The sequence below is a fragment of the Sphingopyxis sp. YR583 genome, from assembly GCF_900108295.1.
In the GTDB taxonomy this organism is placed as follows: Bacteria; Pseudomonadota; Alphaproteobacteria; order Sphingomonadales; family Sphingomonadaceae; genus Sphingopyxis.
Genome location: NZ_FNWK01000003.1, coordinates 229,651 through 287,321, shown reverse-complemented (window position 1 = coordinate 287,321; position 57,671 = coordinate 229,651). Strand labels below are relative to the sequence as shown.

The following is a 57,671-nucleotide window of genomic DNA, read 5'->3' as shown; positions in this document are numbered from 1 at the left end:
CTTAGGCGTGTCCCGGCGTGCTGCCATCATCGCTATCGCCGCCCTGATCGGCATGGCGCCTGCGCGGGCGCAACCGGTCGCACCGGTGGCAAAGCATCCCAATATCGTGATCCTGCTCGCCGACGACTGGGGCTTTTCCGACGTCGGCTCGTTCGGTTCCGAAATCGCGACCCCGAATATCGATGCACTGGCAAAGGCGGGGATGCGCTTCTCCAACTTCCATGTCGCCGGGTCGTGCTCGCCGACACGCGCGATGCTGCAGACGGGGGTGATGAACCACCGCAACGGCCTGGGCAACATGCCCGAGACGATCCCCGACGAACATCGCGGCAAGCCCGGATACGACACGGTGATGAACCTGCGCGTCGTGACGATCGCGCAATTGCTCAAGGCCGCGGGCTATCGCACCTATCTCACCGGCAAATGGCACCTTGGCAGCGATGCGAAGCGCCTTCCGCATGCGCGCGGTTACGACCGCGCCTATAGTCTCGCCGATGCAGGCGCCGACAATTTCGAGCAGCGTCCGATCGAGGGCATGTACGACACCGCCGCCTGGACCGAGAATGGCAAGCCCGCCACCTTGCCCAAGGATTATTATTCGTCGCATTTCGTCGTCCAGCGGATGATCGATTATATCGAGGCGGACCGGAAGAGCGGCAAACCCTTCCTCGCTTCGATCAACTTCCTCGCGAACCATATTCCGGTACAGGCGCCCGACAGCGACATCGCGCGCTATTCGGCGATGTACAAGGATGGTTGGACCGCGCTGCGCGAAGCGCGGGCAAAGCGGGCTGCGGCACTCGGCATCGTGCCCGCGGGGGTGCCGATCGTTACGATGGCGACGACGCCCGACTGGAAGAAACTCGACGCTGAAGAGCGCGCGGCCGCCATTCGGGTCATGCAGGCCTATGGCGGCATGGCGACCGCGATGGACCGCGAGATCGGCCGCCTCGTCGCGCATCTCAAGGCCACGGGTGATTACAACAACACGATCTTCGTCTTCCTCTCGGACAATGGTGCCGAGCCGACAAATCCGTTCAGCAGCCTGCGCAACCGCTTGTTCCTCGGCATGCAATACGACCTCGCGACCGCCAACATCGGCCGGCGCGGCAGTTTCGCCGCGATCGGACCGGGCTGGGCGAGCGCGGCGGTATCGCCCCTGTCGGGATATAAGTTCAGCGCGACCGAGGGCGGGCTGCGCGTCCCGCTGATCATCGCCTGGCCGGGCAATGCGAATATCCGCGCCGGCGGCATCAGCGACGGCCTCGCGCATGTCACCGACATCTTGCCGACGCTGACCGATCTTGCGGGTGTGTCGGACCATGGCGGAAGCTGGCAGGGCAAGGCGGTCGAGTCCGTCACCGGGCGCAGCCTCGTCCCCATGCTCAAGGGCGCGCCGGGCAGCGTTCACGGCGACGAACCGCTAGGTTATGAACTCTCCGGCAATTCGGCGCTGTTTCGCGGCGATTACAAGCTCGTGCGCAATCTCGCGCCGACCGGCGACGGCCGATGGCGCCTGTTCAATCTGAAGACCGACCCCGGCGAAACGCGCGATCTGGCGGCGGTGGAGCCCGACCGCTTTACCGCGATGATGGCCGATTATCGTGCCTATGCGAAGGCGAACGGCGTTCTCGACATGCCCGCGGGCTATACCGCCGACGAACAGATCAACCGTTATGCTTTCGAACATCAGGGCAAGCCGCGGCTGATCCGCCTCGGCCTGTGGGTGGGCGGCATCGCCCTCCTGCTGTCAGCGCTTGTCTGGAACTGGCGCCGCCGGCGCCGGGCGCGCCGTGTCGATCAGGCGAAAGCCGATATGGTCGGTGCCTAGGCTGCGTTCCTGAAACTGGCGCGCGGCGGGGCGATAGCGCGCGCAATAATTGGCGGCGCACAGGAAGCTGCCGCCCTTGATGACATTGCTCTCGCCGCCCGCCTTGCTCGTCGTCCATTCCCACACATTGCCGATCAGGTCGTGGACGCCATGCTGGTCGGCGGGAAAACAGGCGACCGGCGCGCGGCCGGTAAAGCCATCGGTGCCAAGGTCGCGTGCCGGAAAGGCGCCTTGATAATAATTGGCTAGCGGCTTGCCGTCCTTGTCGACCGGCACATTGCGGTCGGCGCCGCCAGTCGCGGCGGCCAACTCCCATTGTTCCTCGCTCGGCAGCGCCTTGCCCTTCCACTTGGCATAGGCGAGCGCGTCATCATAACCGATCTGCACGACAGGATCGCGGCCGCGTCCGTCGATATTCGTGTCGGGGCCGGCGGGATGCCGCCATTCGGCGCCGACGACCCAGCGCCACCAGTTCGGATTGCCGTCGGTCGGCGCGGTGAAGACCGCGGAGCCCGGGATCAGCATCTCGGGCGGCGCACCGGGCAGCTTCGGCGGGTCTTGCTCGGCGAGCGTCTTGTAGCCGGTCGCTTTCACGAATTCGGCAAACTCGGCGTTGGTGACCTCGTGCGTCGCGATCCAGAAGCCTGCGACCGTCGCATCGCGCGCCGGACCCTCCTCGGGCAGATGCGCGTCGGCGCCCATCGCGAAGGTCGCACCGGGGATCCACGCATAATCCTGCTTGGGCATTGCGGGGCATTCGGGCGTCTTCGCCTCGACAGTCTTGGTATCCTTCGCCTCGCCGCACGCCGCGAGCGCGCCGAGCAAGGCGAGGGAGAGCAATATGGACCCTTCGCGCATCAGGCGTCTTCGACGATCGTCGCCAATATCGCCTCGACCATCTGGCCCATCACCGTTCCCGCTTCCTCGGCGGACAGGCTCTGGTCATGGCGCAGCGTGCGCCATGTATGGAAGGACAGCGCCGCGCACAGGGCCTCGACCGCGATCCGGTCGGTGAGCACCGGGCCCGGAAGCAGGCGCAGGATCAACTCGCGTTCGAGCATCACGACGCGGCTATATTGCCCCATCAGAAAGGGTGAATTGTACCGCTTGATGTTCGCGGCGAGCCGGAAGGGCAGCGTCGTCTCGAACACCCGGACGCGGCGGCGAACGAGGTCGCGGACATTCGCGCGCCACGGTTGGTCGGGATAGGGCGCCATGACGATCGGCATCACGCGCTCGGTTATCATTCCGGTGATTTCGGAATAGAGCGCGTCCATATCGTCGAAATGGCGGAACACGGTGCGCAGGCCAATACCGGCCTCTTCGGCGACGCGCGCCGCGCTCGGCGACAGGTCGCCCGCGACGATCAATTCCATCATCGCCTCGACGATGCGCTTGTGGCTCGATCGCCCGCGTTCGCGCCGGCCGTCGACCCGATCGGCCTCGACCTTTTGCGCGTTCGATTTCCCTAACCCTGTCGCCATGGCGCCCCTGCTGGCCCGACTTGACGCCGGGGTCAAACAATCTTGCGTATCGACCAATATAGTGACACATATAGTGCCAATAGTTTCGAAGCAAGCCGACAGCTTGCCGCAGGGGAATGGGGATGCAGAAAAAATGGGTCGCGCTCGGGGTGCTGGCATTGGCGGGTGCGGGCGGATATTGGGCGTTCGAGGCGAATAAATACAAGCTTCCGGGCCTTGTGCAGGACTGGAAAGACCCGGTGCAGCCGAACCGTGCGGTCGCATGGCAACAGGGTCCGACGGCGCCACCCGCCGTTTTGCAGGGCGGCAAACGTCCGCCGAATATCATCCTGATCGTCGCCGACGACCTCGGCTACAACGACATCAGCCTCAATGGTGGAGGTGTCGCCGGCGGAATCGTCAAGACCCCGAACATCGATGCGTTGGCGCGCGAGGGCGTCAATTTCACGACCGCCTATGCCGCCAACGCGACCTGCTCGCCGTCGCGCGCGGCGATGATGACGGGGCGCTATCCGACGCGCTTCGGTTTCGAATATACCGCCGTTCCGGTCGCGTTTGCCGAAAGCGTTTCGCACGGCGAGGGCGTCGGCCCGCACAAGGCGATCTTCCACAAGGATCTGATTACGCCCGACATCCCCGACTATCCCGACATGGGGGTTCCGGCAAAGGAAGTGACGATTGCCGAGGCGGTAAAGGCTGCGGGCTATCACACGCTCCATATCGGCAAATGGCATCTGGGCGAGTCCCCTTCGTTGCAGCCGCAGGCGCAGGGCTTTGACGAAAGCCTCGCCGTGCTCGGCGGCGCGGCGATGTTCCTGCCGGAGGATGATCCCGATGCGGTGAATGCGAAACTGCCGTGGGACCGCATCGACCGTTTCATCTGGGCCAATTTGCGCCATGCGGTGACCTTCAACGGCAGCAAGCGCTTTCATCCCAAGGGTCACATGACCGACTATTTCGCCGATGAGGCGATTTCGGCGATCGAGGCCAACCGGAATCGGCCCTTCTTCATGTATCTGGCATTCAATGCCCCGCACACGCCGTTCCAGGCGACGAAGGCGGATTATGCGAAGCTGCCGCAGATCAAGGATCACAAGACGCGCGTCTATGGCGCGATGATCGCGCAGCTCGACCGGCGCATCGGCGATGTGATGGCCAAGCTCAAGGAATTGGGCATCGACGACAATACGCTCGTCATCTTCACCAGCGATAATGGCGGCGCCTGGTACACGGGCATCGACAATCTGAACGCGCCCTATCGCGGGTGGAAGGCGACCTTTTTCGAAGGCGGCATCCGCACCCCCTTCTTCATGCGCTGGCCGGGGCACCTCGCGCCCGGATCGACGCGCGCCGACGTGACGGGGCATATCGACCTGTTCTCGACCATCGCGGCCGCGGCGGGGGCGACAATACCGTCCGACCGCATCGTCGACAGCGAGGATATTCTGGCCGGCCCCGCGAAAAGGCCGGCGATGTACTGGCGCTCGGGCGACTATCGTGCCGTGCGGGCGGGCGACTGGAAGCTGCAGGTGACGAAACGACCCGAAAAGATACGTCTCTACAATCTCGCCGCCGATCCGACCGAACGACACGACCTGTCGGCCAGCGAACCGCAACGCGTCGCCGAACTCCGCGCGATGATCGACGCGCAGAACAAGGGCATGGCGAAGCCGATCTGGCCGGGGTTGGTCGAGGCGCCGGTGCGGATCGACGTGCCCCAGAATGCGCCATGGAAGGATGGGCAGGATTATATCTACTGGACGAACTGAGTTCGACCGGGCGAGCTGAAGCGATTAACGCTCGACCTTCGTCGCGAGAATGACCGAAGTCGTCGTGCGTTCGACCCCGTCGAGCAGTCCGATCTCGTCGATCAGTTCGTTGAGCTGGACGCCGTCCTCGGCCTCCAGCATCGCGATGATGTCATATTCGCCGCTGATCGCATGGATCGCCTGCACCAGCGAAAACGCAGCGAGCGCCTGTTCGACCTCGCGGTGAAAGCGCGGCAGCGTCTTGATCATCATATGTGCGCGCACGCGGCTGGCGGCAAAGGCGTTGCCCAGCCGCACCGTATAGCCTGCGACGACCTTGTCCTCTTCCAGCCGCGCGAGGCGCGAATAGATCGCGCCGCGCGACAGGCCGAGTTCCTTGGCAAGCTGGGCGATCGTCTGCCGCGCGTCGTCGCGCAGCAGGGTGAGCAGGCGTTCGTCGATCTCGTCGAGATTGACGCCCGATTGCGCCATCAGTCGGCCAACTTTTCGTCGGCGAAGATCGCAGTTTGTGGCGTTCCTCCGGCGCTTATCCGCCCACGATACATGCCGAGGTCGTTGATCGCAAAGGCCGGGCGCCCGTCGGGGCCCATCGCGATCAACCCGCCGTCGCCGCCGATCGCGCCGACCGCCTCGATCGTCGCCTGCGCGGCGCCCTTCAGGCTCTCGCCCCTCCATGCGACGCGGTCGCACACCTGCCGCGCGGCGCTTTCGCGAATGAAATATTCGCCCGACCCGGTCGCCGACACCGCGCATTGGCCGTTCTTGGCGTAAGTGCCGGCGCCGATGATCGGCGAGTCCCCGATCCGGCCCCAGCGCTTGCCCGTCATCCCGCCGGTCGAGGTCGCGGCGGCGAGATTGCCGTCGGCGTCGAGCGCGACCGCGCCGACGGTGCCGAACAGATGCGTCGGGTCGATCGCAGAAACCTGCTTCTCGCGCCAGCGGAGCAGGCTTTGCCAGCGCTCCTCGGTCCGGAACCAGCTTGGATCGACCTGTTCGAGCCCGCGCTCGACCGAGAAGCGGTCGGCGCCCGCACCGCTCAGCATGACGTGCGGGCTCTTGTCCATCACCGCGCGGGCGAGGTCGATCGGATGACGCGTCCGCGTGACGCCGGCGACGGCGCCGGCCTTTTGCGTCTTGCCGTCCATGATCGCGGCGTCGAGTTCATTCTTGCCCTCCGCCGTAAACACCGCGCCGCGTCCGGCGTTGAACAGGGGATTATCCTCGAGCACACGCACCGCTGCGGCGACGGCGTCGAGCGCCGCTCCGCCCTTGTCGAGCACCGCGCTGCCGGTACGCAGCGCCTCGTCGAGCCCGGCGCGATACGCCTTTTCCTTTTCGGGCGAGAGCGTCTTGCGCTCGATCACCCCCGCGCCGCCATGAATCGCAAGCGACCAGCGCGGCACTTCGACGATTTCACCGGCGCGCGCTGAATAGCTCCGCACGAAGAGCGGCGCATCGACCTGTCCCGAGGGCAGGTGCAGCACCGACCCGGGGCCGACGCCCGTCACCTTGACCCGCGGCGCGTCGAGCGGCCCGCGCTGTTCCAGTCCGCGCAGCCCTGCGCCATCGACAACCCACGCATAGCCGTCGGGTTCGGTCGCATAGATGCGCGCGGAGCCGTCGGGCTCGACCGCGAGGGCCGCGCTCTCGTCGACGCCGAGGCCGAGCATCGCGGGCTGGTCGGCGGGCCGTCCGACCTGCGCCTTGGCGACGAAAGCGAACAGGCGGCCGAGCCGCTCGCGTTCCTTGAAATGCGTGTCGGTGACGATGCCTTTCAGCAGCGCGAAATGCAGGAAGTCGCCCTCGATCGTGTTGGCGGGGCCGAACGGGTCGGCCAGCGCCTCGGGGCTGCGAATGCTGCCGTCGTCCATCGCGCCATAAAGCTTCTCGCCCTGGATCGCGAGGCCGGCGCTGGTTCCCGCAAGCGGCTTGCCTGCCGCGACATGCGCGTTGAGGATGTCGCCGACGGGGGTGCCGCGCCAGTAACGGACATAACGCGCCTGATCGCCGCCGGCGATGAAGATGCCGTCGGCTTTTTTCAGCCGGTCGAGAATCTTCCTGTTCGTCGCCTGCGATCGCGCGTGGAAGACGAAGATTTCGGTCGACTGGATGCCGCCGACGTCATGGAAGAATTCTTGGCCGATTTCCTTGCCATAGGATGCGCTGATCACGACGATATGGCCGTTCCCGGCTTTGCCGAAGAACCATTTCATCGCATCGACATTGCGGTCGCCGCCGCCCATCAACAGCAATCCCCCCGAAACCGGGCCGGGGGTCGGCGTGTTCAATTTGCCGAAGATATAATGTTCATAGGGCTTTTCCTTGGCTTCCTTCGCCGTCGCCGGCGCGAGCGCCAGCCCCGTCGCGGCGAGTAGCAGCCAGATTCCCCGCATCATCATCCGCAGCATTCATCTTCCCTTTGGCGACCCATGAAAGGCGCGACGTTACATAATGACTGCACCAAAAGACAATATGATTTCCAATTTTGTCATAGTGATTGAAATTATCGACGCTTTCTGGTGGTATAGGCGACATATCCGGTGGGTGGGCGAACGGCTTCGATTCGTACCGGGATAAACAAAGGGGTTGGACTATGACGAATTTCGGGAAACGGGCGTTTCGGATTGCCCTCGGGCTTGGCGTGTGCATGCCCGCGCTGGCGGCGCCGGCCTTTGCGCAGGACGCGGCCGAGGGCGGCGAGCAGGAAATCATCGTTACCGGATCGCGCATCCCGACAATCCGCGATGAGGGGCCGTCGCCGGTCACCACGATCACATCCGATACCATCCGCGCCAACGGCTATACCAGCGTTCCCGAACTTCTCGCCGCGATGACGCAGAACAGTGGCGAAACGCAAAGCCCGCAATCGGGAAGCAGCGCCGACTTCACCCCCGGTGCACAACAGGTCGACCTTCGCGGCCTCGGTCCCAACCACACGCTCGTGCTGGTCAATGGCCGCCGCATCGCCGACTTCCCGCTGCCCTATATCGGTCGCAGCAACTTCACCGACATCTCGAACATCCCCGTCAGCCTGATCGACAAGGTCGAAATCCTGAGCGGCGCGGCATCGGCCATCTACGGCTCCGACGCGATCGCGGGCGTCGTGAACTTCAAGATGAAGGAAAAGCTCGACGGCATCACGCTCGACTATCGCCACGGCCGCACCCAGCACGGCGGCGGTCTGTCGCACCGGATCACCGCGACGGGCGGCTGGTCGACCGACCGGTTCAGCATCGTCGGCGGCATCGAATACCTCGATCAGCGGCCGCTGTGGGGCTACCAGCGCAAGATTCAGGACAGCACCGACGACAGCCCCGTCGCGTCGAGCCGGATCGCGCGGCGGACCTTTTACCGCGCCGATTATAACGACGATTATATCACCCCCGATGACGGCACTTGCGAGGCGCTGTCGGACCTGAATTTCGGCACGGTCGCGCTCTACAACCGTCCGCGTTACGGCGATTTCTGCGGCAGCAAGGAATCGATCGGTTTCGGCACGATCATTTCGGGCCGCAAGGGCTTCAACAGCTTTGCCACCGCGACCTATGAACTGTCCGACAATGCCAAGCTGTTCGTCGATGCGCAGCTCGGGATCAGCAAGGTCCGGCTGATGTACGACGTGACGAGCTGGGCCTTCGAACAATCGTCGAGCAGCTCGGACAATTATTTCTACAACAGCTTCACGGGCCAGATCGAGGATTGGGGCCGTCAGTTCACGCCGGAAGAAACCGGCGGGTTCGAGATGCAGCGCAGCAAGCAGACGACCTACAGCATCACCCCCGGCATCCGCGGCAATTTCGGCAAGGCCTGGAATTACGAGGCGTCGTTCAACTACAGCCGTTACCAGTCGATCGTCCGCTGGCCGCAGATCATCAACCAGAAGGCCAAGGACTTTTTCCTCGGCCCGCAAAATGGCCTCGGCGACGACGATTATCCGTCGTTCAATGCCGATCCCGCGACGAATCTGTATCGCAGGCTGACGCCCGCCGAATATGACAGCATCTCGGCCGATACCGTCTATCGCCCCTATAGCTGGACCAGCAACGCGCAGGTGACGTTGACCAATGGCGAGCTGTTCCAGTTGCCCGCGGGCGCCGTCGGCGTCGCGGTCGTCGCCGAATATGGCAAGCAAGGCTATAATCTCCGCCCCGATCCGCTGGCACTCACCGACTATTATTACAGCTGGAAGGACAGCGACGGTTCGGGCAAGCGCAGCCATGCCGCGGTCGGCGGCGAAGTGCGCATACCCGTGCTCGATTTCGTCACGCTGACGGGGGCCGGCCGCTACGACCGCTTCGGCTATGCCGGGCGCAATGCCGACAAATTCACCTATAATGGCGGGGTCGAGGTGCGCCCGACGAACAGCCTGCTGTTCCGTGCCGCCTATGGTACCGCCTTCCGCGCGCCCGACCTCCATTATCTGTTCACCGGTCCGGGCAATGTCGAAAGCAGCGTGGTCGACTATTACACCTGCCGTCAGGATACACCGGGCGCGGGGATCAGCGATTGCGAGGATTATGAAGTCGACATCGTCGCGCAGCGCAGCGGCAACCGCGACCTCAAGGCAGAGACCGGCAAGACGCTGACCGCCGGCCTCGTCTTCGCGCCGTCGAACCGCATCAGCCTGTCGGTCGATTATTTCCGCGTGTCGCTCGACAATCAGGTCAACGATCTGCGTGCCAGCGAACTGACGCGCGACGAGGCCGATTGCCGCCCCGACGGCGCTGGCAACACCACGCTCGATCCCAATTCGCCGACTTGTCAGGCGGCAATCGCGCGCGTCAACCGCTTCGCGACCGGCGCGCTGGCTGGCGAGATCGAATCGGTCTCGATCAACCCGATCAACGTCGCGCGCGAAAAGACGAGCGGCATCGACGTCGCTTTCCGCGGCACGCTGCCCACCAGCTTCGGCGACTTCACCCTGTCGCTCGCGCACAGCCATGTGTTCAAGCACACATTGACCCAGTACACGGGCGATCCGATCGAGAACAAGCTGGCGGCCGACAGCGGCTATTATCTGCCGCGTGACAAGTCGAACGGCAGCATCAGCTGGGCATCGGACGGCGTGCAGTTCACCTTCTCGGGCACGCGCCTCGGCAAGCTGCCGAACTATGACGAGGACGCCTTCATCAAGGCCAGCTATTTGTTCAACGCGACGCTGCAATATGATTTCACCGATCATATGCGCGGTTCGCTGACGGTGCGGAATGTCTTCGACAAGATGCCGGTGAAGGATCCGACCTGGTCGGGCTATCCCTATTACAACACCAGCTGGTTCGACAGCATCGGGCGCAGCGTCTTCATGCAGCTCACCTACAAGCTCGGCGGATCGCCGCTCTGATATAAGGCGCGGGGTTCTGACGGTGTCAGAGCCCCGTTGCTTGCAGCGTCCGTTCGATCACCTCGCGCCCGGTCGTCGCGGCGAAAGGGAAGGATCGCAGGAAGGTCGCCTGCGACACCTGCGGGTCGAGTTGCCGCGCGCGCGCGATCCACTGTGCCGCGCGTTCGTGATGGCCCGCGGCTTCCGCCGCAATTGCCGCGATCACCGCGATATGCTTGTGCGCTCCCGGCGACTGCGCTGCACGCTCGCCCCATTCGAGCGCGCTCTGGTGGTCGCCGCGCATCAGCGCGCTGACCGACCGTACCCCCAGCATGGCATAGCGTAGCGGGTCGAGCGGGCTCAGGCGGAGGGCCAATCGCGCATTTTCGTCGCTATGCCCGACGTCGCACTGCGTCATCTCGGCCCACGCCTTCGAATAGATCGCCTGCGCATAATTGGGGCTGAGCGTAATCGCCGCCGACAGCCGCTCCATGCTTTCGGGCACCGCGTCGGCGAACCACAAGGACCGGCCGAGGTTGAGATGCGCGAAGGGATCGAGCGGATCGACCTGCACCGCACGTTCGGCGAACGCGCGTGCCTGCTCGGCCATTGCGTCGGAGTCGGGCGAATATTGCAGGAAGCAATCCTGAAAGCGCGTGAAGGACAGGCCCGACAGCGCGCGAGAGAAATTGGGATCGCGCGCCAGCGCCTGCGCGAACAGCGACGCCGCGCGCGCATTGTCCGACCGGTTGAACCGGAACATATGGTCGAGCCCGAGGTGATAGGAGGACCAGGCATCCAGCCCGCCCGCGGGCATCCGGCGCGCGCGCTCGACCTCATTCTGGATGATCCGCGTCTCCAGATTGGCGACCACGGCGTCGAGCACTTCGCAGCGCAATTCGTGCAATTCGTCGCCGCCGGCGGTGAACCGGTCGGCCCACACCACCGCGCCGTCGCATGTCCGCGCGAGCGTGACCGCCAGCATGACCTTGCCGCGCGCTTCCTCGAGCGTCCCGGTCAGGCAATAGCGGACATTCAGCGCGGCCCCGACCTGCTCGCATCCGATGTCCTGCCCGCGAAACCGGAAGGTCGAGGTGCGCGCGATCACGAGCAGCCAGCGTAGCCGCGAAAGGTCGCCGATCAACTCGTCGGCGAGCGCGTCGGCGACGATCGACAACGGGCCGGGGCCGCCGACAAGGTGAAAGGGCAGGACCGCGATCGACGGCCGCTCCTCTGCCGCCGTAATTTGGGGAGTCGCTTCGGCCGAGACGGTAGCGAAGACCCGCGCGGGCTCATGCATCTGATCGAATGTGACCTGCGCGCCGAACCGGAACCCTTTGCCATGGACGGTGCGGATGAAGCGTTGTTCCTTGCCGTCATCGCCCAGCGCCTGCCGCGCCGCCTTGACGCGCGACGCCACCGCAGCTTCGGACACGATCCGCCCGCCCCAGATCTTTTCGATGATCTCGTCCTTGCTGACGAGGCGATCGGCGTTGCTCGCGAGCAGGATCAGCAGCGACAGCACCTGCGGCTCCAGATGCTTTGCCTCACCCAGTTCGCGCAACTCGAACTTGCCGGGGTCGAGCTCGAAGCCTTCGAAGCGATAGATCAGGGACGCGCCAAAGGACAAAGCGGCATTTCTCCATAAATTCTCCATGCCGTCTTCAAGCATGGGACCACGGAAAGCTTATTCGGTGTCCCCATCGAACCACCCCCCGGTTCGGATCAAGGAGACTATAGTGACGCTTGCAACCACCAAAGCGGCCGCGCCCCCCGCCGCGCCGCAGACCGAAAATCTATCAACCCCCGCCAACCCGAACAAGGCTCTTTGGGAGAAGGGGGATTTTACCCGTCTCGCCGCCTGCATGCGCGAAAGCGGTGACGAACTGATCGACAGTCTCGGCGTCCACGCCGGGCTCGACGTGCTCGACCTCGGCTGCGGCGACGGCACCACCGCGCTGCCGTCGGCGTACCGCGGCGCGGCGGTGCTCGGCGTCGACATCGCATCGAACCTCGTCGTCGCCGGCAATGTCCGCGCGCGTGAAGCCGGCCTCTCGAACCTGCGTTTCGAGGAAGGCGACGCCTCGCATCTCGATGCGCTGGCCGACGACAGCTTCGATCTGGTCGTCACCATCTTCGGCGCGATGTTCGCGCCGCGGCCGCTCGACACCGCCGCCGAAATGGTCCGCGTGACACGCCCCGGCGGGCGCATCGTAATGGGCAACTGGATTCCCGGCGATCCGACCCTCATTGCGCAGGTGCTCAAGATTTGCGCCGCTTACACCCCGCCGCCGCCCGAAGGCTTCATCAGCCCGGTGACCTGGGGGCAGGAGGAAGCGGTGCGCGAACGCTTCGGCGCCGCGGGTGTCGCAGACGACCGGATCAGCTGCGAACGTGCGACCTACACCTTCCGCTACGCCAGAAGCCCGCGCGAATTTCTCGCGATCTTCCGCGACTATTACGGTCCGACGATGAACGCCTTCGCTGCCGCCGAGGCAAGCGGCCGCCGCGCCGAGCTTCAGACCGAGCTTGAGCAATTGTTCGAACGCGAAAATCGCGGCGGTGCCGATCGCACCGAAATCCCGGCGACCTATCTCAAGGTCATAGTCCGCAAATAAGCGTCCCGCAGGCGCAGGCCGATGCCGCCCCCGCATTCTCCCGGCGGGGGCGGCATTGGCTTGTGGGAATTGGCCGGGCGCCGGCTTTGTGGCAGGTCGGCGCATCCAGTCTTTCTCTCTCCGGAGCTTTCATGCGAACCCTGCTGCTCTCGATCGCCCTGCTGGCGCCTGCTACGCCTGTTTTTGCGCAGGAGGCCGTCATCGACACCCATGTCCATCTGCATAAGGGTGAGGCGTCGGTGGCCGAATATCGGGCGCAGCTCAAGGCGTCGGGGCAATCGGTCGACGCGTTCGGTGCGATGTGGTTCGGCGGCCCGAACCAGGCGCTCGTCGGCAACCCCTCCGATATCGCCAAACGCAACGACGAACTGATTGCGCTCGCTGCGAAAACCCCGGGCATGATCGCGATTGCCACGGTCCACCCCTATGACGGCGAGGCCGCGCTGGCCGAGATCGATCGCGTCGCCGCGCGCGGCGTCAAGCTGCTCAAGATCCACCCGCACACCCAGAAATTCGACGCCGCCGATCCGCGCGTGCTCGCGCTGGTCAAACGCGCGGGCGACAAGGGCATGGTCGTCGTGATGGACAATGCCGGCATCGTACCCGACGACAATGAGAAGCTCTTCAATCTTGCGCTCGCGGCGCCGAAGACGAAGTTCATTTTCGGCCATATGGGCGGCCTCGGCTTCCGCTTCTGGAACATCCTCGCGCTCGCGCGCACCGCCGAAAATCTTGTCGCCGACAATATCTATTTCGATATTTCGGCGAGCGTGATCCTCGCTGCGGACTCGCCGATCGAGGCCGAATATGTCTGGACGATCCGCAACGTCGGCGTCGACCATGTGCTGATCGCGTCGGACTTCCCGCAGATCTCGTTGCCGAAGACGCTCGAAGCTTTTGCCAAGCTCGACCTGACCGACGAGGAACGCGCGAAGATCCGTTCGGGCAATGCGCGGAAGCTGCTCGGTCTCTAGACGATTGCCAGCGCGAAGAGCAGCGACACGGCAAAACTCGTCAGCGACGCGAGCAGCACGGGGACGGTTGCGCGCCAGCCCATTTCGAGCAGCAGGTCGAGCCGGGTGCGCATCGCGGTCGCGGTGACCGCGAGCAGCAACAGTGCCTTCGACGCGGTCAGCGCCGCCCCGCGCACGCCTTCGGGGATCGCGACGGCGCTGTTGAGGGCGACCACCGCGAAAAAGGCGACGATAAACCAAGGCAGGGCGAGGCGGCGCCAGATTTGCGTATCGCCGTCGTCCTCGGGCTTCAGCAACAGGCCGACAAGCGCAACCACCGGCGCCAGCATCGCAACACGCGCGAGTTTGACGATCGTCGCGCTCGCACCCGCGGCGTCGGAAAAGGCATAGCCGCCGCCGATCGCCTGCGCGACGTCGTGGACCGATGCGCCGATCAGGAAGCCCGCCTGCGCATCGGAAAGGCCGAACTTGCTGGCAAGCAACGGATAAATCGTCATCGCGAGCGCGCTCGCGAGCGAGACGCCGACCAATGTCAGCGCGAACTGCGCCTGCGACAATCGCTGCCGCCCGATCACCCCATATAGCGCCAGCGCCGCGCTCGCGCCGCAGATCGCCGTCGCGCCGCCGGCGAGCAGGCCCGAATAAGGCGTCTGTCCCGACAGGCGTGCCCCCAGGAATCCGGCCCCCATCGTCAATGTCATGATGATGATCAGCGCTGCAAAGGGCACCGGCCCAAGCACCGCGATCTGCATGAAGGTGACCTGTAGCCCCAGCACGACGATGCCGATGCGCAGGAAGGTGCGCGACGCGAAGTCCAGCCCACGGTGCGTGGCCTCGTTCGCCGAAATGAAATTGAGCGCGAGTCCGACGAGCAGCCCGAGAAGGATGATCGGAAAGCCATAATGATCGGACAGCCACGCGGCGGCGGCCGACGCCGCGGCGCAGGCCGCGAGGCCGGGAAAGAAGCTGCCCTTCGGCGCCGCACCTGCGACGGTCTGCGCCAGATGCAATTCGCCGAACAGGTCACCGCCGCTCGGCAGATTGTTCCAATGCGCATGGCGCATCGAGGTTAAGTCATTTCTGTCCAGCGTTGTCATAAGGTCGCGTCATATCGTGATGCCGGGTGGCGGCGCAAGGCTTCTCTTGCGGTGGGCGGCGCGACGCGCCAAAGCAGACAACGATGGTCAACAGGCCGAACGGGGAGATGCGGAGCCGTGATAGCGATTTGCCAGCCGGGGACGGAGCGCAAGCGCGCATGACCCGGGCGACGATCAAGGACGTCTCGCGCGTCGCGGGCGTGTCGATCAAGACGGTGTCGCGCGTGCTCAACAAGGAACGCTATGTCAGCGACGACATGCGGCAAAAGGTCGAGGAAGCGGTCGCGCGCCTCAACTATCACCCCAGTCAGGCGGCGCGGACACTCGCCGGAAAGCGCTCTTTCCAGATCGGGCTGATCCACGACAACCCCAGCCCCTATTATATCTTCAACATGCAGGCGGGGGTCGGACAGCGGTGCCGCGAGGCCGATTTCCGCATGATCGTCCAGCCGTGCGACATCAACTCGCCCGGTCTCGTCGACGATATCGGGGCGCTGATCGATCAGGCGCAGCTCGACGGCATCATCATGACGCCGCCCGTCACCGACGTCGGCACCGCACTTGCCGAGCTGTTCCGACGCAAGATTCCCGTCGTGCGCGTCCAGCCGGGTACCGATCTGACGGCGACATCGGCGGTTTATATCGACAATGTGCAGGCCGCCGACGACATGACGGCCTATCTGATCTCGCTCGGGCATCGCCGCATCGGTTTCGTCACCGGCCACGGCAATTATTTCGCGAGCGGCCAGCGGCTGACCGGCTACCGGCAGGCGCTCCAGCGCGCGGGCATCGGCTTCGATGCGGCGCTGGTCTTTCCGGGCCAGTTCGATTTCCAGTCGGGCACTGCTGCTGCCGAAGCCTTGCTGGCGCTCGACCAGCCGCCGACCGCGATCTTCGCGAGCAGCGACGATATGGCCGCAGGCGTCCTCGCTGCCGCGCACCGCTTGGGCGTCGCGGTGCCCGACCAGCTCTCGGTCGCGGGCTTCGACGACACCGATCTTGCACAGGTCGTCTGGCCGTCGCTCACCACGATCCACCAACCGATCCGCGACTTGGGCTATGCCGCCGCCGACCTGCTGCTCGAATTCGGCGAGACGATCGAGCGCCGGCAATTGCCGCACAAGCTGGTCGTGCGCGGTTCGACAGCGGCGCCGAAAGGCTGAAAACGATCGATTGTGGTCATTCCAACGCCGCGTTGAAATAAAGTCTATCTTCCTTTTTCATATGACCTCGGTAGACAGAGGACGCGGGCAATGCGGACGCCCGTTCAGGCGAAGCCTCGCCCAAGTTCCGCTCCATAAGCCGCGCCTGCGGCAGGGAGCGTGCTTGCAATGACAACCGATATCTATTCTCCGCCCAGTATCTCATTGTTTCAACTTTTTCTTCGCTTCTTGCGCTTCGGCTTCCTCGCTTTCGGTGGCCCGGTCGCGCAAATCGCCATGGTCAAGCAGGCTCTCGTTGAGGAAGAGCGTTGGATTTCACCGGCGCGGTTCAACCGCTTGCTTGCCGTCATGCAAATTTTGCCCGGACCAGAAGCTCACGAACTTTGTGTTCATTTGGGGATGCTTGCCCGCGGGCGGATCGGAGGATTGATCGCCGGGCTCGGTTTCATGTTGCCGGGCTTCTTGCTGATGCTGGCGGCGGCTTGGGTCTATAGCGCCTGGATCGTCGGCAACTCCGCACTGGCGTCAGTTTTCCTTGGTGTGCAGGTGGTCGTGCTGGCGATCATTGCGCGCGCGGTGCAACGGATCGGAACGCACATTCTCGAAGATTGGCTGCTGTGGCTATTTGCCGGGGCCGCCCTCGCCGCGACATTGGCGGGTGTGCCGTTCTGGATACCCTTGATCGCATCGGGACTGATTTACACATTTGCGGAGCGGCCGATCATTGCGGCCGGCCTATCGGCCGCAGCGATCCTGGTGGGCTTCGCTGTGCTAGGAACCGAACCGCCGATCGCCGTAGCTGGTGTGCCGAGCGAGGTGGGGGTAGTTGCTCTGTTCGTCGCCGGATTGAAGGGTGGTCTCCTAACCTTCGGCGGTGCCTACACCGCGATCCCTTACGTGCGATCTGACACGGTGGGCCGGGGCTGGATCAGCGACGCGAGCTTTCTGGACGGAGTCGCATTTGCGGGGATGCTGCCCGCGCCGCTCGTTATCTTCGCGACTTTTGTCGGCTATGTCTCGGCGGGATTTCCGGGTGCCCTCGCCATCACGGTGGGCATGTTTCTGCCTGCCTTTGCTTTCTCGATGATCTTCTTCGAACAGCTGGAGGCGGTTGTTGAGCACCCCGCGCTGCATCGTGTGTTGGCCGGAGTAGCTGCGGCGGTCGTTGGGGTGATTGCGGCGACGCTGTTGCAACTCGGCTGGTCTACCGCAGGGCGTTCGACAAATCTCCTTGTGTCTGTTCTCCTGTTTTTGGTCGCCCTTCCGATAGTTTGGCGCTGGAAAGGAAAGCTGGTCGCTCCAGCGCTCGTTCTCGCGGGAGGATTGGCGGGGTGGATGTTGGATTTCTGACTGAAGCATCATTGCAATGATGAACGCTTCCCACCCCATTCCCGCCGTAATGAAAAAACGTCTGTCCTTTCCAGTATGACAACGTTATCTTATCCGGCAACGACAGATTCGGGGAGAGACGATCTTGGCGCAAATCGCCGATAAACGCCGTTGGCTTGTGGTGGGGCTCGTCTTCATCGCGATCGTCCTCAACTATGTCGACCGCCAGATCCTCGCGCTGCTGAAGCCGACCTTGCAGGCCGAATTCGACTGGACCGACCGCGATTACAGCCACATGGCCTCGGCCTTCCAGTTCGCCGCCGCGCTCGCATTTCTCGGCACCGGCTGGTTCATCGACCGCGTCGGGCTGCGCTGGGGCTTCGCGATCGGCGTCGGCGTGTGGAGCCTTGCGGGCATGGCGCACGCCTTTGCGACCACCGTATCGGGCTTCGTCGCCTCGCGCGCCGTGCTCGGCGCCGCGGAATCGATCGGCACCCCCGCCGCGGTGAAGACTGCGGCGACCTATTTCAACGCCAAGGAACGAAGTTTCGTCCTTGGCCTCGGCGGGATCGCGCCGAACGTCGGCGCGATCCTGACGCCCTTGCTCATTCCCTTGATGGCGATGATGTGGGGCTGGCAGGCGACCTTCCTGATCGCGGGCGGGCTCGGGCTCGTCTGGGTCGTCGTCTGGCTCGCCGTCCGCATTCCCGAACAGCCCAACGCCGCGCGCGACGCCGCCGCGCCGAAAATCGCATGGTCCAGCCTGCTCCGCGATCGTCGCCAGTGGGCCGTCATCCTCGGCAAGGCGCTCACCGATCAGGTGTGGTGGTTCCTGCTATTCTTCATGCCCGACCTGTTTCACCGCGTCTTCGGGCTGACGCAGGGCACGCTCGGTCTCCCGGTCGCCTTCGTCTATTTCATGGCCGCGCTCGGCGGCATCACCGGTGGTTTTCTCCCGTCCTATCTGATGGGTCGCCGCGGCTGGAGCGTGAACGCCGCGCGCAAGACGACGATGCTCATCTATGCGCTGCTGATCCTGCCCGTGCCCTTGCTCGTCGGGGTCGATAGCGCATGGGTCGCGGCCATGATCCTCGGCCTCGCGCTCTTCGCGCACCAGGGCTTTTCGACCAATCTCTTCGGCCTCACCACCGACGTCTTCCCAGCGCGCATCGTCGGCTCGGCGATCGGCATCGGCGCCTTTGCCGGCAATCTGTCGGGCATGGCGATGATCGAGTTCGCGGGCTGGTCGCTCGACACGGGCAGGGGCTATCTGCCGATGTTCCTCGTCTGCGCCGGAACCTATCTCGTCGCGCTCGCCGCGATCCACCTCATCCTGCCGCGCATCGTCGCGGTCGATGAGGAGGAGGACGGCGAGGCCGGTCCGATCCTCGCCCACTGACACGCCATCCGAACAAAGCCGCTTCCCTCGACCTGAATTATGGAGTATATGACAGCGATGTCAGATTTTCTTCCCGCTCCCGCCAATGTGACCATCGCCGGCCATGAGGTTTCACCCATCGCCTGGGGCATGTGGCGCTTCGCCGGCGTTGACGTGGCTACGGCGCGCGCGCGGATCGACGCCGCGTTCGAAACCGGCGTCACGCTGTTCGACACCGCCGACATCTACGGCTGCGACACCCCCGGCGGTTTCGGCTCCGCCGAGGCTTTGCTAGGCGAGGTGTTCGCCGAAGCTCCGGGCCTGCGTGACAAGATGGTCCTTGCCACCAAGGGCGGGATCATCCTCGGCGTGCCTTACGACAGCAGCGCGGCCTATCTGACGTCGGCGATCGACATTTCGCTGAAACGCCTGCGCGCCGACCATGTCGAACTGTGGCAGATCCACCGTCCCGACCTGCTCACCCATCCGCAGGAAATCGCGCGCACGCTCGAGGATGCGCACCGCGCGGGCAAGATCGGTGCGATTGGCGTCTCGAACTTCACGCCCTCGCAGGCGGCGGCACTCGCCAAATTCCTGTCCGTTCCGGTGGTCAGCCATCAGAGCGAATTTTCGCCGCTTCACCTGAACCCGCTCTTCGACGGTATCTTCGACCAGTCGATGGCCGAGGGCATGTCCTTCCTCGCCTGGTCGCCGCTCGGTGGCGGCCGGCTCGGCGATCCGGCCGACGAGCGCACGCGCGCAGTCGCCGGACTGCTCGACGCGAAGGCCGCCGAATATGGCGTCTCGCGCGCCGCCGCGACCTACAGCTGGGTGATGGCGCATCCCGCGCGCCCGATCCCGATCGTCGGCACGCAGAATGTCGAACGTATCCGCGAAATTCCGCAGGCCTTCGCCCCGCGCTGGACGCGCGCCGAATGGTATGCGGTGCTGCAAACATCGATGGGGGAGAATCTGCCATGACCGACCGCTCGTGCGAGGTTAGCTGGTTTTCGGCGCTCTGCGACGACGACTATGAATTCCTAGGCGTTCCCGACCCGATGCTCAAATCGAGCTGGGAGCATTGCCGCGACATCGTGATGCAGGCCGACAGTCAGGGTTTCGACAATATCCTGCTCCCCTCGGGCTATGCGCTCGGCATCGACACCACCGCCTTCGCCGCGGCGATCGCGACGATGGTGAAGCGCATCCGTCTGCTGATGGCGGTGCGCATCGGCGAAAGCTGGCCGCCGCAGCTCGCGCGCCAGATCGCGACGATCGACCAGATCCTCGGCGGCCGCCTGACGGTCAACATCATCTCCTCGGACATGCCCGGCGAGGCGATGGACTCCGAACCGCGCTACCGCCGCACGGTCGAGGCGATGCATATCCTGAAGACCCTGCTCAATGGCGAGGAACTCGACCATGACGGCGAGTTCTGGAAGCTGCAGGTCGCACCCGCGCGCGTCGGGACCGTGTCGGGCAAGGCGCCGCCGCTCTACTTCGGCGGGCTTTCCCCGGCCGCGCGCGACGCCGCCGCCAAGGGCTGCGACGTCTTCCTGATGTGGCCCGACCGCGAAGAGGTGGTGAAGGAGATCATCGCCGACATGGCCCAGCGCGCCGCCGCATACGGCCGCACCCTCAAATTCGGCTATCGCGCGCATATGATCGTGCGCGACACCGAAAGCGAAGCGCGCACCGCCGCCGACCGCCTGCTCTCGAAGCTCGACGCCGCGAAGGGCGCCGAGATCAAGGCGAAGTCGCTCGACTCGCAATCGTTCGGCGTCAACGCACAGGTTGCCTTGCGCGAAGCCGCGTCCGACGACGGCTATGTCGAGGACAATCTGTGGACCGGCGTCGGCCGCGCCCGCTCGGGCTGCGGCGCCGCGATCGTCGGCGACCCCGATCAGGTGCTCGCGAAGCTTGCCCGCTATCAGGACATGGGCATCGAAGCCTTCATCCTCTCGGGCTACCCGCACGCCGCCGAAGCCGACCTCTTCGCGCGCCATGTGCTGCCGAAGATGAAGCACGGGCCGCTGGAACTCTGAGCTACCCGTCATTGCGAGGAGCGACGCGACGCGGCAATCTCCTGCCATCGGCCTTGCGCAGGTTCGATAGCTGGAGATTGCTTCGCTGCGCTCGCAATGACGATTTGGGGATGCCCCGCCTCCTCGATGAGACGTAGGAGAGAGGGAGACGGGGCGAGCGCGCTAAAGCAGAGCGCGCCTTGCCCGTCGATTAACCGAAGGTGTTATCCCGCCCAAACCGCGGCATAAAGTGCCGCCATCTCCTCCGCATCCGGCACCCGCGGATTGTTCGCGGGCGATCCCGACGCCGCCGCCTGCGCGCACATCGTCGGCACCAGCGCATCCCAGCGCGCCGCGTCTATGCCCCATGCCGCCGGTCCCGGCACCTCGAGCTCGCGGTTCAATGCCGCCAGCTCGTCGAGCAACCGTGCCACCGCCGCCTGATCGCCCTCGGCTTCGTCCGCCACTCCCATTGCGCGTGCGCAATCGGCATAACGATGCAGCGCCGCGGGCGCCGACCATGCCGTCACCGCGGGGAGCAGCATCGCATTCGACAGCCCATGCGGCACATGGAAATGCGCGCCGATCGGCCGGCTCATCCCGTGCACCAGCGCGACCGAACTGTTCGAGAAAGCGATCCCCGCCTGCGTCGCGCCCAGCATCATCGCCTCGCGCGCCGCGGCGTCCATCGGGTCGCTGCACACGCGGCGCAAATTCGGCGCGAGCGCGCGCATCGCGAGCAGTGCCATGCCATCGCTGAACGGGTTGGCGCGCTTCGACACATAGGCCTCGATCGCATGGACCAGCGAGTCGATGCCGGTGTCGGCGGTCAGCCTTTTGGGCTTGGTGAAGGTCAGCTCGTAATCGACCAGCGCCGCGATCGGCAGATAGGCGAGCCCGGGGCACAGCATCTTTTCGTCGGTCGTCTCGTCGGTGATGATCGTGAAGCGCGTTGCCTCCGACCCCGTGCCCGCGGTCGTCGGGATCGCGATCACCGGCAGGCCCGGCGCGTCCTGCACATGCGGCGCCTTGTAATCCGCCATCGCCCCGCCGTGTTTGCCGAGCAGGGCAATCGCCTTGGCGCTGTCGAGCGGGCTGCCGCCGCCGAAGCCGACGACGCAATCATGCTCACCGTCGAGCAGAAATGCCACGCCCGCATCGACCGAAGCCACCGTCGGATCGGGCACTGTATCCGAGAACACCCGCGCAGAAATCCCAGCCGCCGCCAGCCCATCGACCAATTCCACCACCCGCCCGCTGCTCACCAGCCAGCCATCGGTCACGATCAGCGGCCGCGACAGCCCCAGCGACTCCAGCACCTCGGGCAATTGCTTCGACGCCCCGCCGCCGATGCGGAAGATACGGGGCAGGGCGATACTCGCGATACTCAACTGACCATCTCCTCACGGATCGTTTTGCGCGCCATCCAGAACAGCGCCGAGGCGAGCGCGCCGAACAGGATGAAGATCATCAGCGACCAGCGCACGCCCTCCGCCGATCCTAGCTCCATCGGGCCCGAGAGGAAATCGCTGACCGCGCCGACGCCGAGTGGGCCTAATCCGAGGCCCAGCAGGTTGATGATGAACAGCAGCACCGCCACCGCCGTCGCGCGCGTCTGCGGCTGCACCAGCCCCTGCACCGCGGCGAAGCCCGGCCCGTACCAGAGCGTGTTGAGGATAGGCGGAAAGGCAAACATGATCAGCGCGAACACCGCCGAATCCGCCATCAGTCCCGCGATGTAAAAGGGGATGCCGAGAAAGGTCGAAACCGCCGGGATCGCGACATAGGCGCGCAAATCGCGCCCGCCATATTTGTCGGCAAGCTGCCCGCCCATCCACGTCCCGAGCGCGCCGGTCAGCCCGAGCACGATGCCGAGTGCAACGCCGAGAAACCCGGTCAGCCCCAGCCCGAAATCGCCCGCGATCACCGTCAGTTCCTCGGCATGGTTGCGAAAGAAAAAGGGAGCGAGGAAGGCCGCGGCACCATAGCCGATGAACGCCTTGATCGCCGCGGCGAAGGCGATCAGCCAGAAGGTGCGCTTGCTGCGGATCTCGGCCATCGCGGTCCTGAAATCGGGCCGCGAGGCCTTTAGCGCCGCGAGGTCGGCATTCATCTGCTGCCGCCGCGGTTCCTTCAGCGTCGCCCACGCGATCAGCGCCATCAGCACGCCTGGCGCGCCCGCGACAAGGAACGCCGTCCGCCATCCATAAGCATCGGCGATCAGCCCACCCATCGCGAGCCCAAGCAGCCCGCCCAGGGGAATTCCGAGCGAGTAGAAGGCGAGGGCGGAGGCGCGCTTCTCCTTTGGCGTATAGTCGGTGATCAGCGAATGCGCCGGCGGCGTACACCCCGCTTCGCCAATCCCGACGCCGATCCGGCAGAGTACGAGCTGGACGAAATTCTGCGCAAAGCCGCACGCAACGGTGAACACGCTCCACAGTCCCGCGGCGACCGCGATGATCCTTGGCCGGTCGCCCGTTTCGGCAAAGCGCGCGATCGGGATGCCGAGCACCGTATAGAAAAGCGCAAAGGCGAGCCCTGTCATCACGCCGAGCTGCCAGTCGGCGAGGTGCAGCTCATTCTTGATCGGCTCGGCAAGGATCGAGACGATCTGCCGGTCGAGGAAATTGAGGATATAGATGATCAGCAATACCGTCAGCGCATAGCGGCGGTACGCGGGCGACAAGGGCGCTGCGGCGGGCAGGGTGGGGGCTTCGCTTATCATCTCATCCTCTCATCATTTTCTCTTCTTTCGTCACCCCGGACTTGATCCGGGGTCCATTCTCCCAACGCCTGCATTCATGGATGCCGGATCAAGTCCCGCATGACGACAGGATCGTTGACTCCGACACCCAACAAGATATGACAGCGTTGTCTGAAAAGGAAGCCAATGCCCGAATTGCTCGTTCTTCAATCGGTCTGGGGCCTCGACAAATGCCCCGGTTTCGACATCGAAAATCGCCTCGACGAGGCGCTGAACGAGGTCGTCGCCGCCGGGTTCGACGGCGTTGGCGTCAACCTCGCACGCACCGCGCGCACCGACGGCGTCGCGCGCGTCATGAACCCGCTCGGCCTCGCATGGGAAGGACAGGTGCTCATCCATGACGCCGACCAGCTCCGCCACTGGATCGGCGAAGCGCACCGCCTCGGCGCGCATCACCTCAACGTCCAGATCGCCGGCCCGACCGCCGACTTCCGCGCCGCGCTGCGCCTGATCGACAGCCTGATCGCCGCGGCGAAGGATGCGCCGCTCCCCGTGTGGTTCGAAACTCACCGCGGCCGCCTCACCAACGACCTGCTTTTCACGCTGCAATTGCTCGAGGAACGCCCCGGCCTGCCGCTCACCGCCGATCTCTCGCATTATCCCGTCGCGGGCGAGATGGAACTGCCGCTCCGCGACGACCAACTGGCGGCGATCGAGACGATCCTGCAGGGCAGCCATAATTTCCACGGCCGCGTCTCGACAACGCATCAGGTCCAGGTTGCGCTCGACGCGCCGCAGCATCAGGCCTGGCTCGACCAGCATATCGCGTGGTGGCGTCGCGGCTTCGAACTCTGGCTCGAACAGGCGCGGGGCGATGACGCGCTGACCTTCATGTGCGAACTCGGCCCGCCGCCCTATGCGATCACCGCGCCCGACGGCAGCGAACTCACGAACCGCTGGGATGAAGCGCAGCGCATGCGCGATATCGTTCGCGGTCTGTGGCGCGAGGTGAGCGGGGCCTGACACTTTCCGCGTCACCCAAATCCCGTTCGCCCTGAGCTTGTCGAAGGGCCGTTCTTTCTTTTCCCGTCGGTGAAAGGAAGAAGGGCGGTCCTTCGACAAGCTCAGGACAAACGGAATATGGGGCTGAGTCATACCGCCACCGCATCCCGCCAGCGCGCAAACGCCGCATCGGCTTCGTCGCGCGACACCCTCGGCAGAAATTCGGCATCGTACCGCGCGAGCCGCTTCAAATCGCTCTCACCGAACAGCCCTGCGCCCATCCCCGCCGCCAGCGCCGCGCCATAGGCGCTCGCCTCGCGCACCGCGTGCCGCCGTACCGGCCGTTGCAAAGCGTCGGCCTGCAACTGCATCAGCGTATCGCTAGCCGACAGCCCGCCCGCGACGGGCAGCGCCTCGGGCACCGGCAGCGACGCCGCGATCACCTCGGCAATCTCGCGAAAACGGAACGCGATGCCTTGCAACGCCGCGCGGGCGACCTGTCCCGGCCCGTCGGCAAAGCTCAGCCCCGCGATCAGTCCGCGCGCCTCGAATTTCCCGTGCGGCGCGCCCATGCCCGCCAGCGACGGCCGTACCACCACATTCCCCGCATCCCCGACCGAAGCCGCCGCCGCTTCGAGCGCCGCGGGCGATGCGAACAGGCCGAGCCCGCCGCACAGCCATTCAATCATCGACCCGGTCGTGATCACCATCCCCTCGACGCAGAAACGCGGCTTCCCGCCGGCGAAAGCTAGTGCCTCGGCGGGCATGCTGCTGTGGATCGTCTCGGGCGTCTCGCCGGTTCCGGCCATCAGTACGCCCGACGTGCCATAGGTCGCTTTCCAGTCGCCGCGTCCCAGCGCACCATGCGCGACCATCGCAGCCTCCTGATCGGCGATCAGCGCGGTGATCGGAACGTGTACGCCAAGCACGGCGGGATCGCTTTCCGCAATCGGACCCCAGCTTTCGACCTGCGCCGGAAACATGCTCGCTGGCAGGCGCTGGTGCGCGAGTAGCGCCGCATCCCATCCGGCGCCGTTCGCATAATCATAATAGCCCGTCAGCCAAGCCGCCGAGGCGTCGGTGACATGCGCGCCGCTCAGCTTATAGATCAGCCAGCTATCGAGCGTCCCCCATTGCAGCGCCGCCGGATCGCGCCCCGACAGCGCAATCGCAGCAGGCAGCTTCGCCGACGGCACCTGCGGCCAGCCGGTGAAACCCGCCGCGCGCAGGGCCTTATATTCCTCCATCCCGCGCAGATCGCTCCACACCAGCATCGGCGCGACCGGCTCGCCGGTGGCGCGATCCCATAGCACGATACTCGCGCGCTGCGTCGTCACCCCGATCGCGGCGACATCGGCGATGCTGCGCCCCGCCGCCGCTAGCGCGCCATCGATCACCGCGCGGCAGATGGCCCCGACCTCGGCGGCATCCTGCTCGACCATCCCGGGCCCGGGGAAGCGGCTCGCGATCGGCCTTTTGTCGACGCCCAGCACGGTGCCCGCCGGATCGACCAGCATCGCGCGCGCGCCCGTCGTGCCCGCATCGAGTGCGAGCAGAAGCTCAGGCATCGGGTATCAGATTGCCCGGATTCATGATCCCCTCCGGATCGAGACAATTCTTCAATTGCCGCAGCAACGCAACGCCGCTCTCGCCCAGATCATGGTGCAGATACGGCTTCCTCAGCCGCCCCGCGCCATGATGGTGCGCAACCCCGCCGCCATGTTTCGCGGTCGCCTCCATGATCGCGCGCCAGCCGGCGAAATAGGCGGGCTCCATCTTCGCGCTATCCTCGAAGGTCGCGGCGAAGCTGAAATAGAGGTTGATGCCCGACCGATAGACATGGCTGCTGTGCGCCGACGCGTTGATCACGCCGGGGATCGCGTTGAGCGCCGCAATGCTGTCGTCATAGATCGCGCCTATTTCGCTCCAGCGCCCCGAAATCTCGACCGTGTCGGCGACATAGCCGCGCTCGAACATGTCGCGCCAGCTCGGCACATGGTTGCGCTTTTCGATCCACTGCTTGGCCGCCATCGGATCGCCCGCTTCGAGGCCCGCGCTGGCGCAAATCTCGTGCATCGCCGCCAGTTCGGCATCGACGCGAGATTTCGGCCCCTCATGGACCATTAGCAGCATCGCCTTGCCATCGCGTTCATAGTCGCGGAACAGCCGCCGTACCTCGCGCCCGTCATACTGGCGCATCACCGGCGGCCGCCAGTCGGCGCGGATAATCTGCCGCTGCGCCTCGAACCCGGCGCGCATGTCGTTCGCGTAAAAGATGCTGTAATCCCGGTGCGGCGCCTTCGCGCGCAGCGAAAAGGTCACCCCGGTGATGACGCCCATCGTCCCTTCGGCGCCCATCAGCAAGTGGCGGAGGTCGGGTCCGGCAGCGGCGCGCACCGCCTTGCCCAGCGTCACCAGTTCGCCGTTCGGCAGCACCGCCTCGATCGAATGGATGATGTCCTCGATATTGCCATAAGCGGTCGAGAACTGCCCCGACGCGCGCGTTGCGACCCAGCCGCCGACGCTGCTGATCGCGATCGACTGCGGCCAGTGGCCGATCGTCAGCCCGTGCGCCGCGACGGCTTCCTCGGCCGCCATGCCGTTCAGCCCCGCATCGAAGCTCGCGAGCAAATCGTCGCTGTCGATGTAACGGACGCGGTTCATCGAACTCATGTCGAGCAGGATCGAGTCTGGCGTCGGCTGGATCCCGCCGCACACCCCGCTGCCAAGGCCATAGGGGATCAGCGGCACGCGCATCTCTGCAGCGAAGCGCACGACCTTCTGGACATCCTCGACCAACTGCGGCCGCACGACGCACCCCGGCGCGGGCACCGCTTCGCCGCGCCAGTCGCGCAAATGCTTGACCGCCCATTGGTCGTAACGCCGCGCATTGAGCGCATCGGCATCGCTCGCGACGCGGTCGGCGCCGATAAGGCTGGCAAGGGCTTCGGCAATCGAACTCATTTCACTCTCCCAAAAGCCTGCGGCTCTCATCGTTGATCCGGCGGCAATGCGCGATCTGGTCCGCCTTCATGGCGTCATCCCACCCGAGCAGCGCGCCCATCACATTGGCGGCAGGCGCCAGCGCCGCGAGGCCCGCACCGTCGTCGAACCACGCGCGCGCACTCCGCCGCACCCAATAATCCTCCAGCGTCGATGCGCCTTCGTGCGTCACCGCGCGCGCCGCCTCGGCAGCGACATCGCCGCCCGCGATCACGATCTCGTTCGCCTCGTCGCCGTACAGCCCCGCCAGCCGCTCGGCCGCCAACGGATCGAGTCCGGCCAGCCGCAACTCGCGAAAGCCGCCCGGCAGCGGCGCATCGGCGGTCGAACAAGGCAGAGCGGTCGCGCCCAACCGCTCGACCACCAGATCGACGACACGCTCGGCCATCGCGCGATAGGCGCTGAGCTTGCCCCCCGCGATCGACACCAGCCCGCTGGGCGAGGTCCAGATCTCGTCCTTGCGCGATACCTCGTTCGCCTTCTTCCCCGGCTGCGCGATCAGCGGCCGCACCCCCGACCAGAGCGAGGCGATCTCGGCATCGCGGATCGGATCGATCGCCAGCGCCGCCTCGGTCGCGCGCAGCAGATAGTCGATGTCGCCTCGCGTCGGTGCGGGCCAGTAATCGGCGCCGTCATGGAACACGTCGGTCGTGCCGATATAGGTGAATGCCCCGCGCGGCACCGCGAAGATGCTGCGCTTGTCGGGCGCGCGGATGATGATCGTGGAATTGATCGTCAACCGCACGCGCGGCAGCACCAGATGGATGCCGCGGCTCAGCGACATGCGTGCGTCGCCTTCGCCCGCTTCGAGCCCGCGCACCTGATCGACCCACGCGCCCGCGGCGTTGACGACCAGCTTCGCCTTGATCCGCGCGCCCAGCCCGTCGTCGAGCGTCGACGTCGCAACCAGCCCGTCACCCGTTAGCTCGGACGCCGCCGCATGGCTCACGACCACCGCGCCCGCACCCTGCGCGCTGCGGATATTCGCGAGCACCAGCCGCGCATCGTCGGTCAGGAATTCGGGATACAGCACCGCGCCGTTGAGCTTATCGGTGCGCATCAACGGCTCGCGCCGCTGCAGTTCGGCCAGCCCGATCACCTCATGCTTTTCGGCCTCGGGCACGCTGCCGAGCTTCTCGAACGTCCACAGCCCCGTCCGCAGCTTCGCGGTCATCGCCATGTTCGTCGTCGGGATCAGGAAGGGCGACAGCCGCGTCAGGTGCGGGGCGATCCGCCGCAGGATCTGCCGCTCCGACGCCGCTTCCTTGACCAGCGCAATGTCGCCCTGCGCCAGATAGCGCAGCCCGCCATGGATCATCTTCGAGCTTCGACTGCTCGTGCCGCTCGCATAGTCGCGCGCCTCGACCAGCGCGACCGACAGCCCGCGCATCGCCGCATCGCGCGCGATCCCCGCGCCGGTGATCCCGCCGCCGATCACCGCGAGGTCGAACGTCCGCGATTCCAGTTCGGCAAAGACCTGCACACGCCGCCGCGCATCGAGTTGGGTGCTGCTCATATCCTCACGCTATGCGCATCACGGTGCTATTGGTATTGCAAAACAGGAATGATATGGTGCGCGCCATGAACCTCCGCCGCCTCCGCCATTTCGACACGCTCTACCGTCTCGCCAGCTACGCGCGCGCCGCCGACGAACTCGGCCTCACGCAGTCGGCGCTGACCCGCTCGATCCAGAAGCTCGAGGAAGAACTGGGCGCCACGCTCTTCGACCGCACCACCCACTATGTCCGACCGACCAGCGACGCCGACCGCCTGATCCGCTCGGCGCGCGACGTCATCGCTGCCTCGGCGAACCTCGAACAGGAAGCGCGCGGCCTCGGCCAGCCGAGCGGCGGCACCGTCGCGGTCGGCAGCGGTCCCTATCCGCTGCAGCCCTTGCTCACCGACGCAATCGTGCGCTTTGCAGAAAGCCACCCAGGCGTGCGCGTCACCGTCACCGGCGGCCCGTCCGAGCAATTGCTTGAAACCCTCGTCGACCGCCGCCTCGACCTCGTCGTCTGCAACCGCGCCAAATTCGCATCCTCGGGCCACGCCGACGAGGTGCTCTGCATTCCGCTCCCGCCCGAACCTTTGATGCTCGTCTGCGCCCTCGATCATCCGCTCGCGAAAGGGGCGGGCGACAGCGCTGACTTCCCCTGGGCGCTCCCGCGTCCTGCACCGGGCAGTAACTTCCCCCGCGCCCTCCGCGCCCGCGTCGCCGCGGGGCAATTCCCCGATTATGAGCTCGATTCCACCGCCGCCTGCCTCGACATGGCACGCAGCGGCCGCGCGATCACCGTCGTGCCGCAGCGCCTCGCGATCCGTAGCGGCCTCGCGATGATCGCGCTGCCGCCATCCGAAGTCACCCGCGATGCCATTCATCTCCTCCGCAACCGCAGCCGCAGCGCGCTCGTCGCCGCGTTCGTCGATGTGCTGAAGGAGGTGGCTCAGGCCGAGACGATCCCGTCGAACAGCGCGCTATCCGCCGACCCCGCACGGTAAAACACCGGCGGCTCCCCGAACGGCGCCGCGACCGTCACATCGCTCCCGCCCGCATAGCTCTGCCCCGACCAGACATGCACCCAGTCGGCCCCGGCGGGCAGATAGGTCGTCCACTCGCTCTTCCCCGTCGCGATCACCGGCGCGACAAGCAGATCGGGCCCGAGCAGATACGACGTCTGGATCGCATAGGTTTCGAGATCGTCCTCGAAATGCAGGAACAGCGGCCGCTGCACCGGCAACCCCGTCTCCGAAGCCTCCTTCGACAGCCGCCGGATATACGGCGCCAGATGCGCATAAATCCGCGTCATCTTCGCAAAATGTGCGAGCAGTTCGGCGTCATCGTCATATTGCACATTCTGCCGCGGCCGGTTGCCCTCATGCGTGCGGATCATCGACGTAAACGCCGACATCTCGGCCCAGCGCATCGCCAGTTCGGCATCGCGCGTCGTTTCGAACAGGCTGGTATAGCCGCCGCAATCGCTGTGATGATGCGCGTTGCCCAGCATCCCCGCCGACAGCGCGGCGCATATCACCGTCCCGATCCCGTCGTGGCGGCTGAAATCGACCGACTGGTCGCCCGCCCACAGCATCGGGCAATGCCCCTGAACGCCGGTCGCGCCCGAGCGCATGAACACCATCATCTCGCCGGTCTGCCCGCGCATGGCGATGCCCTTGGCATTCACTTCGCCCCACAGCGCCGGCCAGCGATTATGCGCGGTCATCCCGCTCTCGCCATTTGCCAGCCGCACATCGACGGGCAGATACTCGCCAAAGTCTGCCATCCAGCCCGACAGCCCGAAATCGATCATCTTCTCGCCGATGATCGTGTCGGCGAACCACGCTGCGGCCGCCGGATTGGTGAAATCGACATGTCCGCAATCGAACTCGCCAAAGTCAATTATATAGGGCTCGTCCTTGTCGGGACGCATCACCATAAACCCCTGCGCCGCGGCCTCGGCATAGAGCGGACCATCGACCGCTAGATACGGGTTCACATAACCAAGGAACCGGATCCCGCGCTCGCGCAATTCCGCGATCCGCGCCGGCAATTCGGGATAGCGCTCCGCATTCCACTGCCAGTCCCAGAACAACCGATTGCCGAAACTGGTGATCCGAAGCCCGACCCAGTCCTCGCACCACAGTCCCGACACCGCGACCCCGGCCTCCTCATAGGCCTTGAGCCGCGCAAAACTGTTGTCGCCATCCTTCAGGCCAATGACCGCGCCCTTCAGCAGCCATTCGGGCAGCGGCGGCTGGCGCCCGAAGCGCGCCGACAGCGCCGACACCAGCTCGGCAAAGCGCGGCCGCGCCCACAGCTCGATCTTCGCGGGAATCTCCCACACCTCGACCTCGTGATAACCCTCGTCGCGGAAATCGAACGCCGAATAGGCAAAGCTGTCGACATGCAGCGCGTACCGCCGCGAACTCACGAACGTCGGCTGCGGGTAATTGGTGTGCGTCGGGCTGCCGCCGCCGCCCTTGCGGTGCGCCTCGACCTGCCGGAACAGCTCCGACGACGGATCGCGGCCAACACCCGGCTCGCTCGACCACAAAGGGACATGCCGCCCGCGCAGGTCGAAATAGGAGAATTGCTCGCCGCCGCCCCACACATGCTCGCCCGCGTCGGCGGGAATGCGCAGCCACAATCGGTTGAGCGCCGGATCGAGCGCCGTCAACGCGATCGTCGCATCGTCGCCGTCGCCCGCGATGCGCGCTTCGAGCAGCCAGGGCGAACCCGCGGCCTCGGCAAATCGTATGACCGGTCCATCGACCTCGACATGCCCCAGCGCAATACGCTCGATCACCGTCTGCGACACATCGAAATGCCCAAGCTTCGAATGAACATGCGCTTCGCCGCGCCCGACAAAGAAACAGGGCGCGCCGCCCTGATGCGAGAGGATCACCTGCCCGCCGAGGCGGAGTGCAAAGCCGGTGTCGCGCGCATCAAGCGCCATGGGGAGGATCCTTTCCAAGCCTTCATAATATCCTCCTTGTCGCGAAGCGATGGGGAGGGGGACCATCCGTAGGATGGTGGAGGGGCCGCGACGTTGCGCAATCGCCCATCCGTCAGCGGCCAAGGCCGCTGCCACCTCCCCATCGCTGCGCGACAGGGAGGAAGCGGGAGTCCCCGCCGCATCGTGGACGGACGCGGCGGGGCAGGGGGGTCGTCAGAAATTCATCCGTGCGGTGACGCCGAAATAACGCTCGGCATCGCGCGGGGTGATCTGGCGCATGAACGACGTGCCGTTCGGGATGCGCTGGATCACGAACTGCTTGTCGGTCAGGTTCTTGACGATGAACGACAGGCTGTATTTGTCGTCGTCGGTGCTCACCTTGATCCCGGCATCCCAGATCGCATAGGCGCTCTGGAACGCATTGGGGTTCTGGTTGATGTCGAACTGGGTGCGGCTCTGATAGACGAGCGAGCTGTTCAGATCGACGTTGAAGCCGTCGATGTTCAGCGGCAGGCGCCAGTCCATCGTCACCGTGCCCTTATATTTCGGGGCAAAGGGCAGCGGCTTGCCGTTGATCGCATCGGCGCAGGTGACCGCCGCGCCCGACGGACAGATGAACTTGTTGATATGCGCGTCGGTGTAGTTGAAGCCGCCCGACAGCGAGAAATCGTCGGTGATCGCGGCGTTGAAATCCATTTCGATGCCGCGCGTCGACACCGTGCCCGCATTGGTCAGGCGGGTTACGACCTGCCCGGCGACGAGATCGAGGAAGTTCGCCTGATAATTGTCGTACTTCGCATAGAAGCCCGCGATGTTCAGCGTCAGGCGGCGATCGAACAGCCGGGTCTTCAGGCCGACTTCATAGGCATCGGACTTTTCGGGATCGATGCGGCCGGTATCGCGCGCCAGCATGTTGAAAAACACGTTGAGCGCCGGACCCTTGTAACCGCGGGTATAGGTCGCATAGCTGACGATATCGTCGGTCAGGTCATATTGCAGGCCGGCATTGCCCGACCAGCCAGTGTCCTTGATCGACCCGGCCGAGGCGAAGGCCGGGTTCACGCCGGAGAAGGCGGCGAGCGAAGTCGAGCGGCGGGCAAAGTCATAGCTGACCTTGTCATTGGTATGGCGCAGGCCGACGATGCCGCGGAACGCATCGGTAAAGTTCAGCGTCGCTTGGCCGAACGCCGAATAGCTGGTGAGCTTGGTCGTGAAATCGGCGTTGCCCTCGTTGGTCAGATAGGTCGACGATCCGGCGGCGCATGGCGTCAGCCCGCCGACGGTCGGCAGCGTCGATGCGGTGCAGCTCGTAACCGTCCGGTTGAAGAAATCGACTTCCTTCGTGTGATAATAATAAAGCCCCGCAACATATTCGAAGAATTGCGGATTGGCCGACGCGATGCGCAGCTCCTGCGTGAACTGGTCGAACTTCAGGTCGCCACGATCGTGCGAACGGACGTCGCCCGTCGCGGTGCCGGTGTTTACGTAACGCGGTGCATCCGACCGGAAATCGCCGTCGCGCTGCTGGAAGTTATACCAGTGACGATATGCGGTGATCGAGGTCAGCGTGACCCCGCCCAGATCGAGGTCGATTTGCCCCGACACGCCGCTATTCTTGTCCTTGGTGTACGGATCGAGGTCGTTGTCGATATCCTTGTTCTTGCCGTCGAGCGTCAGCGGCGCGAGGCTCGGGATGAACACCGCATTGTTGAACGCCGACGAGAAGACGGTGCCGATGCTGTCGGCGAAACCATTGTCGCTGTTCTTCGAATAATCGGCGATCAGCGTAATTTTCAGATTGTCTGTCGGCTCGGCGATCACCTTGCCGCGCACGCCCCAATGTTCGTACCCGTTGACCTTGTGGTTGTTGAACACGTTGCGGGCGTTGCCGTCATACTGCGACCAGAAACCGGTCAGCGACGCGCGGATGCCGTCGCCCAGCGGGCCGCCGATGCTGCCGCGGATGCGATATTCATTGCCCTCATACCAGGCGGCGTCGATGTATCCGCCCAGCTCGTTGCTGGGCTCACGCGACACGATGTTGATCACGCCGGCGCTGGCATTCTTGCCGAACAGGCTGCCCTGCGGACCGCGCAGCACTTCGATGCGCTCGACGTCGAGGAAATCCGACGTCTGCTGGCCGGTGCGCGCATAGACGACGCCGTCGATGACGGTCGAAACCGACGGCTCGACGCCCGACGAGAAGCTGATCGTGCCGACGCCGCGGATCGACAGCGCCGAATCCTTGTTGGTGTTGCCCTTGCGGAAGGTCAGCGTGGGGACGCGCTGGAAAAGCTGCTCGGCCGAATTGACGTTCGACCGTTCGAGCTGCTCGCCCGACACGACCGAGATCGCGACCGGCACGTCCTGCAAATTCTGTTCGCGCTTCTGCGCGGTGACGATGATGTCGGTCGATGCGAACGGTGCGTCGGCTTCGGCCGGGGCGTCTTGCGCTGCGGCGGGGGCGGCGATCAGCGCCATCGCCATCGTGGTCGAAAGCGCCAGAGCCAGCTTGAACTTCGTCGTCTTCATCGAAAACCTCCCCACTCGCGTCCGGCGGATCATGCGTTCGCCTGGACCTTGGAACCGTGGCGCGGCCGCGAAAATCGGCCGAGAATCATCCGGTCGGCCCAAGGGCCAACTCGCCACGCATAGGGATGCGCGCGTAAATCATATCAGTCCAATCGAGAAATGTCGGTATATTATGTCCAAATGCTATGACTTGGACGAGACGACCTTTTGCACATGTGCAAGGCATGCCGCCGTTTCGCGCTGCACATCGGCGTTCAGCCACGCCACAATCTCCGGCGTCGGGCCGATATCGGGCTCCAGCAGCGCGAAATCGAGATAGACCGGCGGTGAGATGGGCCGCACGGCGACGCCCAGCCGATGAAAGCGCGGCGCGCTGAACGGTTCGGCGATCGTCACGCCCAGCCCGGCTTCGACGAAGGCATATAATATCTGCGAATGTTGCGTTTCCAGCCGTCGCGACACGCTGATGCCCGATGTTTCCAGCGCGGTGTCGATCCCGGTCCACAGCGCATCGGCTTCGTGCATCGGGCCGACGAACTCCTCGCCCGCCAGATCGGCAATTTCCAGTCGCTCGCGCGCGGCCAGCGGGTGATTGGCGGGCAGGATGCACACATATTCGGCGCGCGCGAGCGGGGTCGACCTTATGCCCTCGCGTCCCTGCATATCGACCCCGACGCCCAGGTCGGCTTGCCCCAGGAACACGCGCTCCTCGATCGCGCGCTGCCCCAGCGATTCCACGATGATCTTGATGTCGGGATACAGGATACGGAAGCGCGCGATCACTGCGGGCAATATCGCCATCGCGATCGCCGCCAGCGCCGCGATCCGCACCGTCCCGACGGGGTGGGCGCGAATACGCCGCGCCGCCTGATCGAGCAGGTCGAGCCCCGCATAGCTTCGCCGCACCGCCTCATACAGCGCCTGCGCCTGCGCGGTCGGATGCACGCGCGCGCCGCGCCGGTCGAACAGCCGGAAACCGACCGCGCGCTCCATGTCGGCGATCAGCCGGCTCACCGACGGCTGGCTGATGTTGAGCATCGTCGCGGCGGCGGTAATGCCCCCGCTCATCATCACGGCGCGAAACGCCTCAACCTGTCTCATTCGCATAGGCCATAGTATAGACGTATGACCGGCGGATGCAATTCGATTGGATGCGATGACCGTCCTCTGCGATATGCGTAAAGATCGAAAAGATACGGGAGAGTGAAGATGGATTATGCGGCGCAGCGCGAACAATTCGCCACCGAAGGCTATGCGGTTTTCGAACGCATCCTCGAAGGCCCGCTGCTCGACCTGCTCCGCGAAGAATGCGGCCGCGTGATCGACCGCGAAAACGCGCGCCTCGACGCGTTAGGCGTCGAAGTCGATGGTATCAGCCACAAGGGCAAGCGTTACTTCGCCGGCGAATGCCAGCGCCAGCAGCCCGATCTCCGGAATATGTTGTTCAGCGAAACGATGGCCGACGTCTGCCGCGCGACGCTCGGCGACGACGCTTATTTCTTCTACGACCAATATGTCGTGAAGGGCGCGAGCGAAGGCATGCCGTTCAGCTGGCACCAGGATTCGGGTTATGTCGTCGGCAACGGGGGCCCCGCCGATCACAAGCCGTACCTGACTTGCTGGTGCACGCTCGACGATACGACGGTCGCCAACGGCACCGTACGTATCTTGCCTTTCTCGCAGGCGCCCGAAACGCGCGAGGGCATCGTCCCGCACATCCGTCAGCCGGGCAGCAACGACCTCGTCGGCTACACCGGCGACAGCGAAGGCGTGACGCTCGAGGTTCCGGCCGGCAGCATCGTCGCTTTCTCCAGCCTCGCTCTCCACGCGACCGGATCGAATTCCACTCCGAACATGCGCCGCGTCTATCTTGCGCAATATTCGCCCGAGCCGATTCTCAACCCCGGCACCAACCACCTCCGCCGCAACGCCATCGCTTTCCTGCGCGGCGGCAGCCAGGTGACCTTCAACTAAGGAGGATCTCATGATCGATCGCCCCCGCATCGTCGCACTCGGCGGCAACGCCACCGCCGGCGGCTCGGCCGAACGCTTGCTCCGCCACGCGCTCATCCGCTGCGAAGCGGAAGGCGCGGCGACCATGCTCTTCGCAGGCGAAGCCATCGACCTTCCGATGTACGCCCCGCACCGCAGCGAACGTTGTTCGAAGGCACAGGCGCTGATGGCCGCGCTGCGCGATGCCGACGGCATTATTGTCGCTTCGCCCGCCTATCACGGCACCGTGTCGGGGGTGGTCAAGAATGCGCTCGATTATGCGCAGGATCTTGTGTCCGACGCGCAGCCCTATTTCGACGGTCGCGCGGTCGGGCTGATCGCGGTCGCTGGCGGATGGCAGGCGGCGGGCACCACGCTCGCGACGCTGCGCTCGATCACCCATGCGCTGCGCGGTTGGCCGACCCCCATGGCGGTCACCGCGAACAGCAGCCAGCCGCTCTTCGATCCCGACGGGATTTTGACCGATCACGGAATTGCGTCGCAACTCGACATCATGACCGGACAGGTCGTGACCTTTGCGCGCATGAAGCGCGCCTTTGCCGATCAGGGCAAGGCCGTCGTGACGGCTTGACGCCGGCCGGATCGGAAGACCATTGCTGCCTTCCGGTCCGACCGGAGTATATCAGAACTTCACGCTGATCCCGGCGGTGATCCGGCGGTCGGTCAGGCCCTGGAAGCAGAGCAGCGCCTTGTTGTTCACGCAATATTGGTTCTGGTCGCCGCGCAGCAGGTTGATGCCCTCGACGCCGACATTGATATTCTCGGTGATGTCGTAGTTGATGCTGGCGTTGAGTTGTCCGCGCGCGCCGTTGATCAGCGGCAGGCCGAAGAAGAACGGATCGTTCGACACATAGCTCGACCGCCATGTGTAGCGCAGACGCGCGTTGAGCCCGTATTTGTCGTAGAACAGCGTCGCATTATAGGCATATTTCGACAGGTTGGTCAGCGAGATCAGATCCTGAGAGCCGGGATAACCGAGCTGCGTGAACACCGTCCGCGGACCATCGGCGGTGCGATATTCACGCGCCGACCCGCCCGCCTTCTGATAGGTGAAGTTGCCGATGAAGCCGAAGCCGGAGGCGAAACCGAGTATGTCTTCCCATGCCGACAGGTCATGCTGGAATGCGACTTCGATACCCGTCTGCGTCGTGGTTCCCGGAACGTTGAAGGTCGAGCTGCGCGGCACGCAGATACCGACCCCCTGAATCGGGTTGTTGATGTTGCGGTTCGCGATCGGGTTATAGATGCCGCCGCCGGGGCAGGCGGGATCGATCGAGATATTGAGATTGCCGTTGGCATCGAGGTTGGGCGCCGGATCTTCCTGCCGCTGCGCGAAGAGGTTCGTGCGGCTCTTGTGGAAGAAGCCGATGCTGATCAGGCTCGACGGCGCGAAATAATATTCGCCCGAAAGGTCGAACGACCACACGGCTTCGGGAACGAGGCCGGGGTTGCCGACCGCGACCGGTGTGTTCGCGCCGGTGCCGAACGAAAAGGACGTCGACAGCGTATCGAAGTTCGGGCGACGGATGTCGCGCGCGATGCCCGCGCGGACAAGCAGCTTGTCCGCGGGTTCGAGGACAAGGCTGAAGCGCGGTAGCAGAAAATTATATGAGCTCTTCGCGATCGTCTGCCCCGTGACCGCCCCGTTCGCGATATTATTGCCGGTCGACGACAGCTTGGTGTGCAGCCAGCGGAAACCCGCGTTGCCGCGCACCGGCATGCCGGCGATTTCGCCCTCCATATTCGCTTGGAAATAGGCAGCGTTGGTCGTTTCCTTGATCTTGAAGAAGCCTGCAAAGGATTCGGTCGGCGTCGCCAGCGAAGCCACCGCTGGGCCCTGCGTCCGTGCTGCGTTGCTCGCGGCGATTGCTTCGTTGAGCGACGACAGGACGCTCGCCGGATCGCGGAACGCCAGCCCGCCATCGATCAGCAGGAAGTCGGGGAAATAGAGCCGGCGCCCATCCGCGGCGTTGAAGTTGCGTGGGCCCGGGATCAATATGTCGGAGAACAGATCGCCCGACGGGCGGTTCCACGCGCTGGTCGTGTTGGTCAGGCTGACATTGTTCGAGAATTCGCTGTTCTCGGCCGATGTCCGATTCCAGCGATAACCGAAATTAACCGACGTAACGAAGGGGTTGAGGTCGGTCGTGTCGTAAGAGAAATCAAGACGCGCGGCGCGTTCCTGATTGTCGGTCGAGTTGGCGCCCTGCGTGACCTGTTGTAGCTGATAGTTTGCGGGATCGAGCAATTGGGCGGTTGTCGGCGCGAAGGGGCTCGCCTGATCGATGCCGAATTGAAGTGTGCCGCCGCGAAGGTCGAATTCGATCGGCACGCCATTGTCGATGCTGCGACCGAATACGGGCTGCGGGCCGTTCGGGTTGATAAAGTCGAGTGTGGTCGAGAAGTTCGGGAAATCGGATTTGGAGGTCGACAGCGACACCTCGGCGCGGACGTTCAGCTTGTCGGTTGCCTGCCAATCGGTGCCGAAATCGAAGACGCGGCTTTTGGTTGCGCGCGCGCCGGTATCGCTCGATGTGCGCAGGTTCGGATCGACCACGCTTCCGGTCGTGCCGCCGATCCCGATCGTCCCGGCAACCGCGGCCTCGACGCTGCCAAGATCGATCGGGCCGTTCGGACCGTTGAGCGAGCCAAAATCGACCGTCTCGAAATCGGTGTTGTTCATGGCGTCGACGACCGAAGGCGTTGCGGTGCCCGAAATCTGGACGCGGTGGCTCTGCTGGCCGCGGCGCTGGTTGTTCAGCGTTGCGTCGAAATAGAATTTCAGATCGTCGTTCGGCTTCCACTCGAGCGCGGCAGTGCCGTTGTAGGTTTCATATTCGTAATTCTCGAGCCCCTGCTGCAGGAACTGGATACGCAGGAACGGAAAAGCTTCGGCGCTTGGGCCCGAGCCCGGAAGCACCAACGCGTCGCGGTCGACTCGCGGCTTGAACGAGGCGACGTCCTGCCGGGCATAGCTGCCGCTCACCACGATGCCGATTTCGCCGATGCCCGTGTCCCACCGGTTGCCGAGCGTGGCTGACAGGCGAGGCAGGGTCGACTTCGACAGGTCGCTGTTCTCCATCTGGGCGCGGGCGGCGATCAGCGGGTCCTTGAGGTCGAGCGGGCGGATCGTCCGCAGGTTGATCGTGCCGCCGACCGATCCCTCGATCGTCTGCGCCGTCGGAACCTTGGTGACCTCGACCGAAGCGATCAGCGCGGCAGGCAGATCTTCGAAGCTGATGCCCGAACGGCCCGCCCCCGATCCCACGGTCGAAACGCCATTGATTTCGGTGCGGTTGGCATCGGTGCCGCGGATCTGCACCGCATTACCGACACCGGCTTGGCGGGTGATCTGAACGCCGGTGACATTTTCCAGCACTTCGGCAAGATTCTGGTCGGGCAGCTTGCCGATATCCTCGGCCTGGATGACCTCGACGATATTATCGGTGGTGCGTTTTTCGCCCAGCGCGGTGGCAAGGGAACTGCGAATGCCCGTTACGACGATAGCATCATCGCCGGCATCGTCGGCAGTCGAGGTTTCGGCGGCCGCATCCTGCGCAAAGGCCGGTATGGCCTGCATGGCCATTGCCGTCGTGCCCAGCAGTGTCGCTGCGAAGTTCATCTTGCCGCGCGAAACGCGCACCAGGCTGCCCCGAATCATCCCACTCTCCCTCAATGGCTTTGTTTTGCGGGAAGCTCGTCTTGCCAGACCAATATGTCAACCCATCTTGTATACCGAAATGCGGTTGATATTGTCCTACCTCTTGTATAGTCCAGTTCTCAAGAATCAAAAAAAGGGTGAGGCGCAGTGCAGATAAGAGCGGTTCTGACGGTAGCGATGTTGGTTTCGACGGCGCATCCGGCGCTGGCGCGCGACATGCTGGTGTCGGACCAAGCCCAATATAAAGCTGCCGTGAAAAAGGCGCTGCCGGGCGACACGATCATCCTCGCCGATGGCGAATGGCGCGATTTCCAGATCGTGTTCACGGGGAGCGGCAACGCGACCAAGCCGATCACGCTGACTGCGCAAACCAAAGGCAAGGTGCTGCTCACCGGGCAGTCGAATCTGCGCATCGGGGGGCAGCATTTGCTCGTTTCGGGCCTCGTCTTCAAAAATGGCGCGAGTCCCACTGACGAGGTGATCAGCTTCCGCCGCGATTCCAAAACGCTCGCGACCGACACGCGCGTGACCGAAGTTGTCATCGACGGTTATAGCAAGGCCGACCGCCGCGCCGAGGATATCTGGGTCGCGCTCTATGGCACCGGCAACCGCGTCGACCATTCGCATTTCGAGGGCAAGACGAATGCGGGCGTGACGCTTGCGGTGATCCGCCGCGCGGGCGACCCGCTCGATAACCGCCACCGCATCGATCACAATTATTTCGGCCCGCGCCCGCCGCTCGGCTCGAATGGCGGCGAGACGATCCGCGTCGGCACCAGCGAGGAATCGCTCTCGGCGTCGAACAGCATCATCGAACGCAATATCTTCGACCGCACCAGCGGCGAGGTCGAGATCGTCTCGATCAAGTCAGGCGGCAATATCATCCGCGAAAATCTGGTGCTCGAAGCGCAGGGTGCCTTTGTGCTTCGCCACGGCAACGGCAATCTCGTCGAGCGCAACATCTTCCTTGGCAAAGGCGTCGCCGACACGGGTGGCGTTCGCGTGATCAATCGCGACCAGATCGTGCGCGGCAATTATTTCGAGGGGCTCGCAGGCACCTCGTTCAAGAGCGCGATCAGCGTGATGAACGGCGTGCCCAATTCGGTGATCAACCGCTACCATCAGGTCGCGAACGCGCGGGTCGAAGGCAACAGCATCATCGATAGCGCGCGCATCACTTTGGCCGCGGGCGCCGACGCCGAACGGTCGGCCGCGCCGACGGGCAGCCGGTTCGATCGCAATTTGATCGTTGGTGCGAAAAGGCAGGACCCGTTCCGCGCCGAGGGCGAAATCGGCGGAATTGCGATGGCGGGCAATGTGGAGGCAAAGGTCGCGAAGCCACTGCTGGGGGCGGGCGTCGAACAGCGCGAGGTGAAGCTCGATCGCGCCGCCAACGGTCTGCTTTACCCGGTCGATCCGGCGCTTGCTGCGGTAGGCGCTCCGCGCGACCTGAAGCCGGTGGCGCGAGCCGAGGTCGGCGCGAGCTGGTATCGCGGCGATGCGCCCGAAGCCGCATTCGGCGCGGGCAGCACGCGGTCGCTCGCTGCGGGCGCCTCGCTCGCGGAAGCAGTGGCCGAGACCAAGGCGGGCGACACGCTCGCGCTCGCGACGGGTATCTACGAAGTCGCGGTGCCGCTCGCGCTGGACCACCGCCTGACCATCGCGGGAGCAAAGGATGCCAAGCCTGTGCTTCGCGTCGCATCGCAGTTGATGCAGATCGGTGGTGGGGGCGGATTACAGCTCCAAAATCTCGCGATCGATGCAAGCGGTGCGCCCGGTGAAGCTGCGCTGATCGCGGTCGGGAGCGGCGTCGCTCCCAACTATAATATAACGCTTGGCGACGTTTCGGTGCGCGGCCCCGGCAAGGGCCGGCTCGACGGCATCGCGATTGCGCCCGGCACCTTCGCCGACGATGTGACCATCACGAACAGCGATTTCGCCGAGATGGGCGTCGTGGTGGTCGCAACCGGCGAACAGGAACCCAAAGGCTGGTATCCGATGGAGCGGCTGACAATCACCGGCAGCCGCTTTGCGCGCGTTGCGATGGTCGCCGACTTGTTGCGCAAGGGCACCGACGAAAGCACCTTCGGTCCGTGGTTTGCGATGACCGGATCGAGCGTCGCCGATAGCGGGCGCGATGGCGCGTCGCTGCGCATCTCGGGCGCCCAGCACGCCGATATTGTACAGAACAACTTTGCGAAGTCGGACGGCATCCTCGTCATTCATTCGGTCGGCGCCCCCGAAACGCGGATCGCGTCGAACGCCTTTGCCGCGACTCCCGAACCGCGGATCGAGGAACTGGCATGGAAAGGCCCCGCACGCGGTCAGATCGTCGGCAACGTCATGGAGGCGCGCCCGTGAACCGGACCATTGCCCTTCTCCTTGCAGCAGCGCTGCCGGTTCTCCCCGTTTCGGCACAGACCCCGCCGGCCGCTTCGGCGCAGGCGTTCGCGCCGCTATTCGCTGCCGAGATCGAGCGCGCAAAGGCGGGCGTTGAGGCGTCGATCCGCGCGGGCATCAATGTGCCCGTGCCGAAGGATCCCGGCGGCGGCTTCACCCACGAGCAGCACAAGCGCAACTACCGCACGATCTTCGAGGGCGGACAGCTTTTCCGCCTGACCGACGACGTTCGTTATCGCGACCATGTTCGCGACCTGCTGCTCGCCTATGCCGACCTTTATCCGAAGCTCGGGCCGCACCCCGCGGCGTCGAACCAGGTTCCCGGCCGCCTATTCTGGCAGAGCCTCAACGACAGCGTGTTCCTCGTGAATGCGGTGCAGGGCTATGCCGAAATTCGCGATGCTTTGCCCGCCTCCGACCGCAAGCGTATCGACGATCAGGTGATCCGCCCGATGGCGCATTTCCTCTCGGACGGGTCGCCCGAGGTGATCAACCGCATTCACAATCATGCGACCTGGGCGGCGGCGGGCGTCGGGCTTTCGGGCTATCTGCTCGGCGACCGTGACCTTGTCGACAAGGCGCTGCTGGGGCTCGACAAGAGCGGCAAGGCGGGCTTCCTACGCCAGCTCGACCTGCTCTTCTCACCCGACGGCTATTATGCCGAGGGCCCCTATTATCAACGCTATGCGCTGCAACCCTTCGTTGTCTTCGCAGCCGCGATCGCGGCGAATGATCCCGATCGCAAGATTTTCGAGTATCGCGACGGCATCGTGCTGAAGGCGATCCGCACCGCGATCGATGTAACGCACGACGGCTATTTCCTGCCGATCAACGATGCGATGCCCGACAAGAGCTTGCGTACCGAGGAACTCTATCACGCCGTCGCGATCGCTTATGGCGCGACGAAGGATCCTGCTTTCCTGTCGATCGCCGACGGGCAGAGGCGCACGGTGCTGACGCCAGCGGGGCAGGCGATGGCGGCCGACCTTGCCGCGGGCAAGGCCAAGCCTTGGCCGTTCGGGTCGCGGCTGCTCTCCGATGGCCCCGATGGCAAAGACGGTGCGCTCGTCCTGCTGCGCACCAAAGCCGATCCGACTGGTCCGCTGCTTGTTGCCAAGAACACGGTGCAGGGCATGGGGCATGGTCATTTCGACCGGCTCGGCTGGCTTTATTATGACGAGACCGGCGCGGTCGTGACCGACTATGGCGCCGCACGCTTCCTGAATGTCGAGGCGAAGCGCGGCGGGCGCTATCTTCCCGAAAATGACAGCTGGGCAAGTGCGACGATTGCGCACAACGCGCTGGTCGTCGATGAGCAAAGCCATTTCGCAGGCGACTGGAAGGCCGGCGAGAAATCCGGAACGCGTCAACTCGCGGCGTCGCTCGAAGGCCCGACGCGCTATGCGATCGGCGAAATCGACAGCGCGTACAAGGATGTCAAAATCCGCCGCGCGCTGCTGCTCGTCGAGGTCGAAGGCCTCGCCAACCCCCTCACGCTCGATATCCTCCACGGGACTGGCAGCGGCAGGCATCGCTATGACCTGCCGCTGCACTTTTCGGGGCAGATCATCGACAGCGACATCGCATTTGATCGCAAGCTTGCCGAACGGCCGGTGCTCGGCAAAGCGAACGGCTATGAGCATCTGTGGGTCGACGGCGAAGGCACCAAGGCCGGGAAGGCGCGGCTGACATGGATGCAGGGCAGTCGCTTCTACAGCTACCATATGCTGCCGCCCGCGGGCGCGCGCTTCATCGTCGCCGAAAGCGGTGCGAACGATCCCGAATTCAACCTGCGCCGCGAGCCCGTGGTGATCCAGCGCGTTGACGGCGCGGGCGATGCGACCTTCGTCAGCCTGCTCGAACCGCACGGCGCCTATGACGCGTCGGCTGAGACGGTAGTCGCGAGCAGCGCGCGTGTGTCGGCGCTCCAACATCGCAAGGAAAAGGGTGTCGATATCGTGCTCGTCACTCTCTTTGACGGGCGTCGGATCGCATTGGCGGTCGCCGAGGATGTTGCGGCGAATGCGAAGCACAGCGTCACCATCGATGGCCGCACCCTTGCATGGACCGGCCCCGTCGGGCGCCTCGACCTCGCCAAAACCGGAGCGAAGAAATGAGCAATATCAAGGGCCGCTTCCGCTGGTGCGTCATAGCGCTGATCGCGCTCGCCACGGTCATCAATTATATCGACCGTAACGCGCTCGCCGTGATGTGGCCCGAAGTGTCGAAGGAGATCGGCGCCACCAAGGAAGATTATGCGCTACTGGTGACGATCTTCATGGTCTTCTACGCCTTCGGCCAATCGATCTTCGGGCGCATTTTCGACGCGATCGGCACACGGATGGGCTTCACCATTTCGATCGTCGTCTGGTCGCTGTCGATTGCAGCCCATGCATTGGTGCGCTCGATGCCATTGCTCCTCGTCCTGCGCGCAACGCTCGGGGTCAGCGAGGCGGGCAACTGGCCCGGCGCGGCCAAGGCGAACGCCTTGTGGTTCCCATCGCGCGAGCGCGCGCTGGCGCAGGGCATCTTCAACGCCGGCGCATCGCTCGGCGGCATCATCTCGGCGCCGCTGATCGCGCTGCTGTTCGTCCAGTTCGGCTGGCACGGCACCTTCCTGCTGATCGGTGTGCTCGGCTTCATCTGGCTTGTGCCCTGGCTGTGGTTCTACAAGGCCGACCCTGAGAATCATCCGGGGCTCAGCGAGGAAGAGCGCGATTATATTCTGACCGGCCGCACCGAGGCGGGCCGCGACGACAGCCGCCGCGTGCCGCTCGGCGAACTGCTGCGCTATCGCCAGAGCTGGGGCGTGATCCTGTCGCGCTTTTTCCTCGACCCCGTGTGGTGGCTCTTCGTGTCGTGGCTGCCGATCTATCTCGCCGAAACCTTCGGCTTCGACGTCAAGCAGATCGGCCTCTTCGCATGGGTGCCCTTCGTCGGCGCGATGCTCGGCAGCCTGTTCGGTGGCTGGCTTTCGGGGCGGATCATCAGCAACGGCGGCGGGGTCCACAAGGCGCGCACGCTGACGATCGCGATCGGCTGCGCGATCATGCTACCGGCGCTACTGTTCACCATCGGGGCCAGCGAGCCGCTTTCCGCGGTGCTGTTGATCGCCTGCATCCTCTTCGGGTTCCAGATGGCGATCGGAAATATCCAGACGCTACCGAGCGACTATTTCGGTGGCGGCGCCGTCGGCAGCCTTGCCGGGATCAGCGGCACCGCCGCGGTCGCGGGCACGCTGATCACCACCTGGCTTGTCCCGGTGCTCACCAAGACGAGCTATGCCCCGATCTTTGCGCTCAGCGCCGCGATCGTACCGATCTCCTTCCTTTGTTTCTGGCTGATCGGCGGACGCGTCGAACCGGTCGTCACCCAACCCACCAACACCCAAGAATAAGGAACTGCATCACATGAACCTCCAGGGGAAAACCGCGCTTGTCACTGGCGGCGGACGCGACATCGGCCGATCGGTCTCGATCGCGCTCGCGCGTGCCGGCGTCCGCGTCGCGATCAACTACAACAGCGGCCGCGAAGCCGCCGAGGACACGCTGAAGACGATCAAGGACGCTGGCGGCGACGCCTTTCTGATCCAGGCCGACGTCACCGACAGCAATGCGGTCAAGGCGATGCTCGACGAAGTCGGCATCGCGTTCAGCGGCCGGCTCGACATTCTCGTCAACCTTGCGGGCGGCATGGTTGCGCGCAAGACGCTCAGCGAAATGGACGAGGCCTTCTTCGATCAGGTTATGACGCTCAATCTGAAGTCGGTCTTCCTCGTCCTCCAAGCGGCGCAGCCCTTCCTCGGCGAAGGATCGGCGGTCGTGAACGTGTCGTCGCTCGCCGGCCGTGACGGTGGCGGTCCGGGCGCGTCGGTCTATGCGACGGCGAAGGGTGCGCTGATGACCTACACCCGCTCGATGGCAAAGGAGCTTGGGCCGCAGGGCATTCGCGTCAACGCCGTCTGCCCGGGCCTGATCGGCACAAGCTTCCACGACATTTTCTCGAAGCCCGAGGGCCGCGCCGCGACCGCGGGCAACACGCCGCTGCGCCGCGAAGGCCATCCCGACGAGGTCGCCGATACGATCGTCTATCTGGCGTCGCCGGCGGCGAGCTTCCTCGCGGGTGTCTGCCTCGACATCAACGGCGGGCTGGGCTTCTCCTGATGCGCCGGCTCCTCGCGACGGCCATCGTCGCCCTGCTCGCGAGCGGGGCGCAGGCCCAGACGCGCGAGCGGACCGATGCGCCGCCGCTCGAGCCGTACAAGATCATCCTTGTCGGCGATTCGACGATGGCACCGCACAGCGGCTGGGGCGGGGCGTTCTGCTCGCGCCATGTCAAATCGTCGGTTGCTTGCGTCAACGCCGGCCGGGGCGGGCGCAGCACGCGCAGCTATCGGCAGGAAGGGGGCTGGGACATCGCGCTCGCCGAGGCGAAGGTGCCGGGCTATCGCGGCACCTGGGTGCTGATCCAGTTCGCGCATAACGACCAGTCGACCAAATCCGAGCGCTGGACAGACGAGGCGACCGAATTCCCCGCCAACCTCCGCCGCTTCGTCGAAGAGGTGAGGGCGGCGGGGGCAACGCCGGTGCTCGTCACGCCGCTGACACGCCGCGAGTTTAAGGACGGCAAGCTCAGGAACACGCTCGCGAGCTGGTCCGACCAGGTGCGCGCGGTCGCCAAGGCCATGGACGTGCCGCTCGTCGACCTCAACGCGCTCAGCGCCGCACAGGCGCAAGAGATGGGCGCGGAGATGGCGACCAAGCTCGCGCAGGAACCGCCGACCGACGGGGAACTGGCTGCGGCGAAGGCGGGCACCACGCTGACCGCGCGGCCGGCGCCGCCTGAACCGGTACCGATTACGGGCGATGGGGCGCGCGGACAGGTGACGCGCAAGTTCGATTATACCCACCTCGGAGATATCGGGGCTGAGGTAACGGCGAAGCTTGTGACGCAGGCGCTTGCCCGTGCGGTGCCGGGGCTCAGGAGCCAGCTCGTTCGCTGATGAAGTATCGTATGGCAATTTGGACTAACCAATTTGCCATACGATTTTGTTGACAAAATGGCTGACATGCCCGACAGCGTCGGGCAGAACAGAATCGATTTTCAGGGAGAGACGACGTGAATTCTCGCAATCCGATCCGCGCGCGCAGCCTGCGCGCCGCGTTGCTGGCTGGTGCCGGTTCGACGCTGCTGATCGCCGCAGCGCCTGCGATGGCGCAGGACGCACCCGCGCCGCAGGCCGAGAGCGAAGAGGATGCGATTGTCGTTACCGGCATCCGCGAGACGATCCAGAATTCGATCAACACCAAGCGTGCGGAAACCGCGATCGTCGATGCGCTGTCGTCGGACGATATCGGCGACATCCCCGCGATCTCGGTCGGGCAGGCGATCCAGACGATCACTGGTGCGACGACGCACCGCGAAAAGGGCGACGCCTCCGAAATCGCACTGCGCGGCCTTGGTCCCTTTCTGTCGAACGCGACGTTCAACGGCCGCGACGCGACTAACGGTAGCGGTGACCGCTCGGTGAACTTCAACCAGTTCCCGTCGGAGCTCGTCAACAATATCAAGATCTACAAGACCCAGCAGGCGAGCCTAGTCGAAGGCGGCGTTGCGGGCACGATCGAGATCGGGACGCTGCGCCCGCTCGATTTCGGCAAGCGCCGGCTGCAGGCCGATGTGAAGGCGCAATATAATCCCTATGGCGACCGCATCGTCGGGTCGGGCGGCATCGGTTGGCGTGGGACGCTGAGCTATGTCGACCAGTTTGCGAACGACACGATCGGCATCGCGATCGGCGTCCAGCGCAACGATACGAACAATCCGGAGGAAACCTTCGCCGCGTCGTCGACCTGGACTGCGTGCCAGGCGTCCCCGGTCGTCGCGAACAACAATTGCAACGAATATACGCGCGACGAATATGGGCAGAATCTGCCTTTCTACCTTGTCCCTAACGCGTACACATTTCGCCAGATCAGCGAGACCGACAAGCGCGATGCGATCTTCGGGTCGATCCAGTGGCGCCCGTCGGACCAGTTCAACATCAATCTCGATGTCCAATACTCGGATCGCACCTATGTCGAGAGCCGCCGCGACCTCAACCTGTCCGAGGGCCGCTATGGCCTGACCAATGTCGTCTATGACGAAAATGGTATTGTCCAGAGCCTGAACGGCTTGAGCTCGATCGAATCGAACGGATCCGAACTGTCGCGGGCGGAAGAATATCTGGGCGGCGGCCTGTCGGTCGAATGGCAACCGTCGGATCGCCTCACCATCACGCTCGACGGCAGCTATTCGCGCACCGTGCGCACCGAGATCGAGCGTAATGTCCGCCTGCGCACCGATCCGATGGACGTCAACGGCGTGCGCACGGTCTTCAACAACATGCGCATTCCCTACACCTATTCGATCACGCCGGGCAGCTTCGTGCCGACGATCACGATCGATCCGCGCTTCGATCTCAATAACCACAACCTCTTCTGGGACGACGCGCGCTTCCGCCGCGACGAAAGCAAACGGCGCAATGAAATCTATGCCGGCCGCTTCGACGTTGCCTATGAAATGGACGGCTTCCTCAGCAAGATTTCGGCTGGCGGCCGCTGGTCGCACCTGACCTACCGCGACTATGACGTGCGCAACGGCGACTTCAACCTGAACCCGGCGATCGCCGAGGATCGCCGCATCAACAATCTTTGCCGCACCGCCTTCCCGCAGCAGAATTACCTGTCGGCCGCAAAGGGCAACAGCATCAACAGCTGGGCGACCTTCGACGTCGACTGCCTGTTCCGCGAATATATGGGCGCCGAAGACCCGGGCAATCTGCCCGATACGCGCTCGGTCGCGAACCGCGACGTCACCGAACGCACCCTCGCTGGCTATGTCATGGCCGAATATGACGCCGATCTGGGCAATATGCCGGTGCGCGGCAATTTCGGCGTGCGCGTGGTCAACACGCGCGTGACTTCGGATGGCCTGCGCAGCGACCTCAGCATCGTCACCAATCCCGATGGCTCGATCCGTCTCGTCACTTCGGGCGATTTCGACACGGTAACGATCAAGAGCCAGAACACGCGCATCCTGCCCAGCGTCAACGCGATCTTCGAGGTCGCGCCGAACACGCTGCTGCGCGCCGCCGCCTATCGCGCCATGTCGCGCCCGAACCCCAGCTCGCTCGGCGCAGGGCGCACGATCCTGCTCGAGGACGGGACCAGCTTCACCTCGATCGAGGACGCGATCCGCAATATCACCGCGAATGGCAGTCCGCGCCTGAAGCCCTTGATGTCGTGGAACGGCGACCTGTCGCTCGAATGGTATCCGAATAAAGACAGCCTGCTTTCGGCGACCGTCTATTACAAGCAGTTCACCGGCGGCTTCCAGCCCGTCGTCTTCAACGAGGATTTCACGATCGACGGCCAGTCGGTATCGATCCCGGTGACGCAGACGCGCAACAGCCCCGACAAGTCGCGCATATATGGCCTCGAACTGACCGCGGCGACGCGCTTCAGCTTCCTGCCCAAGCCGCTCGACGGGCTCGGCGCGAAGGTCAGTTACAATTACGCCGATTCCAACTTCAAGACGCAGGATATCCGGCTCGGCGAGGTTTATGATCCCGAAACGGACACGGTGACGGCGGGTATTATTCCGCCCGCCAACCTCTCGGGCTATTCGAAACATGTTCTGTCGGCGCAGGCCTATTACGAGATCGGCCCGGTGTCGCTGCAGGCGATCTACAATTACCGCGCCAAATATTTTCAGGATTTCGTCGGCGGCAACAGCCAGTTGCGCTATGTCGCACCCAGCGAAACCGTCGATTTCCGCGCGTCGCTCGACCTGATGAAGGGCGTGTCGCTGCGTTTCGAGGCGCTCAACATCTTCAACGAGCCGAAGGCGACCTACATGCCGGTCTATGGCAGCAGCCGTCAGTATCATTATTACGGCGCGAAATATTTCATCGGCATCCGGGCACGAATCTAGAACTTAAGTTCGGTCATGGGCTTCAAACTTGTCATACCGGATTGTATGGACTCCCATAAGCGCATTTGGGGAGATGATTGAGCTATGGCCGAACGCCGCCTTTTCGAGGACATCGCCGATGAAATCCGGCGTCTGATTCTGGATGGAAGCTATCCGCCCGGAACGCGTCTGCCCGGCGAACGCGAACTGTCCGAGCGGTTCGAGGTCAGCCGCGTGACGATCCGCGAAGCGGAAATTGCGCTGCAGGCGACGGGGTGGATCCACATCCGCACCGGCGCGGGCGCTTATGTCGAGGCGGTCCTTCCCGGGGACAATGCGATCCTGCCCAAGGTCAGTGCATTCGAGCTGACCGAAGCGCGCTCGCTGTTCGAAGCCGAGGCGGCGGCGCTGGCCGCGCCGACGATCTCTGCTGACACGCTCGAAAAGCTCGAAGGCCTGCTCACCGCCATGGCCGACGACGCCGCTAGCGAGGACGACATCAGCGCGATCGACCGTGAGTTCCACATGACGATCGCCGCGGCGTCGAACAACAAGGCGATCATCCATGTGATCGAAAGCCTGTGGCGGATGCGCATGGAATTGCCCGAGGTGCGCACCAGCCATTCGATGGTCTGCCGCAAGGACGGCAGCGCGCGGCAGGCCGAACATGCCGATGTCGTCGCGGCGTTGCGCAAGCGCGATGCAGCGGGCGCCCGGCTTGCGATGCGGCGGCACTTCAACCGCCTGCTCGAATCGATGCTCGACGAGACCGAAGAACGGGCGATGGTCGAACTGCGCCGCCAGTCGGCCGAAAGCCGCCAACGCTATCTGCTGAGTGCAAAACTGGCCTGATGTCGAAGATTTCGCCTCCACGGTCCGCGCCTGACCCGGTTGCTGCATTGCTCGATGCCCGCCTGTCGGGCCATGCGCTGCCTGCCTTTCCCGCGCCGGTGCCGACGACGCTCGCCGAAGCTTATGCGATACAACGGCGTCTGATCGCCGCGCTCGATGCGCCGGTACTCGGCTGGAAGGTTGGGCGCATTCCGCCGCCGCTGATCGCGGCGCTGGGCGCCGAGCGGGTCGCCGGGCCGGTGTTGCGTATCGCCGAACTCGACGGCGTGGTTGCGGGCGATGCGGCGATCTTCCGAGGCGGTGCGGGCGCGATTGAGGCCGAAGTGATGCTCCGTCTGCGGGCCGTGCCCGACGGACGGGTAACCGGGAGCGACGATGGCGCTGCATGGATTGACGACGTTCGCGCGGGTTTCGAGATTGCAAGCTCCCCAGCACCCGACGTGCACGATCATGCCCCCTATGGCATCATTGCCGACATCGGGATCAACAACGGCCTGCTGCTCGGCCCATCGCTCGATTTCGCCGATTTCCAGACGCTCACGGTCGAAACGCAAGTCGAGCGTGTGACGGTGGGGACGGGGCGCGCGATCGACGTGCTTGACGGACCCTGGGGTTCGCTCAATTTCCTCGTGGATCTCCATCGTCGCGGCGTGATCGAACTAAAGCCCGGGCAATGGATTTCGGCGGGCGCGATCACCGGGGTGCACCCCATCGTCATCGGCCAGACGGCAACCGCCCGTTTCGGTGCGGCCACCGATATCGCCTGCATCGCCGTCACGGAAACCGGATTTCGCAAATGATCAAAGCGCCCGCGTCCATCGCCTGTTTCGGCGAGATCGTCATGCGCGTCTCTGTGCCGCACGGCGAGCTTCCGCTGCAATCGGCGCGGTTCGAAGCGCATGCTGGCGGTGCCGAGGCGAATGTTGCCGTCGCGCTTGCCGCGCTCGGCCGCAAAACGGCGATGATCAGCGCCGTACCCGAAGGACCGATCGGCGACGGTGTCCTTGGTGAACTGCGTCGTCACGGCGTCGACGTTGCGTCAGTGCTTCGCCCTGCGGGCCGTATGGGGCTCTATTATTACCTTCCCGGCGGCCCGATGCGGCCCCCCGAAGTCGTTTATGATCGTGCGGGATCGGCTTTCGCCGAGGCCGGACCAGCGGACTGGAACTGGGATCGTCTGCTCGGCGACGCTGGCTGGCTGCATGTGTCGGGCGTGACCCCCGCGCTTGGGCCGCGGAGTGCCGAAGCGGTGCTCGAAGCCGTGACACGCGCGCGGGCAGGGGGGATCGGCGTGTCGTTCGACGGCAACTGGCGCGGTCGCCTTTGGGAGCGCTGGCAGCGCGATCCCGCGGCAATATTGAAACCGATCGTCGCGCAAGCGACGCTATTGTTCGGCAATCACCGTGACGCGGGGTTACTCCTCGGACAGGAATTTTCGGGTGAAGGTCCGGATCGGCGGCGTGAGGCGGCGCTGGCGCTGCTTGATCGCTTCCCCTCGCTCGAATATATCGCATCGACAGCGCGCGAGATTGTCGGTCCGGACGTGCACCGGATCACGGCGCGTATCGATACCCGCGACGACAGCGGGGCAAGCGACCCGGTCGTCGTCGCGCCGGTGATCGACCGGGTCGGAACCGGCGATGCGTTCGCGGCCGGGGTTCTCGACGGCCTGTGGCAGGGGAAGGGGTTGGTGGACGCCGCGAGAAATGGCCTCGCGCTGTCGGTGCTCAAACATGGCATCCGCGGCGATTTTGCGCCATTTTCGCGACCTGTCGTCGACCGGCTATCGCATGTCGCACAGGATATTGCGCGCTGAAGACGGGTCGTGCGATCGTCTTGGGAGGTCAGGCTCCAGGCCGAACCGGCATTTGCATCAGATTGACGAACGACATCACCACCACGTCGTCCTGATTGGTCACGGTCATCCGCATCGTGAGCACACCGCGGTCGGGCTTGCTCCGGGACGGGGCGATGTCGATCACTTCGCGCACAATGTGCAGGACGTCGCCGGGGCGCACCGCGAGGCGCCACTGCAGATCGTCGATCTTGAGCCCGAGCAGGGGCGTGTCGCCGAAGGGCGCGTTTTCCACGAAATCGCGCATCACGACCGACGCAACATGCCAGCCGCTGGCGATGATACCACCAAAACGGCCGTCCGCAGCCGTCTCCGGATCGATGTGCATTGGTTGGGGATCATATTCGCGTGCGAACCGGATGATGTCAGCCTCGGTCATCTTGATCGGACCACCATGCCATTGCTGGCCGATTTGCAGATCGTCGAGAAAGAGGGACTTGGACATGAAAGTCTCCATTGGTCGTCGTGCGCTTGCATCGGAAGGAAGATAGCCTCGCGCCGAATCGTGGACAGGCGGGCGGCGTCCGGCTTTCACAATCGCCATTTCGCGCTGGATCATCGCGCGTCAACACCAACTCGTCGCGATCGCGATTGCCCGGCACGGCATCGCGACATACGAACCTGTCCAAAGGGGAGCGCGTGAGTCGCGCAAAGAAACTCCATCGGTCGCTTGTTCAACCGCGCGGAATGCGTGCAGGAGATGCGACGTGGAAACTGGTCTTCTTTGGATGGAACGGCAACTGACGGACCGGGAACAGCAGATTTTGGAGCTGGTCTCGGTCGGGCAGTCGGCGAAGGAAATCGCCCTTGAAATCGACATCGCCCCGCGGACGGTCGAGCGGCACATCGAGAATGTCCGGCTAAAGCTGAGCGCCCGTAACCGGGCCCATCTCATTACCAAGGCCGCCGTTATGGGCCTGCTGACGATAGCGCCACGCCCGCAGCCTCGGCAGGTTAGCTTTTGCTAACAGAAATTGGCGGACGGATAGGCCGCCAGCGGTCGTAAAAGTGTGGCTGCCGGTTGTCCTTACGCGCCGTGGTAGCGACCCAACGCGTCTTCGAAATCGTCGAGCGATCCCAGATTGTCTCGTGCCGGTTTGCCCGGGGCCATCGGAAAGACGGCGTCGATTCGGCTTCTCAAGGTTTCATCGAAGTTGGATTGCCGCGAAACGCGCTCACGCTTTCCTACGGTCAGCTCGGTGCAAATGGCATCCTTGATGCGATCCAGTCCTTCGACACTCAAAACACCCGCATTCAGCAGCTCTTCGCACAGCTGAATCAAACCGACCGCCGTGGCATGTGCGCGAAGCCCTATAAGCTCCAGCGTATCATGGCGCGTACGTGCCGCGGTATCGCCGCGGGGCGGAGTAATCGTCGACATCCCATCTCCATATTTTGACCCGGCCTATTCTTCGGCCATTGCTGCCAGCATGCCCTCGCGCTTGGCAGGCGGCAAGGGGTGCATGCAGCGCCCTGGGCCGGCGAACATATCGGGAGGCGCGCTGTGCCTGGAAAATGCGCTGATCAGAGGCTAGGTCGGAGATGAATTCACCTGACAAATGACCGCCCAAACTCGAAGCGCAAGGGAAGGTAAAAGAGGGGATTGAATTTTTCTGATACAGAAAATTGATTTTTATCAATAATTTAAGTTATACTTTTGTGAAGTTGGGAAGCGATGGCTACCTCGTTAGCACCGGGATAGTAACGCGATAGACCAGCAGCCGGTTGTCATTATCGATGTCGGCGTCGCATGGCTGGCCCGACATGGTGCAGCGCCGTGCGGTGAAATCATTGTCATTGCCGACGAGCAGGAAGTAATCGGCTGGGTGATCGGGTTCGAGCACCGACACAATGTCCATCGCTTCCCATTTTTCCGACAGGGCATCTGTGCCCAGACCCAAGTGGGCAAGCTGTGAGGGATTCAGCATGTTGACCAGTTCGGCCCATTCGGCGGGGATGATCCCCGGTTGCAATGCGGTGGCTGCTCGATCGTGCAATAGCGACACGGTGCCCACTTCATACTCCGTCCCGGCAAGGTTTGTCGCGTTCTTCAGGTCGACGAGCAGGATGCTCTTATAGACCACGGGGTGCTTGTTGTCCGCGCCCAAGCCTGCACCATCGCGGGACAGCATCAGGAATCGGTGATCGTCGAGTGCAAGGATCTCGCTTTGCGCTGCGGTTCGGTCAGCGGCGTCGCCTTTGCCATCGGCGGCATAGGCGGGCAGTTGGACGACATGATGCGCCTTGGGCTGGGCGGGGGTCGGGTTGCGGCCGACGTCATAGGCCAGCACGCGCGTGTTGATGCGGCCCGCGGCATTGCCGGTTGCGCTGTCCTGGATCAGCGCACTTTGCATCATAACGAACAGCGTGAGGCCATCGGGCGACAGTGACAGGCCTTCGGCGCCCTGATTATTGCGGCGACCTGTTACGGGCGATGTCAGGGAACCGAAATGCGGGTGCCCGTCGCGGCGCGGAGCGATAGCGGGGGGAGGCTGAATAATCCCGCGCAAGTGGCCGCGCCGATCGAAATAATAGACGTTCGCGGTATATTCGTCGCCAATGTAGAAACTGCCGTCGCGCGTGAATTGCAGTGACTCCGCGTCCAGCGAAACCTTGCCGTTACCGACACCGCTCTCCGGTGCGGGAAGACTTATGCCGCGCTGCTTTATCGTGCCGGCCCCCGGATCTGCGCCGGTGAAAGGCCGACCACGAAAGTCTGCAAGCTTCAGTCCCCCAAAGGGCGTGATGGCGACCTTTCCGTCGGCGGGTGTGAAGCGCAGGCGAAATCGATGCAGGCGCGCAGGGTAATCGAAAAAGAGGTTTGCGTCGGGATCGTTGCGACCCCGGTCGGGCAAAGTCCAGAGGATCGCTTCATAGCCCGCGCCGACGCGCTTCCAGCTTCCGGGCGCGATCTTCAGTGAAGAAAAGGAACCCAGCGTGTCGCCAAGGAAATCGGTAGTGCCGGCTGGCAACGTGCCAGTGCCGACCAGCCCCTTATTGATATAGGTTCGACTGTTCAGCGAAATGCTGCGCGTATCAACAGATGTTTCGATATTAGGCCGCGTGATCGGCTCCCCCCCGGCAGCGATGCCGGGGAGGAGCTCCATCAGGATGAGCGCGATCGCGCGTATCCGTTTAGAAGCCAAAGCTGAGCGATCCGAAGACCTGACGCGGCGCCGAGGCATGGAACACGACAAGATTGCCCGGTGCGTCGTCGGGTGCGAACACGCTGCTGTCGAAGTTCGCAGCATAACGCTTGTTCGTCAGGTTCGTGACGTTCAGCGACAGCTTCGCGCCCTTGACCGGACCCATGTCGCCGAACGAATAGCCGAGGCCGAAGTCGAAGGTCGTATAGCCCTTGAAGCTCTGGTCGTTGGTGTAGGTGTAATAGCGGCGACCGGTATATTTGCCCATCAGCGACGCCGTCAGATTTCCTCCGGTCAGCGTCAGGACGCTCGAGAGCATTTCCTTCGGCGTATCCACCTGCTGTTTGCCCTTCGTCTGCTTTACGACGCAGGTCGCGCCGGTGCACCAGTCGAGATTCTCGTCATAGGTCGACTTATTGTATGACGCCGAATTGTACCAGTTCACCCAGGGCGCCGGCTTCCACAACACGCCCATTTCGACGCCGCGGCTGGTGATACCACCCGCGTTGTGAAAGCTGTTGCCGCAGCCGGGGTTCTGCTGCTGGTTCGTCGGGCAAGGGTTGTACTGCAGCAAACGGTCATTGAAATGCGTGTTATAAGCCGCCAGCGACACCTGCAGCGGCCCGCTGACATAACGATAGCCGCCTTCGAAGCTTTTGGAGGTTTCGGGTTTCAGATATTTGCCCTGAAGATCCCAGACGGCCTGTGACACCGATTGCGGTCCCAGTTTGAAGCCGCCCTGAAACATCGCCATATTCTCGGCGTAGCTCGCATAAAGCTCGTGGCCGGGTGCGACGTCCCAATGGACGCCGATCTCGGGCAGGAAATTATCCTTGGCGACGAGAACGCCGCTCGCAAACTGGCTGGACGCTGGCGGAGCCGCCTTCGCGATGCCGGGGATCGCGCGCGCGTCGGACTTTGAATAGGTGCTTTTGAACCCGAAATCGATCGTCAGCGCGTCGTCGAACAGCTTCATCGTGTCCTGAACATAAAATTGCCAGGTCTTCCAATGCGTTTCCTGCACCCACTGTGCGGTATCGGGCTGGCCTTTCAGATATTGCGCCAAGCTGAAGGGGCCTTTGACGTTGGTCCAGATATACCGCGCAGCG

Annotated in this window: 43 protein-coding genes (2 of these 43 only partly in view); 24 read left to right on the top strand and 19 right to left on the bottom strand. The window is 64.2% G+C overall.

Going from position 1 to position 57,671, the window contains the following annotated elements; genetic code table 11:
* Positions 1-1,831, top strand: the 3' portion of a protein-coding gene (locus BLW56_RS16890) for an arylsulfatase (RefSeq protein ID WP_093511904.1). Its footprint begins 11 nt before the window's first position; only the last 1,831 of its 1,842 coding nucleotides appear in the window; its start codon lies off the left edge, out of view; its stop codon occupies positions 1,829-1,831.
* On the opposite strand, the gene BLW56_RS16885 is transcribed toward BLW56_RS16890, so the two are convergent.
* Both BLW56_RS16885 and BLW56_RS16880 read right to left on the bottom strand, forming a co-directional pair.
* A complete protein-coding gene (locus tag BLW56_RS16885; RefSeq protein ID WP_093511902.1) occupies positions 1,751-2,689 on the bottom strand; it encodes a formylglycine-generating enzyme family protein in 939 nt (312 codons plus the stop codon). The genes BLW56_RS16890 and BLW56_RS16885 overlap by 81 nt on opposite strands.
* Positions 2,689-3,315, bottom strand: a complete 627-nt coding sequence (locus tag BLW56_RS16880; RefSeq protein ID WP_093511900.1) for a TetR/AcrR family transcriptional regulator — start codon at positions 3,313-3,315, stop codon at positions 2,689-2,691. Before BLW56_RS16880 ends, BLW56_RS16885 begins: the two co-directional genes overlap by 1 nt.
* 122 nt (positions 3,316-3,437) lie before the next feature.
* On the opposite strand from BLW56_RS16880, the gene BLW56_RS16875 reads away from it, so the two are divergent.
* Positions 3,438-5,084 carry a sulfatase-like hydrolase/transferase gene (locus tag BLW56_RS16875; protein ID WP_093512080.1) on the top strand — a complete coding sequence of 549 codons (1,647 nt, stop codon included), beginning with the start codon at positions 3,438-3,440 and terminating at the stop codon, positions 5,082-5,084.
* A gap of 24 nt (positions 5,085-5,108) precedes the next feature.
* Here the strand turns inward: BLW56_RS16875 and BLW56_RS16870 are convergent, their stop codons facing one another.
* On the bottom strand, positions 5,109-5,555 hold the full coding sequence (locus BLW56_RS16870) for an Lrp/AsnC family transcriptional regulator (protein ID WP_093511898.1): 447 nt from the start codon (positions 5,553-5,555) through the stop codon (positions 5,109-5,111).
* Positions 5,555-7,492, bottom strand: coding sequence for an isoaspartyl peptidase/L-asparaginase (locus tag BLW56_RS16865; protein ID WP_256203593.1), 1,938 nt, complete (start codon positions 7,490-7,492; stop codon positions 5,555-5,557). Before BLW56_RS16865 ends, BLW56_RS16870 begins: the two co-directional genes overlap by 1 nt.
* A 185-nt stretch (positions 7,493-7,677) precedes the next feature.
* On the opposite strand from BLW56_RS16865, the gene BLW56_RS16860 reads away from it, so the two are divergent.
* On the top strand, positions 7,678-10,425 hold the full coding sequence (locus BLW56_RS16860) for a TonB-dependent receptor plug domain-containing protein (RefSeq protein WP_093511896.1): 2,748 nt from the start codon (positions 7,678-7,680) through the stop codon (positions 10,423-10,425).
* A 25-nt stretch (positions 10,426-10,450) separates the two neighbouring features.
* On the opposite strand, the gene BLW56_RS16855 is transcribed toward BLW56_RS16860, so the two are convergent.
* Positions 10,451-12,061 carry a winged helix-turn-helix domain-containing tetratricopeptide repeat protein gene (locus BLW56_RS16855; protein WP_177176003.1) on the bottom strand — a complete coding sequence of 537 codons (1,611 nt, stop codon included), beginning with the start codon at positions 12,059-12,061 and terminating at the stop codon, positions 10,451-10,453.
* A gap of 82 nt (positions 12,062-12,143) precedes the next feature.
* On the opposite strand from BLW56_RS16855, the gene BLW56_RS16850 reads away from it, so the two are divergent.
* Together BLW56_RS16850 and BLW56_RS16845 are read left to right on the top strand one after the other, a co-directional pair.
* Complete coding sequence (locus BLW56_RS16850; RefSeq protein ID WP_256203592.1) at positions 12,144-13,022, top strand: class I SAM-dependent methyltransferase; 879 nt, start codon at positions 12,144-12,146, stop codon at positions 13,020-13,022.
* A 131-nt stretch (positions 13,023-13,153) separates the two neighbouring features.
* A complete protein-coding gene (locus BLW56_RS16845; RefSeq protein WP_093511889.1) occupies positions 13,154-13,996 on the top strand; it encodes an amidohydrolase family protein in 843 nt (280 codons plus the stop codon).
* Here the strand turns inward: BLW56_RS16845 and BLW56_RS16840 are convergent.
* Positions 13,993-15,060 carry a YeiH family protein gene (locus tag BLW56_RS16840; RefSeq protein ID WP_093511887.1) on the bottom strand — a complete coding sequence of 356 codons (1,068 nt, stop codon included), beginning with the start codon at positions 15,058-15,060 and terminating at the stop codon, positions 13,993-13,995. The genes BLW56_RS16845 and BLW56_RS16840 overlap by 4 nt on opposite strands.
* A gap of 191 nt (positions 15,061-15,251) precedes the next feature.
* On the opposite strand from BLW56_RS16840, the gene BLW56_RS16835 reads away from it, so the two are divergent.
* The 5 genes from BLW56_RS16835 (at position 15,252) to BLW56_RS16815 (ending at position 21,008) form a co-directional block, all read left to right on the top strand.
* Positions 15,252-16,256 (top strand): LacI family DNA-binding transcriptional regulator, encoded by a 1,005-nt coding sequence (locus BLW56_RS16835; RefSeq protein ID WP_093511885.1) that lies wholly within the window; start codon positions 15,252-15,254, stop codon positions 16,254-16,256.
* A 168-nt stretch (positions 16,257-16,424) separates the two neighbouring features.
* Positions 16,425-17,606, top strand: coding sequence for a chromate efflux transporter (gene chrA / locus BLW56_RS16830; protein ID WP_093512076.1), 1,182 nt, complete (start codon positions 16,425-16,427; stop codon positions 17,604-17,606).
* 124 nt (positions 17,607-17,730) lie between these two features.
* Positions 17,731-18,984: an MFS transporter gene (locus BLW56_RS16825; RefSeq protein WP_256203590.1), complete on the top strand. Its 1,254-nt coding sequence runs from the start codon at positions 17,731-17,733 to the stop codon at positions 18,982-18,984.
* Between the two features lie 57 nt (positions 18,985-19,041).
* Positions 19,042-19,944 (top strand): aldo/keto reductase, encoded by a 903-nt coding sequence (locus tag BLW56_RS16820; protein ID WP_093512074.1) that lies wholly within the window; start codon positions 19,042-19,044, stop codon positions 19,942-19,944.
* On the top strand, positions 19,941-21,008 hold the full coding sequence (locus tag BLW56_RS16815) for an LLM class flavin-dependent oxidoreductase (RefSeq protein WP_093511881.1): 1,068 nt from the start codon (positions 19,941-19,943) through the stop codon (positions 21,006-21,008). Before BLW56_RS16820 ends, BLW56_RS16815 begins: the two co-directional genes overlap by 4 nt.
* A gap of 203 nt (positions 21,009-21,211) precedes the next feature.
* Here the strand turns inward: BLW56_RS16815 and BLW56_RS16810 are convergent, their stop codons facing one another.
* Positions 21,212-22,378 (bottom strand): iron-containing alcohol dehydrogenase, encoded by a 1,167-nt coding sequence (locus BLW56_RS16810; RefSeq protein ID WP_093511879.1) that lies wholly within the window; start codon positions 22,376-22,378, stop codon positions 21,212-21,214.
* Positions 22,375-23,712 carry a spinster family MFS transporter gene (locus BLW56_RS16805; protein ID WP_093511877.1) on the bottom strand — a complete coding sequence of 446 codons (1,338 nt, stop codon included), beginning with the start codon at positions 23,710-23,712 and terminating at the stop codon, positions 22,375-22,377. The genes BLW56_RS16810 and BLW56_RS16805 overlap by 4 nt, the downstream gene beginning before the upstream one ends.
* Before the next feature lie 165 nt (positions 23,713-23,877).
* Here BLW56_RS16805 and BLW56_RS16800 point away from each other — a divergent pair, with 165 nt between their 5' ends.
* Complete coding sequence (locus tag BLW56_RS16800; protein ID WP_093511875.1) at positions 23,878-24,714, top strand: sugar phosphate isomerase/epimerase; 837 nt, start codon at positions 23,878-23,880, stop codon at positions 24,712-24,714.
* Between the two features lie 128 nt (positions 24,715-24,842).
* On the opposite strand, the gene BLW56_RS16795 is transcribed toward BLW56_RS16800, so the two are convergent.
* From BLW56_RS16795 to BLW56_RS16785, 3 genes are read right to left on the bottom strand one after another with little or no spacing between them, the layout of a single operon-like run.
* A complete protein-coding gene (locus BLW56_RS16795) occupies positions 24,843-26,261 on the bottom strand; it encodes an FGGY family carbohydrate kinase (protein WP_093511873.1) in 1,419 nt (472 codons plus the stop codon).
* On the bottom strand, positions 26,254-27,657 hold the full coding sequence (locus BLW56_RS16790) for an FAD-binding oxidoreductase (protein WP_177176002.1): 1,404 nt from the start codon (positions 27,655-27,657) through the stop codon (positions 26,254-26,256). The genes BLW56_RS16795 and BLW56_RS16790 overlap by 8 nt, the downstream gene beginning before the upstream one ends.
* A gap of 1 nt (position 27,658) precedes the next feature.
* Complete coding sequence (locus BLW56_RS16785; protein ID WP_093511870.1) at positions 27,659-29,212, bottom strand: glycerol-3-phosphate dehydrogenase/oxidase; 1,554 nt, start codon at positions 29,210-29,212, stop codon at positions 27,659-27,661.
* A 65-nt stretch (positions 29,213-29,277) separates the two neighbouring features.
* On the opposite strand from BLW56_RS16785, the gene BLW56_RS16780 reads away from it, so the two are divergent.
* Positions 29,278-30,195 (top strand): LysR family transcriptional regulator, encoded by a 918-nt coding sequence (locus tag BLW56_RS16780; protein WP_177176001.1) that lies wholly within the window; start codon positions 29,278-29,280, stop codon positions 30,193-30,195.
* Here BLW56_RS16780 and BLW56_RS16775 read toward each other — a convergent pair.
* The 3 genes from BLW56_RS16775 to BLW56_RS16765 form a co-directional block, all read right to left on the bottom strand.
* Positions 30,141-32,150 carry an alpha-glucosidase gene (locus tag BLW56_RS16775; protein WP_093511866.1) on the bottom strand — a complete coding sequence of 670 codons (2,010 nt, stop codon included), beginning with the start codon at positions 32,148-32,150 and terminating at the stop codon, positions 30,141-30,143. The genes BLW56_RS16780 and BLW56_RS16775 overlap by 55 nt on opposite strands.
* Positions 32,151-32,363: 213 nt before the next feature.
* Positions 32,364-34,682, bottom strand: a complete 2,319-nt coding sequence (locus BLW56_RS16770; RefSeq protein WP_093511864.1) for a TonB-dependent receptor — start codon at positions 34,680-34,682, stop codon at positions 32,364-32,366.
* A gap of 183 nt (positions 34,683-34,865) precedes the next feature.
* A complete protein-coding gene (locus BLW56_RS16765) occupies positions 34,866-35,783 on the bottom strand; it encodes a LysR substrate-binding domain-containing protein (RefSeq protein ID WP_218140542.1) in 918 nt (305 codons plus the stop codon).
* Positions 35,784-35,891: 108 nt separating this feature from the next.
* Here BLW56_RS16765 and BLW56_RS16760 point away from each other — a divergent pair, with 108 nt between their 5' ends.
* Together BLW56_RS16760 and BLW56_RS16755 are read left to right on the top strand one after the other, a co-directional pair.
* Complete coding sequence (locus BLW56_RS16760) at positions 35,892-36,656, top strand: phytanoyl-CoA dioxygenase family protein (protein WP_093511859.1); 765 nt, start codon at positions 35,892-35,894, stop codon at positions 36,654-36,656.
* A 10-nt stretch (positions 36,657-36,666) separates the two neighbouring features.
* Positions 36,667-37,266, top strand: coding sequence for an NADPH-dependent FMN reductase (locus BLW56_RS16755; protein WP_093511857.1), 600 nt, complete (start codon positions 36,667-36,669; stop codon positions 37,264-37,266).
* A 51-nt stretch (positions 37,267-37,317) separates the two neighbouring features.
* Here BLW56_RS16755 and BLW56_RS16750 read toward each other — a convergent pair whose 3' ends face one another.
* A complete protein-coding gene (locus BLW56_RS16750) occupies positions 37,318-40,356 on the bottom strand; it encodes a TonB-dependent receptor (RefSeq protein WP_093511855.1) in 3,039 nt (1,012 codons plus the stop codon).
* Between the two features lie 177 nt (positions 40,357-40,533).
* Between BLW56_RS16750 and BLW56_RS16745 the strand changes: the two genes are divergently transcribed.
* The 9 genes from BLW56_RS16745 to BLW56_RS16705 all read left to right on the top strand — a co-directional run bounded on the left by BLW56_RS16745 (position 40,534) and on the right by BLW56_RS16705 (position 53,377).
* A complete protein-coding gene (locus BLW56_RS16745; RefSeq protein WP_093511853.1) occupies positions 40,534-42,717 on the top strand; it encodes a polysaccharide lyase 6 family protein in 2,184 nt (727 codons plus the stop codon).
* Positions 42,714-44,873 (top strand): heparinase II/III domain-containing protein, encoded by a 2,160-nt coding sequence (locus tag BLW56_RS16740; protein ID WP_256203588.1) that lies wholly within the window; start codon positions 42,714-42,716, stop codon positions 44,871-44,873. Before BLW56_RS16745 ends, BLW56_RS16740 begins: the two co-directional genes overlap by 4 nt.
* On the top strand, positions 44,870-46,153 hold the full coding sequence (locus BLW56_RS16735; protein WP_093511850.1) for an MFS transporter: 1,284 nt from the start codon (positions 44,870-44,872) through the stop codon (positions 46,151-46,153). Before BLW56_RS16740 ends, BLW56_RS16735 begins: the two co-directional genes overlap by 4 nt.
* 13 nt (positions 46,154-46,166) lie before the next feature.
* Entirely contained in the window at positions 46,167-46,919 is a 753-nt protein-coding gene (locus BLW56_RS16730; RefSeq protein ID WP_093511848.1) for an SDR family NAD(P)-dependent oxidoreductase, read from the top strand.
* Positions 46,919-47,758 (top strand): rhamnogalacturonan acetylesterase, encoded by an 840-nt coding sequence (locus BLW56_RS16725; protein ID WP_093511846.1) that lies wholly within the window; start codon positions 46,919-46,921, stop codon positions 47,756-47,758. Before BLW56_RS16730 ends, BLW56_RS16725 begins: the two co-directional genes overlap by 1 nt.
* Positions 47,759-47,874: 116 nt before the next feature.
* Complete coding sequence (locus BLW56_RS16720) at positions 47,875-50,730, top strand: TonB-dependent receptor (RefSeq protein ID WP_256203587.1); 2,856 nt, start codon at positions 47,875-47,877, stop codon at positions 50,728-50,730.
* An 84-nt stretch (positions 50,731-50,814) separates the two neighbouring features.
* Positions 50,815-51,561, top strand: a complete 747-nt coding sequence (locus BLW56_RS16715) for a FadR/GntR family transcriptional regulator (protein WP_093511844.1) — start codon at positions 50,815-50,817, stop codon at positions 51,559-51,561.
* Complete coding sequence (locus BLW56_RS16710; RefSeq protein ID WP_143043498.1) at positions 51,561-52,361, top strand: 2-keto-4-pentenoate hydratase; 801 nt, start codon at positions 51,561-51,563, stop codon at positions 52,359-52,361. Before BLW56_RS16715 ends, BLW56_RS16710 begins: the two co-directional genes overlap by 1 nt.
* Entirely contained in the window at positions 52,358-53,377 is a 1,020-nt protein-coding gene (locus BLW56_RS16705; RefSeq protein WP_093511840.1) for a sugar kinase, read from the top strand. The genes BLW56_RS16710 and BLW56_RS16705 overlap by 4 nt, the downstream gene beginning before the upstream one ends.
* A 28-nt stretch (positions 53,378-53,405) precedes the next feature.
* On the opposite strand, the gene BLW56_RS16700 is transcribed toward BLW56_RS16705, so the two are convergent.
* Positions 53,406-53,975 (bottom strand): MaoC family dehydratase, encoded by a 570-nt coding sequence (locus tag BLW56_RS16700; RefSeq protein WP_218140541.1) that lies wholly within the window; start codon positions 53,973-53,975, stop codon positions 53,406-53,408.
* Here BLW56_RS16700 and BLW56_RS16695 point away from each other — a divergent pair.
* Positions 53,953-54,384 carry a response regulator transcription factor gene (locus BLW56_RS16695; protein ID WP_371262256.1) on the top strand — a complete coding sequence of 144 codons (432 nt, stop codon included), beginning with the start codon at positions 53,953-53,955 and terminating at the stop codon, positions 54,382-54,384. The genes BLW56_RS16700 and BLW56_RS16695 overlap by 23 nt on opposite strands.
* Before the next feature lie 59 nt (positions 54,385-54,443).
* Here BLW56_RS16695 and BLW56_RS16690 read toward each other — a convergent pair whose 3' ends face one another.
* From BLW56_RS16690 to BLW56_RS16680, 3 genes are all read right to left on the bottom strand, one after another.
* Positions 54,444-54,797, bottom strand: coding sequence for a hypothetical protein (locus tag BLW56_RS16690; RefSeq protein WP_093511837.1), 354 nt, complete (start codon positions 54,795-54,797; stop codon positions 54,444-54,446).
* Between the two features lie 298 nt (positions 54,798-55,095).
* A complete protein-coding gene (locus tag BLW56_RS16685) occupies positions 55,096-56,667 on the bottom strand; it encodes an esterase-like activity of phytase family protein (protein ID WP_256203585.1) in 1,572 nt (523 codons plus the stop codon).
* Positions 56,552-57,671, bottom strand: the end of a protein-coding gene (locus BLW56_RS16680; RefSeq protein ID WP_093511835.1) for a TonB-dependent receptor. It continues 1,235 nt past the right edge of the window; the window shows 1,120 of its 2,355 coding nt (coding positions 1,236-2,355); its start codon lies beyond the right edge, outside the window; it ends in the stop codon at positions 56,552-56,554. The genes BLW56_RS16685 and BLW56_RS16680 overlap by 116 nt, the downstream gene beginning before the upstream one ends.

Excerpts from the sequence above, each read along its gene's own strand:
- BLW56_RS16885 (WP_093511902.1), bottom strand. The coding sequence starts at position 2,689 with ATGCGCGAAGGGTCCATATTGCTCTCCCTCGCCTTGCTCGGCGCGCTC.
- BLW56_RS16880 (WP_093511900.1), bottom strand. The coding sequence starts at position 3,315 with ATGGCGACAGGGTTAGGGAAATCGAACGCGCAAAAGGTCGAGGCCGAT.
- BLW56_RS16875 (WP_093512080.1), top strand. The coding sequence starts at position 3,438 with ATGCAGAAAAAATGGGTCGCGCTCGGGGTGCTGGCATTGGCGGGTGCG.
- BLW56_RS16870 (WP_093511898.1), bottom strand. The coding sequence starts at position 5,555 with ATGGCGCAATCGGGCGTCAATCTCGACGAGATCGACGAACGCCTGCTC.
- BLW56_RS16865 (WP_256203593.1), bottom strand. The coding sequence starts at position 7,492 with ATGCTGCGGATGATGATGCGGGGAATCTGGCTGCTACTCGCCGCGACG.
- BLW56_RS16860 (WP_093511896.1), top strand. The coding sequence starts at position 7,678 with ATGACGAATTTCGGGAAACGGGCGTTTCGGATTGCCCTCGGGCTTGGC.
- BLW56_RS16855 (WP_177176003.1), bottom strand. The coding sequence starts at position 12,061 with ATGGAGAATTTATGGAGAAATGCCGCTTTGTCCTTTGGCGCGTCCCTG.
- BLW56_RS16845 (WP_093511889.1), top strand. The coding sequence starts at position 13,154 with ATGCGAACCCTGCTGCTCTCGATCGCCCTGCTGGCGCCTGCTACGCCT.
- BLW56_RS16840 (WP_093511887.1), bottom strand. The coding sequence starts at position 15,060 with ATGCGCCATGCGCATTGGAACAATCTGCCGAGCGGCGGTGACCTGTTC.
- BLW56_RS16835 (WP_093511885.1), top strand. The coding sequence starts at position 15,252 with ATGACCCGGGCGACGATCAAGGACGTCTCGCGCGTCGCGGGCGTGTCG.
- chrA (WP_093512076.1), top strand. The coding sequence starts at position 16,425 with ATGACAACCGATATCTATTCTCCGCCCAGTATCTCATTGTTTCAACTT.
- BLW56_RS16820 (WP_093512074.1), top strand. The coding sequence starts at position 19,042 with ATGTCAGATTTTCTTCCCGCTCCCGCCAATGTGACCATCGCCGGCCAT.
- BLW56_RS16815 (WP_093511881.1), top strand. The coding sequence starts at position 19,941 with ATGACCGACCGCTCGTGCGAGGTTAGCTGGTTTTCGGCGCTCTGCGAC.
- BLW56_RS16805 (WP_093511877.1), bottom strand. The coding sequence starts at position 23,712 with ATGATAAGCGAAGCCCCCACCCTGCCCGCCGCAGCGCCCTTGTCGCCC.
- BLW56_RS16800 (WP_093511875.1), top strand. The coding sequence starts at position 23,878 with ATGCCCGAATTGCTCGTTCTTCAATCGGTCTGGGGCCTCGACAAATGC.
- BLW56_RS16795 (WP_093511873.1), bottom strand. The coding sequence starts at position 26,261 with ATGCCTGAGCTTCTGCTCGCACTCGATGCGGGCACGACGGGCGCGCGC.
- BLW56_RS16790 (WP_177176002.1), bottom strand. The coding sequence starts at position 27,657 with ATGAGTTCGATTGCCGAAGCCCTTGCCAGCCTTATCGGCGCCGACCGC.
- BLW56_RS16785 (WP_093511870.1), bottom strand. The coding sequence starts at position 29,212 with ATGAGCAGCACCCAACTCGATGCGCGGCGGCGTGTGCAGGTCTTTGCC.
- BLW56_RS16780 (WP_177176001.1), top strand. The coding sequence starts at position 29,278 with ATGAACCTCCGCCGCCTCCGCCATTTCGACACGCTCTACCGTCTCGCC.
- BLW56_RS16775 (WP_093511866.1), bottom strand. The coding sequence starts at position 32,150 with ATGGCGCTTGATGCGCGCGACACCGGCTTTGCACTCCGCCTCGGCGGG.
- BLW56_RS16770 (WP_093511864.1), bottom strand. The coding sequence starts at position 34,682 with ATGAAGACGACGAAGTTCAAGCTGGCTCTGGCGCTTTCGACCACGATG.
- BLW56_RS16765 (WP_218140542.1), bottom strand. The coding sequence starts at position 35,783 with ATGAGACAGGTTGAGGCGTTTCGCGCCGTGATGATGAGCGGGGGCATT.
- BLW56_RS16760 (WP_093511859.1), top strand. The coding sequence starts at position 35,892 with ATGGATTATGCGGCGCAGCGCGAACAATTCGCCACCGAAGGCTATGCG.
- BLW56_RS16755 (WP_093511857.1), top strand. The coding sequence starts at position 36,667 with ATGATCGATCGCCCCCGCATCGTCGCACTCGGCGGCAACGCCACCGCC.
- BLW56_RS16750 (WP_093511855.1), bottom strand. The coding sequence starts at position 40,356 with ATGATTCGGGGCAGCCTGGTGCGCGTTTCGCGCGGCAAGATGAACTTC.
- BLW56_RS16745 (WP_093511853.1), top strand. The coding sequence starts at position 40,534 with ATGTTGGTTTCGACGGCGCATCCGGCGCTGGCGCGCGACATGCTGGTG.
- BLW56_RS16735 (WP_093511850.1), top strand. The coding sequence starts at position 44,870 with ATGAGCAATATCAAGGGCCGCTTCCGCTGGTGCGTCATAGCGCTGATC.
- BLW56_RS16730 (WP_093511848.1), top strand. The coding sequence starts at position 46,167 with ATGAACCTCCAGGGGAAAACCGCGCTTGTCACTGGCGGCGGACGCGAC.
- BLW56_RS16725 (WP_093511846.1), top strand. The coding sequence starts at position 46,919 with ATGCGCCGGCTCCTCGCGACGGCCATCGTCGCCCTGCTCGCGAGCGGG.
- BLW56_RS16715 (WP_093511844.1), top strand. The coding sequence starts at position 50,815 with ATGGCCGAACGCCGCCTTTTCGAGGACATCGCCGATGAAATCCGGCGT.
- BLW56_RS16710 (WP_143043498.1), top strand. The coding sequence starts at position 51,561 with ATGTCGAAGATTTCGCCTCCACGGTCCGCGCCTGACCCGGTTGCTGCA.
- BLW56_RS16705 (WP_093511840.1), top strand. The coding sequence starts at position 52,358 with ATGATCAAAGCGCCCGCGTCCATCGCCTGTTTCGGCGAGATCGTCATG.
- BLW56_RS16700 (WP_218140541.1), bottom strand. The coding sequence starts at position 53,975 with ATGATCCAGCGCGAAATGGCGATTGTGAAAGCCGGACGCCGCCCGCCT.
- BLW56_RS16690 (WP_093511837.1), bottom strand. The coding sequence starts at position 54,797 with ATGTCGACGATTACTCCGCCCCGCGGCGATACCGCGGCACGTACGCGC.
- BLW56_RS16685 (WP_256203585.1), bottom strand. The coding sequence starts at position 56,667 with ATGCTGCGAACTTCGACAGCAGCGTGTTCGCACCCGACGACGCACCGG.